The organism is Nonomuraea sp. NPDC050643 (genome assembly GCF_040654715.1).
GTDB lineage: Bacteria > Actinomycetota > Actinomycetes > Streptosporangiales > Streptosporangiaceae > Nonomuraea.
Genome location: NZ_JBFAIM010000052.1, coordinates 57,672 through 107,266, shown reverse-complemented (window position 1 = coordinate 107,266; position 49,595 = coordinate 57,672). Strand labels below are relative to the sequence as shown.

The following is a 49,595-nucleotide window of genomic DNA, read 5'->3' as shown; positions in this document are numbered from 1 at the left end:
CATTCTTTTTATATATAAACACCAGATCAATTCTGTTTAAGTTTGACGCTCCCTATCCCACCGCCGACCCGGCTCCGCGCGCGGACGACACCGCTCCGCGCGCGGACGACACCGCTCCGCGCGCGGACGACACCGCTCCGCGCGCGTACGGCCCGGCGGGCGCGGCTTTCGCGCGGGTAGAGTCCTGGGCGGGGCCCGCGTCATGAAGGAGTCGTTCGTTGCCGACTGTCATCACTCGTGTCGCCACAACCCGTACAGCCACCCGTGCGTCCACCCGCGTCGCCGCTGTCGCTCTGGCGGCGAGCGCGGCCTTCGTCCCGGTCCCCGCGTCCGCCGACACCTACGAGAACTACGCCGACCTCGCCGCCCACGAGGTCGAGGGCACCGACTACCGGCGCGTCCTGCGTACGCCGTCCGGGGCGGAGGTCTCCCACCTCGCCATCCACGGCGGGGCGATCGAGGGGGGCACCTCCCCGCTCGCCGATCACGCGGCCGGCTCGGGCGGCCACGCCTTCTACGCGTTCGAGGGCATCAAGAGCACGGGCAACGGTGTCCTGCACATCACCGCGAGCAACTTCGACGAGCCGAAGGCGCTCTCCCTGCAGTCCAAGGTCTTCCGCACCGTCTCCTGGCACGGCGCCTCCGGCACCCACGCGACCACCTACGTCGGCGGCCGCGACGAGGCCCTCGTCACGAAGGTCAAGGCCGCGCTGGACGCGGCGGGGTTCGCGGTGGCCGAGGTCGTGCCGCCCGGCCTGGCCGGCACCGACCCGCTGAACATCGCCAACCGGAACCGTACGGGGATGGGCGTGCAGCTCGAGATCACCGAGGCCCAGCGCAAGCGGTTCTTCCAGGACGGAAAGCTCAACCGGGCCTGGACCGAGGACCGCACCCACTGGACACCGGAGCTCTTCGCCTACGTCGCCGCAGTGAACGACGCCCTCCAGCAGCCCTGACCCCCGCTCCGCCCCGCGCGGCCTCCGGACGCCGCCACGCCCTACGCGAGCTCCGGCCACCCGCCGTTACGGCTGGCGCGGGTCCGGGCGCGACTGGTGCGCGCGTGCCCAGGCGGCCTCCCACTCCCTGAGCCGTCGCCGGTCCAGCCCCCACCGCAGACCCGCGTACGCGACCAGGGCCAGCAGCACGCTTCCCAGCATGACCAGCAGCCCGGCCGCGACCCCCCGCATGCGCAGGACCACCGGGTCGACGGGCGGTGCGGCGGGCACGCCGGCGGCGTCGAGCCACACCGGGACCGCGTTCCCCGCCCTGGCCAGGCCGGGCACCGGCACCAGGCCGCTCCCGTGCTCGCCCGCCGGGGTTGTCCACCGCGCCATCGCCGCCGGCCGGGCGGCGGGGACCTCCGTGAACGACACCCGGGCGGGCGGGGCGTCCTCCAGCAGGGTCGCCATGACCCGATGGCGCGGGCCGGAACCGGCTTGCTCCTCGTGCACCGCGCCCTCATAGGCCAGCCGCCCGGCCCCCACGGCCGGCCAGACGCACGCCACCACCAGGAACAGGCCCACCAGCACGAACATGGACTCCAGCCGGTCGGAACGGCGGCGCAACGGGTTGCCGTCCGGTCGGTGGAGACGCATGAGCAGCAGCACGGGGTTGATCGACGGCTTCATCGCAGACCTCCTGCCCCCTAGCTCACCAGGCATGGCCGCCTTCTTTCTGCCGTCTGGCCCTATCATTGCTCGACGATCTACCGTGCCGTTGGACCACCGCCGAGGAGGAGGGCACGCCATGACGTGGTGGGCCGCGGGCGCCGGCCGCCCCCGCCTGGCGCGCGGCATGGCGGTGACCTCGCTGGCGGCGTCGCTCGGCGTCGTCCTGCTGGCCACCGCCCTGCCCGCGACCTGAGCGCCTGCGCCGTCCGCGACCTGGCCACCGCGCCGTCCGCGACCTGAGCGCCTGTGTCGTCCGTGACCCGGCCACCGCGCCGTCCGTGACCTGAGTGCCTGTGCCGCCCGGATGGGCCGGGGATCTGGCGCGCCCGGGGCTCACGTGCGGCAGGCTCACAGGTGAGGGCTGAGATGCAGTGGGGTGGTCGTTGTGTCCGTACATGCTGATCATGGGAGAGCGATCGCCTGGGCCCACGCCGGGGTCTGCGTCTACGGAGTGTTCCTGGGGGCGGTCGCCTGGCACACGCTGATCGAGGACTACGCGGTCCGCAACGAGACGGCGGGGATGCTGGGGCTGACGCTCGCGGTGGCCCTGGGCCTGTCCCTGTGGTGGCCGGTCGCCGCGTGGTGGCTGTCGCTCGCCGGGTCCGTCCTGGCCGTGGCCGCCGCGGAGCAGGCGATCTCCGAGGTGGTGTGGCCGGGGCCGGTGCTGGTGGTCCACGTCAGCGTGCTGGTGCTGAGCGGGCTGCGGGCCGAGCCGCGCGTCCTGGTCACGAGGTGGCTGATCACGCTGGCGGCGGGCCTGGTGCTGGGGTACGCCTTCCCCGGCGGGGCCGGGCCGCTCGCGCTGGCCGACATGACCGTCCTGACCGGGGCGACGCTGGTCGCCGTAGCGGCGGTGCGGGCCCGCGGCGAGGCGCTGCGCGGGCTGGCCCTGGCGCGCTGGGACACCGGGCGGGCGCTGGCGCGCGAGGCCCTGCTGGAGGAGCGGGCCCGGATCGCCCGCGAGCTGCACGACGTCGTGGCCCACCACATGTCGGTGGTGGCCGTGCAGGCCGAGGCGGCGCCGTACCGGCTGCAGGATCCGCCGAAGGTGCTGATCGACAGCTTCGCCGTGATCCGCACCAGCGCCGTGGAGGCGCTGGACGAGCTGCACCGCATTCTCGGGCTCCTCAGGGACGGCGACCCGGGCCCGGCCGAGCCGCAGCCGGTGATCGACGAGCTCGGCCGGCTGGTGGCCCGCGTGGCCGAGACGGGGGCGCCGATCAGCATGGAGATCGTCGGCGTACGCCGGCCGCTCGCGCCGAGCGCGGAGCTGTCGGTCTACCGCATCGTGCAGGAGGCGCTGAGCAACGTGCTGCGACACGCGCCCGGCGCCGCCGCGCACGTCGAGCTCGCCTACCTGCCGGGCCTGCTGGAGGTGCGCGTGCTCAACGAGCCCTCGTCCTCGCCCGCGGCCGGGAAGCCGGCCGGCCCGGGGCACGGGCTGATCGGGATGCGCGAGCGGGTGGCCATGCTGGACGGAGAGCTGGAGGCGGGACCGAGGGCGGAGGGCGGCTACCTGGTCCTGGCCCGGCTGCCGCTGACCGAGGATGGGGACGCATGACGATCCGGGTGCTGATCGCCGACGACCAGGCCATGGTGCGGGAGGGGTTCGCCGTGCTGCTGAACGCGCAGCCGGACATCGAGGTGGTGGGCCAGGCCGCCGACGGCGGCGAGGCCGTCGCCCTGGTCGCCGACCTGCTGCCCGACGTGGTCCTGATGGACGTGCGCATGCCGGTGCTCGACGGCCTGGAGGCGACCCGGCAGGTCACGGCGCTGACGAAGGTCGTCGTGCTGACCACGTTCGACCTGGACGAGTACGTCTACCAGGCGCTGCGCGCGGGCGCCAGCGGCTTCCTGCTGAAGAAGGCGGGGGCGCGCGAGCTCAGCGAGGCGGTACGCGTGGTGGCGGCCGGCGAGGCGTTGCTGGCCCCCTCGGTGACGCGCCGGCTGATCGGCGAGTTCGCCCGGCTCAAGGCGCCCGCTCCCGCCGCCCGGCACGTCGAGGAGCTGAGCGAGCGCGAGGTGGAGGTCCTGCTCCTCATCGCCCACGGCAGGTCCAACGCTGAGATCGGCCACGAACTGGTCATCTCCGAGCGCACCGTCAAGACCCACGTGAGCAACCTGCTGGCCAAACTCGGCCTGCGCGACCGCACCCAGGCCGCCGTGTACGCCTTCGAGACCGGCCTGGTCTCGCCCAGCGGACGGCGGCCCTAGTCCCTGAGTACGAGTGCGTACTTCCGTCCTGTGGCTCATGACGGCCAGGGGGCGTCGTTCGTACATTGCGATCATGGGGAAGCCGATGCCCGAGATCTTGCACCGCGCCCTGTTCAAGGGGGTGTCCCTGCTGCCGGCCCGCGGGCAGGCGGTGGTGCTGCGCCGCTACTTCGACTGGTGGCACCGCTCGCCCGACCCGTGGAGCCTGGGGAGCGACGACTACGAACAGCACAAGTACGCCACCACGCTCCGCCTCCTGCCCGCCCGCGCCTATCGCAGCATCCTGGACGTGGGGTGCAGCGAGGGCGTCTTCACGCACCTGCTGGCCGCCGAGCACCCCGAGGCGCGGGTGACCGGCGTGGACGTCTCCGAACGCGCGCTCAACCGGGCCCGCTCCCGTCCGGGGCCGCCGAGCCTGCGCTTCACCCGCGCCGACCTGCTCTCCTTTGAGGGCTCCCGCGCCCACGACCTCGTCGTGTGCGCGGAGACGCTCTACTACCTGGGCCGCCACGACCGGCTCCGGCTCGCCTCGGCCCGGCTCATCGACCTCGTACACCCCGGCGGCCTGCTGCTCCTCGTGCACCCCTGGCCGGAGGCCCGCGAGCTGTACGCCCACATCAGCGGCATGAGGCAGGTGCTCCACCACGTCGAGCACGACCCGCGCCGCCCGTTCGCGGTCACCGCGTTCGAGGCCGGCCCCCGGATGTCGGACGTGAACGTCAGCCGGCCGGGGTGAGGCTCGTGTCCTGGTCGGCGGGCTGGAGGCGTACCTGGGTGATGGCGTGGCGGTCGACGGCGGTGACCTGGAGGGTCCAGCCGCCCGAGGTGACCGTCTCGCCGGGGGTGGTGGGCACCCGGCCGAGCGGCGCGAGGACGAGGCCGGCGACGGTGTCGTTACTGATGACGGGCGCGCGGGAGTGGCCGGAGGCGGCCAGGAGGCGGCTCGCCTGCCCGGCCGGGGTGGCGGCGTCCAGGGTGAAGACCTTGCGGCCGGAGACCAGCACCTCGCGCAGGACACGCTCACTGATCTCGACCGCGCCGGAGATGATCAGGCGCTGCTCGGGGGAGAAGCCGCGGTGCGTGGCGACCAGGTCGCGGATCTCCTCGGGGCTGATCTCCTCACGGTGCATGCCGGGGTCGCCGCCCATCAGGCGGACGGCCAGGTCGGTGGACTTGGCCAGGCACCAGACGACGGGCCGGGACACGGTGGCGATCATGCTCAGCGGGCGGGCCACCAGCAGCGCCCACGTCTCGGCGCGCTGCATGGCCACGCGCTTGGGGGCCAGCTCGCCGAAGACGAGCGTGAGGAACGTCAGCACGATCGTCACGAGCACGATCGCGACCGGCCCGGCGGCGCCGCCGAGGAAGGCGAGCAGGGGCACCAGGGGCTCGGACAGGGTGACGGCGGCGGTCGCCGAGGCCAGGAAGCCGGACAGGGTGATGACGAGCTGGATCGTGGCCAGGAACTGGTTGGGATCGCGGGCCAGGCGGACCAGGATGCGGCCGCCCGCGCTCTGCTGCTCCAGCCGGCGTAGCTGGCCTTCGCGCAGCGAGATCAGCGCCAGCTCGCTACCGGCGAAGATCGCGTTGATGACGACCAGGATGACGACGAGGGCAAGCTGAAACCAATAGCCGTCCGCGGCTGAGGAACTCCTTGAGATGACGCGGCCGGTGGCCGCTGTGGTGGCGCGGTCGGTGGCCGGCGTGGGGGCGTTCGCCCTTCAGGGGCGGGTGCCGGAGGCGACGGGGCGCTGTGGACGGTGCGCCGGGCGGAGGTGGTGCGCCGGGCCGATGCCCGGCCCGGTACTGCACTCCTCCACAGGACTCCGTTCTTCTTCGCACAGCGGGCGTTGTGGGACATAACGCTGGAAATCGCCCGGCAGTTCCCCGCTACCGGGCGATCTTGCTCAGTGGGCGATCTTCTCGCCCGCGGCCAGCGCCGCGAACAGCCGCTCCCAGAGCGGCATCACGACCTGCGGGGTGTAGGAGTGGGCCGTCTCGGCGGCGGCGGCGCCCATCCGCAGCCGCGTCTCGCGGTCGGCCATGACCCGCCCGAGCGCCTCGGCCAGCGCGTCGACGTCGCGTGGCGGCACCAGCACCCCCTCCTTGCCCGGCGTCAGCACGTCGCCGGGCCCGGTGGGGCAGTCGAAGGCGACGATGGGCAGCGCGTGCCCCATCGCCTCGATCATCGCCATCGGCAGGCCCTCGATCCGGGAGCTCAGCGCGTAGACCGAGGACTTGGCCAGCTCGTCGTGGATGCGGTTGCTGCGGCCCATCAGCCGGATACGGCCGCCCATGCCGCTCTCGTCGATGCGCGCCTGCAGCCGCTCCTTCGAGGGGCCCGTGCCGAAGATGCGCAGCCGCCATTCCGGGTGCTCGGCCGCGATCGCGGCGAAGGCCGGGATGAGCATGTCGAAGCCCTTCTGGGGCACCAGGCGGCCGACGGCGATCACGACCGGGGCGCTCTGGTCGGAGTGCTTGCGCTCGTCCATGTGCACGGCGTTGGGGATGCGCACCACCGGCGCCGAGGTCAGCACGTTGCGGTATTCCACGCGGCTGGTCTCGGTGAGCACCGTCACGGCGTCGAAGCGGTCGTAGTAGCGGACGATCTGCTCGCGGACCGCCTCGTGGTACGACGCCAGGTTCATGTGCTCCTGGGCGACGCGGATCACGCCCGAGGTGGCGCGGCGGGCCGAGATGAGGTTGAGCGCCGGGCGGGTGGTCACCAGGATGCCGTCGCGCAGGCCGGACACGTAGTCGATGACCGCGCCCTCCACGCGCTCGGTGAAGTAGTCGGCGGCGAACTCCCCGTACGGGACGATCTTGCCGCGGGCCCGCCGCCACACCTTGCGGGCCAGGGAGTCGGCCGCGACGCCGTCGCGCTGGTCCGCAAGCGCCGACAGGGAGACCCGCCGGTCGATGGCGAACTGCGGCTCGTCGCGCCGCCGGACCGCGCTGACGATCTCGACCTCGTGGCCGGCCTCGGCCATCGCGTTCGCCTGGTTGACCACGGTGCGGATGGTGCCGCCCATGCCGTAGGCGTGCAGGAGCATGTATCGGATCTTCACCCGAGGTACTCCCAGGTCCGGCACATGTCCTTCAACTCGGCGGGGACCTCCTCGGCGCGGGGCAGGTCGCGGCCCCGTTGCACCGTTCCCGAGCGGATCTTGTCCTTCCAGTCGCCGAGCCCCTTGGTCACGACGTCGGGCGTGCCGTAGGAGAGCAGTTCGGGCGCCCATGGCACGTTGAGGAAGCCGCAGATCTCGCGGCCGATCTTCTCGGGCTCGGCGGTCAGCTCCTCGTAGCGCACGGTCAGGCCGGGCAGCGCCGTACGCGCCCGCTGCACGGCCTTCATGTAACGCAACGCGTCCAGGGCGGCCTCGCGCGGGGTGCGCTTGTCCGGGCTGGCCTCGTGCCAGGAGGCGGCTATGGAGGCGGGGTGGCGCAGCAGGAACACGAACCGCGCGTCGGGCCAGCAGGCCGCCAGCCGCTCATAGGCGAAGGCGTTGGCGGGTGTCTTCTCGACGATGTGGCGTTTGCCGCTGCGTACCAGCTCGCGGTGGAGGACCCGGTCCCACAGGAGGTGTTCGAGGTCGGCCCGGTTGTGCCCCAGGGCCGCCATCGCCTTGTCGGCCAGCGAGGTATCGAATTCCACTCTCAACCGGCGTACGTGCAGCTCGTGGGGAGCGTGCAGGTCCGGGTGAGCGTTCAGCATCGCCCGCAGCAGCGTCGATCCCGACCTGACGGGCGAGATGATGAACACCGGCGCCGTCAGCAGTCGGTCGGTCTCGGGGTCGGCCGGAGGCCGGAACGGTGTGTCCGGTCGCTTCTCGGGGACCTTCGCCGCTTGCCCTGCTTTTCCTACTCGGTTGACTTGGAATCCTGTGTACCTGGCCAGCGCTCCGTTGATCTTGCGCTGCCATATCATGTCGAGGGAGATTACCCCTTCTAGCTGCAAATTGGCTGAGAGGCGACTGCGAACCGGCCACCGGTCAAACGCGGGACGAACCGCCCACCGTGGCGAGGTGCGCCCTGCGGCCGAGGCGCTGCGCGGGCACCTCGATCAGCCGGTACGTCAGCCCGCTGAGCGCCAGGATGCCCGTCGTGGCCAGCGCCACGACGAGGACCTGGACCGGCGGGGGAGCGGTACGCAGGTCTCCCGCCAGCGCCGTGAGCACCTTCAGCAGCGGCACGTGCGTCAGGTAGAGCGAATAGCTGACCACCCCCAGCCATGCCAGGACCCCCGGCACCCGCCACCGCCGCCGCAGCGCCATGACCCCGGCGAACGTCACGGCCGCCATCGTCAGCGTGGTGATCCACACGTCCGGCTGCACCCACCACCATCCGGCCTGCGGCGCCCGCACCGGGGCCATGGCCACGAGGACGGCGGCGGGCACGACCGGCCAGAGCCGGCCGGTGCCCTGCTCCCACCGGCTGACGGCGTTGCCGATGAACAGCACCGCCAGGATGGCCGCGCCGAACCACGGCGCCCGACTGCTCAGGAACAGCAGGGCGATCGCCCCGGCCCCCAGCGCGCACGTCGCCGGCGCCGCGCCCCGCCCGGTGAACACGCAGGTCAGGCCGATGACGAGGGCCGCGGCCGACACCCAGACGAGCGCGCCGCCCGGAAGCGGCGGCCCGGACAGCAGCAGCCCGGCCACCACGGCGCCCGCGGCGAACAGCACGGCCGCCAGGGCGCCGCGCGTGTGCTGGCCGGCCGCGTACATGGCGGCGCACACCAGGTAGAAGACCATCTCGTACGCGAGCGTCCACATCGGGTCCACCAGCGTGGCCACGCCGACCACGTCGGTCAGCATGGTCGCGTGCGCCGCGACCGCGGACAGGTCCCGGGGCACCTCGCCGCGCACCGGGATCCACCAGGCCAGCGCGAGGGTCAGGACGATGACCGCGAGATAGAGCGGATACAGGCGGAACGCCCGGGAGATCCAGAACGCCCGCAGATCGCCCCGCCGCTCCAGCGAGGCCGGAATGATGTAGCCACTGACCAGGAAGAACACCATCACGCCGTAGATACCGAGATTGCACCAGTAGGGGCGCAAGGCCGGCATGGCGACCTGGAGCAGATGCTCGGCGAGCACCGCGACCGCCGCGATCCCCCGCAGCGCGTCCAGCCACGCCATACGAGCGGACGGCTGCGGAGCGCTAGATAAGAGGGGCGGCATACGGTCAAACCTAGCGAAAATCCGTCAATTCACGAAAGCGGCCACGGCCGTCAGCCATGGATCGGGCTGGTCCACGTGCGCCATGTGGCCCGCCTCCTCCAGGATCACCGCCGTGGCCGACGGGATCAGCGCCGCCGCCTCCTCGGCCAGGGCCGCCGGCGGCCGGGGCGGTGCGGGCGACGAACAGGTCGACGGCCGGAGCGCTCGAAACGCGGACCAGCTCCTCGGAGATCGGCGCCGTTCAGTGTCCCACCACTCCGGGCGCCGGGATCACGGTCAGGACAAGCCAGCCACGCGCTTCGCCGCTTCTTCATCGCGGGCCGGAAATACCTGGTCAAGGGCATCGCGACCACCGGACTGCAAGAGCCAGGCACGCCTGCCGGCCTCGAAGCCGGGGAACCGGGGAATTGTCGTACGCTCAAGAAGCACATCGACCCTGGGGAGATCCACTCGGCCTGATCATGACGGCGGAGAGAGGCGGCGATCGCAGCATGAAGGCTCCCGGCGCGGGTCCGGTGCCCGCCGAGCGGCCGCGCGGGGTCGCCGTCCTGCGTCTGCGCGGGCACGACGTGGCCGACTACGTGTGGGAGCCCGACCTGCCGCCGTCCACGTCGCCGCGCCCCTACCTGCATCCGGTACGCACACCGGCCGGCACCACCGTCACCGACGCCGCCCCCGACTCCCACCCGCACCAGTTGGGGATCGGCGTGGCCTTCCCCGACGTCGGCGACCGCAACTTCTGGGGCGGCCGCACGTTCGTGGCCGGGCACGGGCCCGCCTGGCTCGACAACCACGGCACACAGCGGCACCAGCGGTGGCTACGGCGCACGAGCACGGAGCTGACCCACACCCTGCGGTGGGTCGGCCCGCACGAGACGCCGCTGCTGGCGGAGCGGCGCACGATCGGCTGCCGGTGGATCAGCGAGACCGCCTGGTCGCTGGCCGTCCAGACCCGGCTCACCAACGCCACCGGCGAGCCGCTGCCGATCCGCAGCCCCGCCGCGCTCGGCCGGGCCGGCGCCGGCTACGGCGGCATCTTCTGGCGCGGCCCCGCCGTGACCGGCGGCGCCCGCGTGCTCAGCCCGTCCGGCGCCGGCGTCGGCCACGTGCACGGCGAGACCACCCCATGGGTCGCCGTCACCGGCACCGATGCCGGCACCGGCGTGGGCGCCGGCTCCTGGACGGTGGTGTTCACGCCGGGCGACAAGGCCACCGCGCAGGACAGGTGGTTCGTCCGCGCCCGCGACTACCTGGGCGTCGGCTCGTCGCCCGCCTGGGACGAGCCGCTGGTCCTGGCTCCGGGCGAGACGATCGCCAGGCACGTCGTCCTCGTGATCGCCGACGGCGTCCTCACCTCCGGGACGGCCGCCGAGCTCGCCGACATCGCCCGGCCGGCACCATGACGCCACACGTACGACCGAGCCAGCCCCGGCAGCCGCAGGAGCCCGTCCGCCAGGAAAACCTGCGCACGCTCAACCTCGAGCTCGTCTTCCGCCACATCGTGGCCGCCGCGGGCCCCATCTCCCGCACCGAGCTGGCCGCCGTCACGGGCCTGACCAGGCCGACCATCACGCGCATCGCCGAGGAGCTGCTGGCCGGGCAGCTCATCACCGAGGCCGGCCTGACCCACAGCGGGCGCGCGGGCCGTCCCCGCGTCGGCCTCACCCTGTCCGAGAAGGGCCCCGCCGGGCTCGGCCTCGACATCCGCGCCGACGGGCTGGCGGCGTGCGTCGTCGATCTCACGGGCACCGTCCGCCACCTGGCGTTCGCCCCGTCCGCCTACTCCGGCCGGGGCGCCCCCGACGTGCTGGGCCACCTGGCCGGCATGGCCGGCGCGGCGATCGAGGCCATTGCCGCGGAAGACCTCACCGTCGTCACCGCCACCCTCGCCGTCCCCGGCCCGGTCTCCGGCGGCGTGGTGCGGTCCGCGCCCGCGCTCGGCTGGCGCAACGTCGACGCCGGCGCGCTGCTGCGCGCCGCCACCCGGCACCTCGACCTGCCCATCACCGTCGAGAACGAGGCCAACCTCGCCGCCCTCGGCGAGCTCTACGCCGGCGGCAACAGCCTCGACAGCTTCGTCTACGTCTCCGGCGGCCTCGGCATCGGCGCCGGCATCGTCCTGGACGGCCACCTCATGCGCGGGGCCCGCGGCTGGAGCGGCGAGCTGGGCCACGTCACCGTCCACCCCGACGGCAAGCCCTGCCCCTGCGGCTCGCGCGGGTGCCTGCAGACGTACGCCAGCCTCGCGGCCATCCTCGACGACGAGCCCGCACCCCGGGCCGCCACCCCCGAGGCCGCCATCACCGCCCGGGCCGAAGCGGGCACGCCCGCCACGCTGGCCGCGCTCGACAGCGCCGGCACCGCGCTGGGCGTCGCCCTGTCCGGCATGCTCAACATCCTCGACATCGACACCGTCCTGCTCGGCGGCAGCTTCTCCCTGCTGGCGTCCTGGCTCACCATGAACGCCAAGGCCGAGCTCGACCAGCGCGTCCTCACGGCGGCGTGGGCGCCCGTCACCATCCGCCCCGCCCTGCTCGGCCCGGACGCCGCCGTCATTGGCGCCGCCCTGACCTCGATCGACCAGATCAGGCAGCACCCGACCGCCTGGCTCACCCGGCAGGTGACCGTCTGAGCATTGCCCGATATACCCCCGGCCGGTATCGTGCGGTAACGGGAGGTGGCGGCATGGGCGCGGTCGAGGGGTTCGCCGAGGACGGTTACGAGGCGGTGCGCGAGGTCTTCCAGCGGCTGGTGGACGACGGCCTGGAGACGGGCGCGGGGGTGTCGGTCTGGCGGGACGGCCGCGAGGTCGTCCGGCTGGACGGCGGCTGGATGGACGCCGGGCGGCGGCGCCCCTGGCACGCCGGCACCCTGGTCCAGCCCTACTCCCTGTCGAAGTCGTTCGCGACGCTGGCCGCGCTGGTGGCGGTGCGCGACGGGGCGCTGGACCTGGACGAGCCGATCGCCGCGCGCTGGCCCGCGTACGGGGTCAACGGCAAGGAGCGCACCACGCTGCGCCAGGTGCTCACCCACCGGGCGGGCCAGCCGCGCTTCCCGGCCGAGGCCGCCGGGCTCGACCTGCTGGACGACGCCGGGCTGCGGGAGAGCCTGGTGCGCGCGGCGCCCGAATACGTTCCCGGGTCGTCGCTGGGGGAGCACGCGCTGACGTACGGGCACCTGATCGACGGCATCCTGCGCGCGAGCGCCGGCACCACGCTGGGCGAGGTGTTCAACGGCGTGGTCCGGCCCGCGCTGGGCCTGGACGCCTGGTTCGGCGTCCCGGACGGCGACCTGGACCGCGTCGCCGACCTCGAGTACGCCGACCCCGACTGGCCCCGCCTGCTGCACGCGGCACCCTGGCTGCGCATCCCCGACGGGACCCTCGACGTCGAGCGGGCCAACTCCAGGGCCTGGCGGCAGTCGGTCTTCGGCGCGGTCAACCTGCACACCACCGCCACCGCCATGGCCGCGTTCTTCTCCCGGCTGACCAGCGCGGACGGCCCCGTGCACGCGCTGCTCGGGCCCCGGCTGCACGCCGACCTCCTCGCCGCCCAGGTGACGGACTTCGACGAGGTCTTCGGCACCCGGATCACCTGGACGCTGGGCTTCGTCCGCGACCACGGCAAGATCGCCAAGGGCGGTATCGGCGGGTCGGCCGCCTGGTGGTCGCGCGAGCATCACCACGCCTGCGCCTACCTCACCCGCCGCCTCGACGACCACTCCCGCGCCGCGCGGATCGCCGCCGCCCTGGGCGACGACCTGTCCGTGGTGGGCGAGGACTGAACCCTGGCGCGGGGCTCACGCCGTCCGTCGGGGCGCCGCGTACCTCATCCACGGGTCGCGGGCCGGTCGTCGGTCCAGCCGATGGCCTCGTACGAGGTGGAGTGGCGGAGCTCGACCGCGCGGCCGTCCGCGAGCGCGGCCGGGGCCGTCGTCTCCTCCGCCAGCGGCAGCCCGGTACGGGGATCGACCACGAACCGGACCTCCGTCATCTGACCGGGACTCGCCTCCACCTCGTAGCTGAGCGCCTGGCCGCGGCGGCCCAGCGGATCGGTCACCTCGCCGTCGGCCCGCATGCCCGGCAGGGTGGCGAGCAGCCGGTACGCCCCGGCCCGCACGTCGGGCGCGACGGCCAGCCCGCGCAGGATCTGCATGCAGGCCTCGCGCAGCCGCGGCTCGAGGTCGCCCGAAACGGACTCCGCCGTGATGCGCCCCTCCAGGTAGGCACGCAGCTCGTCGGGGCCGCTGGGAATGTGGGCGAGTTCCGCCCAGGGCATCGCCTGCTTCAGCAGCGTGCCGCCCGAGCCCCGCCACCCGCCCGTCAGCTTGGTGGCCTCAGGCGCGTCCGGGGCGGTCTTCACCTTCTCGTCCGAGGTGGCGTTCAGGCCGGAGACGTCCGTCGGATACCGCCAGCTCGACGGCGAACCCGCCGCCCGCCAGGCCGTCTCGTCCTGCGGGGTCGCGGGCGTGGTGCCCAGCTCGCGGCTGATCCGCCAGCCCTGGCCGCCGGGGCGCCGGGCCAGCCACTGCTCCTCCGACAGGCCGCGCTCGAGAACGTAGGCGCGGCCGGGCTCGACCATCGTCGACCGGATCACCTTCCGGACCCGCCAGTAGTCGCCCTCGGTGGGCGCGGTGGCGATGGCGTCGGCGGCGGCCAGCAGGATCGGGCGGGCGGCGGGGCGGGCGATCGCGGTCTGGGAGATCTCGGGGCGTTGCGCGTTCGGCAGGACGACGGTGGTGGTCACCACGAGCACGGCCCCCGCGGCCAGCGCCCCACCGGCGAGGGCGACCGCCAGCCGGCCGCGCCCGCGCCGCCGCCGGGCGGGCCCGGGCTCAGGCGGCGCGCCGTCGTGACGCGCAGCGGCTTCCACCAGCCGGACGGGCCGCGCGCCGTTGCGGCGAAGCGCGGCTTGGGACGGCGCAGCGTGTTGCGCGGGCTGGGGGAATCCGGAGGGTCGCGTGGTCTGAGGCAGCCCGGTGGGCCGCGCGGTCCGGGGGGGAGCCGGGGGTTGCGCGGGCCGGGGTGGGTGGGGAGTGGCCGCGTGTAGTTCGGCCAGCAGGCGGGCGCGGCCGTTGGCGATCATGTCCGACGTCGGGCCGGGGCCGGCGAGCAGGTCGCGTACGACGTCCTCCACGTCGTTCCAGCGCCGGTCGTTCAGTTCACTCATTGGCTTCTCCGATCGTGGGGTTGACGCCGCCCAGGGCCGCGCGCAGCTTTCCGCGTACCCGGTTGAGCCGGGAGCCGACGGTGCCGAAGGGGATGTCGAGGGTCTGGGCGATCTCCTCGTGGCTGAGACCGGCCAGCGCGACCAGGAGCAGGACGTCGCGGTCGCCGTCCGGGAGCCGTCCCAGCTCGGCGGCGAGCAGCCCCCGCAGGCCCGCGGCCGTGACCCAGGCCGTCACCCGGTCCTCGTGCCCCGGATCGGCCGTGGTCCCCGACGTGGCCGAGGCCCGTTGCAGCAGCTCCAGCCTGCGGATCTCGCTCCTGCGGTGGTGCCCGATGAGGTTGGTGACGATCCCGAAGAGCCAGCCCCGCACCGTGCCCCGGCCGGGGTCGAAGGTCTCCCGCTTGCGGAAGGCCACGAGAAACGTCTCGGCCGCCACGTCGTCGGCGACCTGCGTGCCGATGCGCCCGGCCACGTAGCGGTAGATGTCGCCGAAGTGGCGGTCGTACAGCTCGGCGAACGAGTCGGGATGCTGCCACGACCGTTCGATGAGTTCGGCGTCGTCGAACAACGCCGGCATGTCGGGGGGAGCGGCCATCCGCATGATGTCCCTTCTTTCCGGTACACCATTACTCCGTGAAAGCGCCGATTCGCTTTCACGGAGCGCGGGGGACGCCGTCAGGCCGTGCGGGCCTCCAGCAGGCGGACGATCTCGGCGTGGCCGGTGCCGAGCATCGACCCCGAGCGGAGGTCGCCGTCCGCGTCGTGCACCTCGGCGACGACGCGCACATCGCCGCCTTGTGACTCCTCGCGGCGCAGGGAGATCCGCGACCCCTGCGGGGCGTACTCGGCGGCCTGCGCCCGCAGCTCAGCCTCGATGTCCGCGCCGGCGTAGCGCCGGGCGTGGTCGACCGGCCGCCGGCCCTCGTCGTCGGCCGCGGCCGGGTCGGCGCCGTGCTCGAGCAGCGTCCTGACGACGGCCGTCGCGCCGAACCCGGCGGCCTGGGAGAGCGCGGTGCCCCCGGAGGCGTTGCGGACGCCGGGATCGGCGCCCCGGTCGAGCAGGGCCCGCACCGTGGCCAGGTGCTCGTTGGCGGTGGCCCAGTGCAGGGCCGTCATCGCGGACCGCGGCACATCCTCCCGCTGGTCGGGATCGGCGCCGGCGTCGAGCAGCGCGGTCACCGCGTCGAGGTGCCCCCAGCACGCGGCGCCGCACAGGGGCAGCCCGTCGCTGTCGCCGCCGCTCTCCCTCCCGGGGTCGGCGCCGGCCGCCAGCAACAGCCGCACCATGCCGGCGTCGCCTCGGACGGCGGCGCGATAGAGGGCCGTGCCGCCGTCCTCGTCGGGCTCGTCGGGCGGCAGGCCGCCGTCCAGCAGTCGTCTGACCTCGTCGGTCTCTCCGGTCGCCGCCGCGGACACGAGCTCGCTTCCCGTCATGCGGGCCAGTCTCGTACAGAGCGGACGCGGTGATCCACCGCTTTTCCGCACTACAGCCGGTCGCCGCCCCGCTCCGCCCGCGCGACGGCGCCGGCCCCGGCCGCCACGCTCTGGCTGTGCACCTGCCCCCGGCCGGTCACGAAGATGCCGTTGTTCAGGATGGTCGTGCGGTGTTCCCGCAGATCGCTCACGTCCACGTGGTGCTCGACCAGGAAGTCGGTGAGGGTGTTCATGACGCGCTGCTCGGCGGCCTTGACGTACATCTCCTTGTCGAGCCGCTGGAAGTAGCGGTGGTAGCGGGTGTCGGCGGCGTGTTCGCGCAGGCTGTACGCCGCCCCGTAGTTGTAGGTGCCGCCCTCGACGTCGTGCTTGCGACCTCGGTCGCGTGGCGCGAACAGCGCCTTCCTGGCGTGGGGCAGCGCGAGGAACGGGGCCCCGACGGCACGTCCGGCGGCGGACACGGCGATCCGGGCCAGTTGCTCCGTCGCCGAGCAGTTGAACAGCCTGTCGATCGCGTGGTAGCCGTCGCGCAGCGGCGGCAGGAGCGAACAGCTCGCCTCGACGAACAACAGGCCCTTCTCGGCGAGGAGCGCGAATCGCAGGAAGATCGAGATGACCATGTCGCCCTCCCAGCCCGTCACCGTGGCCGTGAGATAGGGGCGGGCGCGGGTCAGCGGATCGTCGCGCAGGTCGCGGAGGAAGCGCTCGCTCACCCGGGACACGGGCGGGGCCAGGGCCTCGGGCAGCAGGACGCTCCGGAGGTCGGGCTCGCCGTCGTGGCGCAGGTCGAGCCCGTTGACGAAGAGCCGGTCCTCGACGGTGAGGCCGGGCAGGCCGAGGTCGCGGAGCCCGGCGGCCACCCGATCGTGGAGATCCCCCGCCGTGAACGGGACGACCTGCTCACCCTCCTCCGCCCTGGCCACGTTCATGGTGAACGACCAGCTGCTGATGGTGGCGCCATATCCGATGAATGGCGAGTAGCCCGCGAACACCGTGATATTTCCGGTGTCACGATCGGCGATGTCGGTGAGCCGCTCGCGCATCTCCGGCGAATTCGGGAGTGGCGCTTCGGCGGGGTCGTAGAAGTCGCGGGTCAGATGCGGAAAAACGATCATCTGGCAGGCGCCGTACATTTCCAGAAAAACCACGAGCCAGGTGAGAAGGATCGGCGCCGGGAGAAGATGATAGGCCCGGGAGAACAATATCCCCACGAACAGCGCGATGGGCACGGCCAGGGCGGCGTCCCGCACGGTCTGCCGTTTCTGCCCGACCAGGGCGTATTTCAGCACGGTGGCCAGATCGACGCCGGGGGAGTGTGCGACGGCCCGGAAACGATTGTGAAGAATGGCCGGAATGACCGAATCGCGTACGCGGGAGTCCAGCAGCACGGCTATGCAGAGACGGCGTGTCACTTCCGTGGCGGCGGGGCCGGCGCGCCGCCCGCAGTCTTCGCACGCGGCGGTATCGGGTGGGTTTTTCTGGTCGCAGGTGGTGCAGCTCATTCGCCCGCCCCCTTTACGTCGCCGCCTTTGCCGTCCGACATTATCGCGACTTTAATCGGGTGGTCACTCGCCCAGGGGGAATCCGGTCAGGCCCACGACCCGGGGAGCGTCCCCGCGACATGAACATGAGATCTCCAGCTTGAATGGCGGCGGTTTCGAGCGGATCCTAATCACTGAGTCCGATCATCCCTACGTCGGCGCCGGGTGGCCACCGGTGCACGGCTTCGGCCATGAGCACCCCTGCGCCCACCTCGGCAGCCGCCCGACAGCTGTGGAGGATGCGAATGACCAAGCCGATCACGTTACCGGCCGGCTCCGCACCATGACCGCGACGGCCCCGCGCACGGCCGCGCGCGAAGGAGAACGTATGAGAACGGGAGTTTGGCTGATCGGCGCCCGCGGATCGGTCGCCGTCACGAGCGTGATCGGCGCGCTCGCCGTCCGGGCGGGCCTGGCCGCGCCGACCGGGTGCGTCCTGGAGTCGCCCGGCCTGCGCGACCGCGTCCGGCCCGGCATCGGCGACCTGGTCTTCGGCGGGCACGACGTCACCTGCATCCCCCTGGACAAGAAGGCCGCCGCACTGGCCGAGGCGGGCGTCGTGCCGCTCCCGCTCGCCAAGGCGGCGCACGGCGAGTTGCGCGACATCGAGCAGGACGTACGACCGTTGCCCGCCGCCGCCACCCAGGCCGCGACGGCCGACGCCATGGGCGCCGACATCGACCGCTTCCGCCGCCGCCACGACCTCGGCCAGGTTGTCGTCATCAACGTCTCGACCACCGAACCCGCCCCCGCGCGGCACCCCGCGCACGACGACCTGGACGCCCTGCGGGCCGCGCTGGCCGGTCCCGAACCCGTGCTGCCGCCCAGCGCACTGGCCGCGTACGCCGCGTTGCGGGCCGGCTGCCCGTACGTCGACTTCACCCCCTCGACCGGTGCCCGCCTGCCGGCGCTCGACGCGCTCGCCCGCGAGCAAGGGCTGCCCTACGCCGGGCACGACGGCAAGACGGGGGAGACCCTGGTCAAGTCGGTGCTCGCGCCGATGTTCGCCCAGCGCAACCTGAAGATCCGCACGTGGTCCGGCATCAACCTGCTCGGCGGCGGCGACGGCGCCAACCTCGCGCAGCCCGGCGCCAACGCCGCCAAGGCCGCCAGCAAGCAGCGCGTGCTGGCCGAGACCCTCGGTTACGTGCCGCAGGGCGAGACCCGCATCGACTACCTGGAGGACATCGGCGACTTCAAGACCGCCTGGGACCTGGTCACGTTCGAGGGCTTCCTCGGCACACCCATGCGCATGGAGTTCACCTGGCACGGCTGCGACTCCGCGCTGGCCGCGCCCCTGATCCTCGACCTCGCCCGGCTGACCGCCGCCGCCCACCGCGCCGGACGCACCGGCCCGCTGACCGAGCTGGCCTTCTTCTTCAAGGATCCCCTCGGGCAGGTCCCGCACGGGCTGGCCGAGCAGTGGCAGGCCCTGCTCGCCCTCGTCGCCGCCCTCGGCACGGGGGAGACCTCAGGGGAGAAGCCGTGACCCCGTGCCGGGGAAGCGCCCCGCACGAGGCCCACCGATGAAGATGCGGGACCTGGCCGAACTCGTACGCGCGCCGGCCGCGCTCTCCGTGCCCGGCGACGTGATCGCGGGAGCCGCCGCCGCGCGGGCGCTCGGAGGGCGTACCCCGGGCCTGGTCTGCTCGTCCGTCTGCCTGTACTGGGCCGGCATGGCCGCCAACGACTGGGCCGACCGCCGTCTCGACGCCGTCGAGCGCCCCGAGCGGCCCATCCCCTCCGGGCGGGTGCCGCCGGGCCAGGCGCTGGCCGTGGCCGCCGGGCTCACCGTCGCGGGGGTCGCCGCAGCGGGGCTCACCGGTGGCCGCCGTGCCCTGGCCGTGGCCGTGCCGCTGGCGGCCTCGGTGTGGACGTACGACCTGGTCGCCAAGAACACCTCCGCCGGACCGCTGGTGATGGCCCTGTGCCGGGGTCTCGACGTGCTGCTGGGCGCCACCTCCGCTCCCGGCGCCGCCCTGCCTGCGGCCCTGCCCGCCGCCCTGCCCGCCGCTCTCACCGTCGCCGCCCACACCTACCTGCTCACCGTCCTGTCGCGTGGGGAGGTGACCGGCGCCGGGCGCGGCCGTCCCGGCACCACCCTGGCCGGCACCCTCGCCCTGGCCGCCGCCACCGCCGCGGGCGGCCGCCCCCTCACCGCCGCCCTCGCCCTCTGGTACGCCGCCCGCTTCGGCTCCCCCCAGGCCCGCGCCGTCGCCGACCCGTCGGCGGCCCGCGTCCGCGACGCCGTCACGGCCGGGATCGTCAGCCTGCCCGCGCTCCAAGCCGCCCTCACCGCGCGGGCCGGCGCGCCACGCACCGGTCTCGCCCTCGCCGCGGCGGTCCCGCCGGCCCGCCGCCTGGCCAGAAAGCTGTCACCGACATGATCCGACTCGGCTACGGCACCAACGGCTTCGCCAACCACCGGCTCACCGACGCGCTCGACATCATCGCCGGCCTCGGCTACGAAGGGGTCGCCCTCACCCTCGACCACCACCACCTCGACCCCTACGGCGGCGGCCTGGCCCGGCGGGTGGCCGCGGTGGCCGACCACCTGCGCACGCTCGGCCTGGCCGTGGTCGTCGAGACCGGCGCCCGCTACCTGCTCGACCCGCGCCGCAAGCACGCCCCCACGCTGCTCGACGACGACCGCGACCGGCGGATCGACTTCCTGTGCCGGGCCGTCGCCATCGGGCGCGACCTGGGGGCGGAGGCGGTGTCGTTCTGGTCCGGCGTGCGCCCGGCCCACGTCGATCAGGACCACGCCTGGGAGCGGCTCGTGGACGGCTGCGCCCGGGTGCTGGAGACGGCGGACGGCCTGCCGCTGGGGTTCGAGCCTGAGCCCGGCATGCTCGTCGGCACGATTGCCGGCTGGCGGAGGCTGCGCCGGGCGCTCGGCGCGCCCGACGGGTTCGGCCTCACCCTGGACCTCGGCCACTGCCGCTGCAACGAGCCGGACCCGGTGCCCGACTGCGTGGCCGCCGTCGCGGAGCACCTGGTCAACGTACAGATCGACGACATGCGGCGGGGCACGCACGAGCACCTGGAGTTCGGCGAAGGGGAGATCGACTTCCCACCGGTGCTGCGCGCGCTCACCGCGTCCGGCTACCGGGGCCTGGTCGCGGTCGAGCTGCCCCGCCACTCCCACGCGGCCCCGGACGTCGCCGCCCGCTCCCTGTCCTTCCTCCACGCCGCAGCGGCCACGCCGGCACCTGTGGCGGCCGTGCCCGAACCCGAGCCCGTGCCCGCGTCCGCGGGGGGTGCCGCGTGACGCCGGCCGGGCGGTTGCGGGCCGCGCTCGCCGACGCCCCGCACTGGCCGTGGCTGGAGAGCGCGCTGGGCGAGCCCGGCACGATCGCGCGCTCGTTCGCCGCCGCCGGACGGCGGACCGGCCGGGCCCCGCTGCCCGCCGCGCCCGGCTGGACGGCCGACGAGGCGGCGCGGGCGCTGCTGCTGGCCGCCCTCCCGCCCGACCGCCTGCCCGCCGAACTCCCCGACCTCTACCGGTACGGCGACGCCGACGAGAAACGCGCCGTGCTCAAGGCCCTGCCCCTGCTCCCCATCGGCACGGAGGCCGTCCCCCTCCTGCGCGACGCCATCCGCACCAATGACGCCCGCCTGCTGGCCGCCGCCGTCGGCCCCTACTCCCGCCACCTCGACCAGCCCGCCTGGCGGCAGGCGGTGCTCAAGTGCGTGTTCATGGGCGTGCCACTGGCCGAGGTGGACCGGCTCGGCGAGCGGGCCGACGCCGAGCTGACCGCCATGCTGGCCGCGTACGCCGACGAGCTCGCCGCCGCCGGACGATCCATGCCCGCCGACGCCGCCGCTCTGCTCGACCTTCTCACCCGCGAGGAGACCTGATGCGCATCTTCGACCCCCATATCCACATGACCTCGCGCACCACCGACGACTACGCGCGCATGGCCGCCGCCGGCGTCCTGGCCGTGGTGGAGCCCTCCTTCTGGCTGGGCCAGCCGCGCACCAATCCGGGCTCGTTCACCGACTACTTCGACTCGCTCGTCGGCTGGGAGCCGTACCGCGCCGCGCAGTTCGGCGTCGTCCACCACGCCACGATCGCGCTCAACCCCAAGGAGGCGAACGACCCGCGCTGCCGTCCCGTCCTGGACCTGCTGCCCCGCTACCTGGACAAGGACCGGGTGGTCGCGGTCGGCGAGATCGGCTACGACTCGATGACCCCCGAGGAGGACGACGCGTTCGAGCGGCAGCTCGCCCTGGCCGTCGAGTACGACCTGCCCGCGCTCGTGCACACCCCGCACCGCGACAAGGCCCGCGGCACCCGGCGCACCATGGAGCTGGTGGCCGCCTCCGGCATCGAGCCGGGGCGCGTCGCGGTCGACCATCTCAACGAGGTCACCGTGGAGCTGGTGCACGGCTCCGGCTGCTGGATGGGGTTCTCGATCTACCCGGAGACCAAGATGTCGCCGCCGCGGATGGTCGAGCTGCTGCGCACGTACGGAACCGAGCGGGTGCTGGTCAACTCGGCCGCCGACTGGGGCGTCTCCGACCCGCTGCTCACGCTGGAGACCGGCAACGCGATGCTGGCGGCCGGGTTCGGCGAGGACGACGTGGACCGGGTGCTGTGGCGCAATCCCGTCGAGTTCTACGGCCAGTCCGGACGCCTCGACCTGGGCCCCGCGCCGGCGGGAGAGGCGACGTTCGCCGGCAGCTCCATCAAGCGCGGCGGCTCCTGATGCGGCTGCGTCACTCCTCGGGCACGCGGCTGCACCTGAGCTACTGCACGAACGTGCACCCGGCCGAGGACCTCGACGGCATCGTGGCCCAGTTCGACGCGTACGCGGTCCCCGTACGCGACCGGCTCGGCGCCGGCGTGCTCGGGCTCGGGCTCTGGCTGGCCGCGCCCGTCGCCGCGGCCCTGGCCGCCGACCCCTCGGCGCGCGTCAAGCTCCGCCGCGAGCTGGACGCGCGGGGCCTGGAGGTCGTCACGCTCAACGGCTTCCCCTACCGCTCCTTCCACGACCCGGTCGTCAAACGCGCGGTCTACCACCCCGACTGGACCACCCGCGACCGGCTGACCTACACCCTCGACCTGGCCCGCGTCCTGGCCGACCTGCTGCCGGACGACGCGGCCCGCGGCTCGGTCTCCACACTGCCGCTCGCCTGGCGCGAGCCCTGGGACGACGCCATGGCCGGCGCCGCCGCGCGCCGCCTGGACGAGCTGGCCACCGGCCTGGCCGCCCTCGAGTCGGGCACCGGGCGGGTGGTCCGGGTCGCGTTCGAGCCGGAGCCCGGCTGCGTCGTGGAGAGCACCGAGCAGGCCATCACCCACCTGGCGGGCGTCGACACCGACCGCCTCGGGCTCTGCCTCGACCTGGCCCACCTCGCCTGCGCCTGGGAGCGGCCCGGCGACGCGCTGCGCGCCCTGCGCGAAGCCGGGCTGCCCATCGTCAAGGTCCAGCTCTCGGCCGCCCTGGAGACCGCGGACCCGCCCGCCCTGCACGAGTACGTCGAGCCGCGCTTCCTGCACCAGACCCGCAACCCCGGCGGCGACGCGGCCGACGACCTCGACGAGGCGCTCGGCCGCGCGATGCCCGGCCCGTGGCGGGTCCACTACCACGTGCCGCTGCACGCCGCCCCCGCCGCGCCGCTGGCCACGACCATCCCGGTGCTGCGCGAGGCGCTCAAGGAGCTGGCCGGCGGGCCGGAGCCGTTGTGCGACCACTACGACGTGGAGACGTACACGTGGGGCGTGCTGCCGCCCGCGCTGCGCCCGCGGACGCCCGGGCAGCTCGCCGCGGGCATCGCCGACGAGCTGGACTTCGCCCGTAATGAGCTGCGCGACCTGGGAGTGAGGCCATGAGCAAGCTGCTGGTCCTGGACGTGGTCGGGCTGACCCCGAAACTGCTGGCCCACATGCCCCGCCTGCGCGCCGTCGCCTCCCGGGGCTTCCAGGCCGAGCTCGGCACCGTCCTGCCCGCCGTCACCTGCTCGGTGCAGTCCACGTTCCTGACCGGCCTGCCGCCGTCCGGCCACGGCATCGTGGGCAACGGCTGGTACTTCCGCGACCTCGGCGAGGTCATGCTGTGGCGCCAGCACAACGCGCTCGTCTGCGGCGAGAAGCTGTGGCACGCGGCCGGGCCCGGCTTCACGGTGGCCAACGTCTGCTGGTGGTACGCCATGGGCGCCGACGTCGACTGGACCGTCACCCCGAGGCCGATCTACCGCGCCGACGGCCGAAAGGACCCCGACTGCTACACCCACCCGCCCGGCCTGCACGCCGAGCTGGACCCGTTCCCCCTGTTCACGTACTGGGGGCCGGGCGCGGGCATCGCCTCCTCGCGGTGGATCGCCCGCGCCACCGAGCACATCATGGCCACCCGCGACCCCGACCTCACCCTGGCCTACCTGCCGCACCTCGACTACGACCTGCAGCGTTACGGCCCCTCCGACCCGCGCGCCGCCCAGGCCGCCGCCGAGCTCGACACCGTCCTGGGGCCCCTGCTGGACGCGGCCGGGGACAGGACCGTGGTGGCGCTGTCGGAGTACGGCATCACCGACGTCCGCCGCCCCGTCGACGTCAACCGCGCCCTGCGGGCCGAAGGCTTCCTGCGCGTGCACACCCAGGACGGCATGGAGTACCTGGACCCGTGGACCTCGCGCGCCTTCGCCGTCGCCGACCACCAGATCGCCCACGTCTACGTCCGCGAACCCGCCGACGTGGCCGCCGTCGCCGAACTCTGCGCGTCCGTCCCGGGCGTCGCCACGGTGCTCGACCACGACGGCAAGGCCGCGCACGGCCTCGGCCACCCGCGCTCGGGCGAGCTGGTCCTGCTGGCCGAGCCGGACGCCTGGTTCACCTACTACTACTGGCTCGACGACGCCCGCGCCCCCGACTTCGCCCGCCTCGTCGAGATCCACCGCAAGCCCGGCTACGACCCCGCCGAGCTCTTCTTCGACCCGGCCGCCCCCGGCGCGGCCCGGCGCCGGGCCGCGGTGGCGCTGCTGCGCAAGAAGCTCGGCATGCGCTACCTCATGAGCGTCGTCGGTCTCGACGCCGGGGCCCGCGCCGTCCGGGGCTCCCACGGGCTGCTGCCCGCCGACCCCTCCGACGGCCCCGTCCTGCTCTGCTCCGACGCCTCCATGGCCCGCGAGCGGGTCGAGGCCGTGGAGGTCAAGGACCTGCTGCTCCGTCTCGCGCGAGCGAACAGCAGTCGATTGTCACGTTAAGTGATGATCAGGCCGGCCGCCACGAAGTCACAGGTGCGTAGAGCGTTTTTGAGGGGAGGAGACATGCCTGCACGAGTCTTGTGAGCCGGAGGTGGGGTCGTGGCGGGAGAAGGGACGACGATGCGGGTCGGGGCCGAGGAGGAGTTCCACGTCGTGGACCTGATCACCCGCCGGCTGGCGGCGCGCGCCGACCAGGTGCTCGAAGGGTTGCCGCCCGAGCGGTTCACGGACGAGTTGCAACGTTCGATGGTGGAGACCAACAGTGTGCCCTGCCTGACCCTGGAGGAGCTGGCCCGCGACCTGTGCGGGATGCGCCGCCGGCTCCTGCGGCAGGCCGACGACGTGGGGCTGGGGATCAACGCGGCGGGCAGTTCGCCCCTCGTGGACATGGACGAGCTGCGGGTGTCGCCGGAGCCCCGCTACGAGCGGATGCTCGACGACTACCAGCAGCTCACCAGGGAGCAGCTCATCTGCGGAACCCACGTGCACGTCGAGGTGGAGGACCGGGACCTGGCCGTCGCCGTCGCGCATCGCCTGACGCCGTGGCTGCCGCCGCTGCTGGCGCTGTCGGCCAGCTCGCCGTTCTGGGACGGTGCCGACACGGGCTACGCCAGCTACCGCACGCTCGTGTGGTCACGCTGGCCCACGGCCGGCCCGATGGCCCAGTACGACTCCGCCGCCGAGTACGAGGAGATGGTCAGGGAGCTGATCCGGTCGGAGGTGATCAGCGACCCGGGGATGCTCTACTTCGACATCCGGCCCTCGGACCACGTGCCCACGGTCGAGATGCGCATCTGCGACTCCAACCCGCGCGTGGAGGACGTCGTGCTGATCGCCGGGCTGTTCCGCGCGCTGGTGACCAGGGAGCTGGAGGCCCTGCGCCAAGGGGTCGAGCGGGAGGTGCACCTGGAGGCCGTACGGGCCGCGACGTGGCAGGCGGCGCGCTCCGGGCTGGAGGGCGACCTGATCGACCCGGTGGGCGGCGTGCCCCGGCCCGCGCCCGTCGTGATCGGGCGGCTGGTGGACGGCCTGCGGCCCCAACTGGAGGAGTCGGGGGACTGGGATCTGGTCTCCGGCCTGGCCAAGGAGTCCCTGGCCAAGGGCAGCTCCGCGGAGCGCCAGCGCCGCGCGTTCGCGCACCGGGGGCGGCTGAGCGACGTGGTGGACCTGCTGCTGGCCGAGACGCGGGCCTGCGACTGGGACCGGCCGGCGGACGACTCGCCGTCGTACCGATCCGCCGCGTCCTGAGGGCCGGCCTCCCATGACGCGCAGACTGCTCGCGATAGCGAACCCGGCCGCGGGCGGCGACGACGACGGCACCCGCGATACGGTGCTCCGCACGCTCGGCGGCGAGGCCGACGTGGTGATCCGCGTCGTCGAGGACCCGGACGACCTCGACCGGGCCCTGGACGAGCATCCCGATCACGACCCCGTCGCCCTCGGCGGCGACGGCACCCTGCACCGGGTGGTCGAGGCGCTGGTCGCCCGCGGCGAGACGGCCCGGCCGGTCGGCGTGATCCCGATGGGCACCGGGAACGACCTGGCCCGCACGCTCGGCATCCCGCTCGATCCCCACGAGGCCGCGCTGGTCGTGCTGCGGGGCGCCGAACGGCCGCTGGACCTGCTCGTGGACGACCAGGGCGGCATCGTGCTGAACGCCGTGCACGTCGGCGTCGGCGCGATGGCCTCGCAGGAGGCGGTCCCGCTCAAACCGGCCCTGCGCAAGGCCGCCTACGCGGTCGGCGCCCTGCTCGCGGGCGTCCGCAGCAAGGGGTGGCGGCTGCGGGTGCGCGTGGACGACCGGCTCGTCGCCGACGGGCGCGTCCTCATGGTGGGCGTCGGCAACGGCCGGTCGATCGGCGGCGGCACCCCGCTCGCGCCCGGCGCGCGGCCCGATGACGGCGTGGCCGACGTCGTCATCTCCTACGCCGTCTCGCCCTGGGCCCGCCTGGCCTACGGGGTGCTGCTGCGGCTCGGCCGGCACCGCGAACGCCACGACGTCGTCACCCTGCGGGCCCGCTCGATCGTCATCGAGGGCGAGCCGGTGCCCGCCAACGCCGACGGAGAGCTGATGCCGCCCGCGTCCCGCCACGCCTGGACGGTGCGCCCCGCGGCCTGGCGCGTCATCGCGCCTCCCGATGGATGACCGTGGATGACCGTGGATGACCTTGGTGTCATCCCAGCTCACACGGGGTACGGGCCCGGAGGGCGGAGCACGCGCGACGACCGCGCCAAGGTCCTGAAGCCGTAGCCCCGGGAGGCACACGATGGTCGTTCACCACCTGAACGACGTCGTCGCCGCCGACCTGGGCGCGGCGCGGTCGCAGATGGCCCTGTCGCTCGGCTGGCACATCGTCCTCGCCTGCCTCGGGGTGGGGATGCCGACCCTCACCCTGCTCGCCGAGTGGCGGGGCCACCGCACCGGCGACAAGCACTACCAGTTGCTGGCCCGCCGCTGGGCCAAGGCGCTGGGTGTGCTGTTCGCCGTCGGCGCGGTCTCCGGCACCATCCTGTCCTTCGAGATGGGCCTGTTGTGGCCGGGCCTGATGGGCGTCTACGGCGAGGTCATCGGCCTGCCGTTCGCGCTGGAGGGCATCGCGTTCTTCATCGAGGCCATCTTCCTGGGCATCTACCTGTACGCCTGGGACCGCCTGCCCCCGGTCGCGCACCTGCTGTGCCGGGATCCCGATCGTGCTGGCCGGCGTGGCCAGCGCGTTCTTCGTCGTCACCGCCAACGCGTGGATGCAGCATCCCACCGGCTTCGACGTCGAGAACGGCCGCGTCGTCGCCGTCGATCCGTGGGCGGCGATGTTCAACCCGGCCACGCCGCCGCAGACCGTCCACATGATCCTGGCCGCGTTCATGGTGGCCGGGTTCGGCATGGCGAGCGTCTACGCGGTCGCCATGCTGCGCGGCCGGCGCGACCGCTACCACCGCCTCGGCCTGCTGCTGCCGCTGACCGTCGCCGCCGTCATCACGCCGGTGCAGATCGGTGTGGGCGACTGGGCCGCGCACTTCGTGGCCGAGCACCAGCCGGTCAAGCTGGCCGCCATGGAAGGGGTCTTCGAGACCGCGCGCGGCGTCCCGCTCCACATCGGCGGCATCGCCGTGGACGGCGAGCTGAAGTACGCGCTGGAGATCCCCGACGGCCTGTCCCTGCTGGCCCACTGGAACCCGGACGCCGAGATCCGCGGACTGAACGAGGTGCCGCCCGCCGACCGGCCGCCCGTCAACGTCGTGCACTGGGCGTTCCAGATCATGGTGGGCATGGGCTTCGCCCTGCTGTTCCTCGCGTTCTGGCTGGCGCTGTCGTGGTGGCGGCGGCGCGACCTGCCGAGCTCGCCGTGGTTCCTGCGCGCGGCGGCGCTGTCGGGCGTGGCCGCCGTGCTGGCGCTGGAGTCCGGCTGGGTGGTCACCGAGGTCGGCCGCCAGCCGTGGATCGTGTTCGGCGTCATGCGCACGTTCGAGGCGGTCAACCCGGCGCCCGGCCTGGTCTGGGGGTTCGTCCTGGTGGCCGCGGTCTACGTGGTGCTCACCGTGGCCACCGTCTACGTGCTGCGCCGCCTGGCCCGCCACATCCCCGTGCCGATCGCGCCGCAGGAGCGCGACGTCACCGACTACAAGGTCGTCTGACCATGCCGCTGCCGGAGATCATGCTGGCCGTCCTGTGGGTGGGGCTCAGCGCGTACGTGCTGTTCGGCGGAGCGGACTTCGGCGGCGGCGTCTGGGACCTGCTCGCCGGCCGGGCCGAGCCGGGAAGGCGGCAGCGGGCGCTGGTCGAGCACAGCATCGGCCCGATCTGGGAGGCCAACCACGTCTGGCTCATCTTCGTCATCGTGCTGATGTGGACCGGCATCCCGCCGGTGTTCGCCGCCGTCGCCTCCACCCTCTACATCCCGCTCACCCTGGCCGCGCTGGGCATCATCGGGCGCGGCGCGGCGTTCGCCTTCCGCAAGGTCTCCACCGAGCCGTGGCAGCGCCGCCTGTTCGGCGCCACGTTCGCCTTCTCGTCGGTGGCGACCCCGTTCTTCCTGGGCACGCTGGCCGGCGCCATCGCCTCGGGGCGGGTGCCGCCCGGGATCGCCCGCGGCGACCTGGTCGGGAGCTGGGTCAACCCGACGTCGCTGGTGGCCGGCGCGCTGGCCGTGGGCACCGCGGCGTACCTGGCCGCCGTCTTCCTGGCCCGTGACGCGCAGCGCGGCGGCGCGGACGACCTGGCCGAGGGCTTCCGCCGGCGGGCGCTGGGCTGCGGGGCCGTCGTCGGGGCGCTGTCGGCGGCGGGACTGCTCGTTCTGCGAGCCGACGCGCCCGGCCTGTTCGCCGAGCTGACCTCCGGGGGCGCGCTGCCGTTCCTGGTGCTGTCCGTGGTGGCGGGGCTGGCCTCGCTGGCGCTCATGTGGCGGCGCGCGTACCTGGCCGTGCGCATCACCGCCGCGCTCGCCGTGCTCGGCCTGCTGTGGGGCTGGGGCGTGGGCCAGTACCCGGTCCTGCTGCCCGGCGTCCCCCTGGCCGAGGCCACCGCCACCGGCTCCGTCCTGGCCGCCACCCTCGGCGCCCTGGCCGTCGGCGCGCTCCTGCTCCTCCCGTCGCTCTGGCTCCTGTACGCCGTGTTCCAGCGGGAACGCCGCTGATCCCCCGGCCTCACATCCCTTGGACGCGTAGAAAAGGGAAAAATCCGGGCGAGAAAGATCTCGCCGGCCTTGAGGTTCTCCCATCCCCTCACGGGGAGCGGTTGAACGGAGGCGAAGATGCGGGAACGGCGTCACGTCGAGGGCCTGCTGCGCGTGCTGCGCCGCGGCGGGGGCGGGACCCTGCTGGTGGACGGCGAACCGGGATCCGGCAAGAGCCGGCTGCTCGGCGAGGCCGTCGCCGCGGCCTCCGCGCGCGGGCTGGCCGTGATCCACGGCGGCGTGGCGGAGCTGGGCGAGCCCGTGCCGTGTGACCTGCTGCTCGATGCCCTGCACGCGAGCCCTGAGCGGGAGGGCGATCCCCTCGGCTCGCGGGCGCGGCTGCTGGACCGGCTGACGGCGGCCTTCGAGGAGCGGGCCGGGGAGCCGGTGCTGGTCGCGCTCGACGATCTGCAGCGGGCGGACCCGGCCACGCTGACGACCCTGCGCGCGGTGCACGAGCGGCTGCGCGACCGGCCGGCCGGCTGGTTGCTGAGCCGTTCCACCGTGCCCAGGGAGAGCCCGGCCACCCTCCTGTTCGACCTGCTGGAACGCCATGGGGCCGAGCGGATGGCGCTCGCGCCCCTCACGCCGGACGCCGTCCGGGCGATGGTCGCGGACGCGCTCGGCAGAGCGCCGTCCGGCGCGACACGGGCCCTGGTGGACGGCGCGGGCGGGAACCCGCTGCTGATCGCCGAGCTGCTGGCCGGCCTGCGCGACGGGGAGCCCGCCGCCGGCGAGCTGCTCCCACCTCGGTTGCGGGCGGTGGTGCGGGGCTGGCTCGACGCCCTCGGCACGGAGGCCAGGGGCCTGGTGGAGACGGTCGCCGTCCTGGGCGGGACGGTGTCACTGGAGCAGGCCGCGTCGCTGCTCGGCAGCACCCCGGCCGCGCTGCTGCCCGCGATCGAGGAGAGCGCGGGCGCGGGCCTTCTCCACGTGACCGCGCAAGGGCTCGCCTGCCGGCACGCGCTGGTCGCCGACGTCGTCGCCGCCGGGGTGCCGGCCCTGGTCCGGCGCACTCTCACCGGCCAGCTCGGCCTGCTGAAGGCGGCGGAGCCGGCGGCCGCCCTCCTCCTGCCCGGTCCCGCGACCGAGGCCATGGACGCGGTGATCGCCGAGGGCCGGCTGGCGGAGGCCGAGCAGACGGTCAGGCGGCGGCTGGCCGCCGAGCACGGCTCCGCGCACGGTTCCGTCTACGGTACGGCGGAGCTGCGCTCCCTGCTGGCCGACATCCTGTACCTGACCGGCCGGGGCGACGAGGCCGTGCGCGAGGCCGAGACCGTGCTGGCCGTCCCCGGGCTGCCGCACCACGTCCGTGACCGGGCGACCCTCGTCCGCCTGTACGTGGTGACCCGCCTGGGCGGCGGCGTACCCGCGCGGATCTTCGCGCAGGAGGTGATCGGCGCGCACTCACGCCACGGCCCGGCCGCCGTGGCGGCGGCGCTGACCGCCCTGGCCGTGGCCGAATGGGAGGAGGGCAGGCTCTCCGACGCGCTGGCGCTCGCCGCCGAGGCCGAACGCCTGGCCGGCACGGAGGAGCCGGGGTGGCGTCGCCACGAGCCACGGCTGGCCGCCGCCGCCATGCTCATCGACGCGCGCCGCGCCGACGAGGCGCAGGCGGTGCTCCAGCGGGCGCATGACGCCATGTTCGCCCACAACGACCTGGCCTGGGCCGCCGACCTGTCGGCCCTTCGGGCGCGGGCCGAGTTCGTCGCGGGACGGCCGGCCGGCGCGGCGCGGGAGGCGGAGCGCGCCCTGGACCTGGCCGGCGCCCTGCACACCCCACTGTCCGCCCCGGCCGCCGCCGCCCTGCTCGCCGCCGTGGCGCTGCGGCGCGGCGAACTCCTGGAAGCGTCCCGGCACATCGCCGGCCCGGCCGAGGGCTCGGTCGAGGCGTGTGCCTGGCACGCCATGGTGTCGGTTCTGGTCAGGGAGGCTCGTGACGGTCCGGAGGGTGCGCCGGACCTGCTCGCGGAGGTGCCCCGTGACGGGCGGGGCGCGTCGGTGCTGCGGCCGGTCCCCACCGTGAGCCCGTGGCTGGTCCGGCTCGCCCTCCGCGCCGGGGACCGCCGAGGCGCCGAGGCCGTCGTCGCCGGGGCGGAGGCGCTCAGCCAGGCCAACCCGGAGTTCCCGGCGCAGGCCGCGTCCGCCGCGCACGCCCGGGGGCTGCTCGACGGCGACCGCGAGGCGCTGGCCAGGGCCGCCGACCAGGCCGCGGACCCGTGGTCGCGGGCGTCGGCCCTGGAGGACCTGGCGATGGCGCTGGACGCCGCCGGAGAACGCGGGCGGGCGGCCGGCGGCCTCGACCGCGCCCTGACGATCTACCAGGACGCCGGCTCCGCCAGGGACGCGGCCCGCGTCAGGCAGCGGCTGCGCGGCATGGGAGTACGCCACCGCCACTGGCACTACGCCGACCGCCCGGAGTCCGGCTGGGAGAGCCTCACGGAGACCGAGCACACCGTGATCTCGCTGGTCGTGGCCGGCCACACCAACAAGCAGGTCGCCGAGCAGATGTTCATCAGCGTGCACACGGTCTCCTTCCACCTGCGACAGATCTACCGGAAGCTGGGCATCAACTCCCGGATGGAGCTCGCGCGGCTCGCGGTGGCCAGAGACAGGGCCGGAGACGGTGCGGGGGACAGCGCCGATCGCCCGAACGGCGGGAGGTCATGACTACACGGGTGGGGGATGTGGTGGCAGGACGGCGGGAGCAGACTCCGAACTGGAAGAGGGGGGAAACCCATGTTCACTGTCACGCCGAAACTCATCACCACCAACAAGGAGCCGATCGCGACCTACCGCACCTACGAGGAGGCGCAGAAGACCGTCGACCACCTGTCCGACCACGGGTTCCCGGTGCAGGGCACGCTCATCGTGGGCGTCGGGCTGCGCTCGATCGAGCAGGTCGTCGCGCGCATGACGTACCTGCGGGCGGCCGGCTGGGGCGCGTTGAGCGGAGCCTGGTTCGGCCTGCTCATCGGCCTGTTCTTCGCGATCTTCGCGAACACCGCCGCGGCCCTGTTGCCCCTGCTGATCTGGGGCCTGGTCTGGGGTGCGGTGGCCGGGGCCATCTTCGGCCTGATCGCGCACGCGGTGCAGGGCGGCAAGCGGGACTTCGTCTCGGAGTCCGGCCTGGTGGCCGACAAGTACGAGGTGCTGGTCGACTCGGAGCACGCCGCCAGGGCGCATGAGCTGCTCGGAAGGGCGAGCATGTAGAGAACCGTCCGTCGTGACCCCGCCCCCGGTGCCCCGACCCCGCGCACGCTTCCGCCCGACCGGCCGGGCTCGTCCTGGCCGGGCTGTGGCGGTTCCAGGGACTGTTCGATCCGCCGCCGCATAGGCGCCCGCCCCCGGGGCAGTAAGCCCCTCGGCCCATGACCGGGCGAAAGGGGAAGCGATGCCGCAGTCCGCCGACACGGAGGCGATCGAGAGGGACCTTCCGCACGTGCAGCGGCGGCTGGACCACACGCGGCACATGCGGTCCGAGCCCCGGCCGATCGCTCTCACGGGCTGTGACGACCTTGAGCGCGAGGAGCTGCGCAGGGCGTTCACCCGGCAGCTCCTTTCTCCTTCCCTGACACTGCGCACGGCCGGGCGGACGCTGCACGCCGCGCTGGCCGACTGGCTGTTCATCGACCTCCTCGACGGCGGTCGCTGGCGGCGCGAGGTCCTGCTCGGCCGCTGCGGGCCGCCGGGCGAGCTGACCGAGGCGCTGTGGGCGCCCGGAGAGCTGGCGCGCGAGGTGCATGCCACGGGCCGGCCCCAGGTCAGCGCCCGCATCGAGGACCCGTACGCGCTGGGCCGCGAGGAGCGGGGCGCCTCGTGGGCCGGACTCTTCGCCGGCGGTTCGCTGATCTGCGTCCCGATCAGCGCCGGCGGCCGGTCGTACGGCACGCTCACCGCCGTCCGGCTGGGCGGCTCGAGCCCGCCGTTCACGCGGTCGGACGCCGCGCTGGTCGCCGAGCTGTGCGACCTCCTGGCCCTGCGCATCGAGCTGGACGTCGCGATCGCGAACGGCTGACACAGGCAAGAATCCCTAAGCATTCGGTTCGGCACGGTAATGCCGGGATTCGTGGGAAAACGCGCGGGCATGAGCGCGTTGGCCAGATCCCCCATGGCACCGGTGAGCCGATGCGGAGGGCGATGTGACCACGATCAAGCCGGGCGGTGAACGGCTGACCTCGCCGCCCGCGCCCGCCAGGGAGGATCGCACGGGCGCGCTGCTCGTGGCCTGGCTGCAGTCGACCGACCACAAGGTGATCGGCTACCTGTATCTGATCACCTCGTTCCTGTTCTTCTCCCTGGCCGGGCTGATGGCACTGGTGATCCGGGGCGAGCTGGCCCAGCCGGACCTGCACGTCGTCAGCCAGGAGACCTACAACCAGCTCGTCACGATGCACGGCACGATCATGATGCTGCTGTTCGCGACGCCGTTGTTCGCCGGGTTCGCGAACGTGGTCATGCCGCTGCAGATCGGCGCGCCGGACGTGGCCTTTCCCCGGCTGAACGCGGTCAGCTTCTGGCTGTTCCTGTTCGGCGGGCTGATGGTGGTGTCCGGCTTCTTCACCAGTGGCGGCGCGGCGGACTTCGGCTGGACCGCGTACACGCCGCTGTCGCACATGACGTTCAGCCCCTTCACCGGGGGCGACCTGTGGATCATGGGGCTGGCGCTGTCGGGCCTGGGCACGATCCTCGGCTCGGTGAACTTCTTCACCACGATCATCGCCCTGCGGGCGCCCGGCATGACGATGTTCCGGATGCCGATCTTCACCTGGAACGTGCTGCTGACCAGCATGCTCGTGCTGATGGCCTTCCCCGTGCTGGCCGCGGCGCTGCTGGTGCTGGAGTCGGACCGCAAGCTGGGCACCCAGGTCTTCGATCCGGAGAACGGCGGGGCGATGCTGTGGCAGCACCTGTTCTGGTTCTTCGGCCATCCCGAGGTCTACATCATCGCGCTGCCGTTCTTCGGCATCATCACCGAGGTCATCCCGGTGTTCAGCCGCAAGCCGACCTTCGGCTACATCGGCCTCGTCGCGGCCACCATCGCCATCGCCGGGCTGTCGATGACCGTGTGGGCGCACCACATGTTCCCCACCGGGCAGGTGCTGCTGCCGTTCTTCGCCTTCATGACGTTCCTCATCGCGGTGCCCACCGGCGTGAAGTTCTTCAACTGGATCGGCACGATGTGGCGCGGCCATCTCAGCTTCGAGACGCCGATGCTGTTCGCGATCGGGTTCCTGGTGACGTTCCTGCTCGGCGGGCTGACCGGGGTCATCCTGGCCTCACCGCCGCTGGACTTCCACCTGCACGACTCCTACTTCGTGGTCGCGCACTTCCACTACGTCGTCTTCGGCACGGTCGTCTTCGCCATGTTCGCCGGCTTCTACTTCTGGTGGCCGAAGATGACCGGCCGGATGCTCGACGACCGGATCGGCAAGTGGCACTTCTGGCTGCTGTTCATCGGCTTCCACACCACGTTCCTGGTGCAGCACTGGCTGGGGGCGCTGGGCATGCCCCGCCGGTACGCCGACTACAGCGCGGCCGACGGCTTCACCGACCTGCACCTGTTCTCCTCGGTGGGCGCCCTGATCCTCGGCCTGTCCACGCTGCCGTTCCTGTTCAACGTCTGGTACACCGCCCGCCACGCCCCACGGGTCACCGTGGACGACCCGTGGGGGTTCGGCAACGCGCTGGAATGGGCGACCTCGTGCCCGCCGCCGCGGCACAACTTCACCTCGATGCCGCCGATCCGTTCCGAGCGGCCCGCGTTCGACCTGCATCATCCGCACGTGTACCGGGGGCATCTCGACGACGAGGCCGAGGGGGCTCGTGACCGCGACGAGCTCGACAGGGCTGGTGACCACGGCGAGCTCGACAGGTCGTGGGACGACGGCGGGGCCGGCTCGGACAGGGAGAGGCCGTGACGCGGGACGCGGCGGCGGTGGGGTGATCGCGTCATGGATCTGTCCGACGCGGAGCGCCGGGCGCTGGCCGAGATAGAGCAGGGCCTGCGCGGGCGTGACCGCGCCTTCGCCCGGCGCATGGACCTGCTCAGCTCGGCGCCGCACCGGCACGGCGCGCAGCGGTTCGCCTGCCCGGTGACGCGCCGCGAGTTCGTGGGCGTGATCGTCGCCGTGCTCGGTCTCATCGTCCTCCAGGTGGTCGTGGTGTTCGTCGTGGGCGGGCACTTCTGAGAGGTGTTCGTCGTGGGCGGGCACTTCTGAGCACCTCGGGTTCCGCCTGCGTGCTGATCAGGGGGTCCATCTGATGTTCGGGTTGATGCCGCCGGTCCAGTTGAAGATGGCCATGTTGTCCCACTGGTTGCCGGTGCCGTTCATGTTGGCGGGGTCCCAGCCGTGGCCGGGGATGGCGTACCAGGTGGGCTCCCAGTAGAAGACGCCGATCGCCCCGGCCGAGCGGGCGGTGTTCTGGACGGCGGTGAAGTTGCTCGCCTGGCCCGCCCAGGTGGCCGGGTAGCCGGAGCAGGGCGCGCCGCCGTTCACCGCGTTCGCCTCGCTGTCGGCGTTGGCCGAGGTGAACGGGTACGCGGTCTCCGCCACGACGACCGGCTTGCCGTAACGCGTCCGCGTGTCGTTGATCACCGACGAGAGCGTGGACAGGGAGCCGTGCCACATGCAGTAGTACGACAGCCCGGTGATGTCCCACGGCACGCCCTTGGCGCGGATCCCGTCGTAGAACCAGCGCGCGTTGGCCATGCTGTTGGCGTTGGCGGTGTGGATGATCACCTGGGTGCCGCCGTTGCACGCCTTGGTGGCGTTGTAGCCGGCCTTCAGCAGCAGGCTCAGGTTGGTGAAGTCGTTGTTGACGACCCTGCCGTCGTTCCAGAGCATGCCGACGTTGATCTCGTTGCCGATCTGCACGCTGTCCGGCGTGGTGCCCTGCGCCTTGAGGCTGTTGCAGATGTCGTAGGTGTAGTCGTAGACGTCCGTCTGGAGCTGGCCGATGCCGTGACCGGCCCACGCCGCTGGCTTGAACTGCTTGCCCGGGTCGGCCCAGGTGTCCGAGTAGTGGAAGTCGATCATCAGGCCGAGGCCCCTGGCCTTGACCGCCCTGGCGTAGGCCAGGACCTTCGCCTTGTTGCTGTAGCCGCTCGCCGGGTTGTTCCAGATGCGCAGCCGGACGTAGTTGACCCCGACGCCGGTGAGGATGTCGAGGGGGTCGGCGGCCGTGCCCGCCGCGTTGTAGTACCTGCCGCCGAGGTCCAGGCTGCGCTGGACCGAGGAGATGTCGGCGCCGCGCATCGTCAGGGTGGCGGCGGTGGCGGGGACGGGGGTGAGCACGAGGACGAGGAGCGTCGCGAGGGCGAGCAGGATCGTCGTGGGTAAGCGGTATGCGGGCATCCCGATCTCCTTGGTCGTGTTGTGTGCACGTTCACGGACGGGTTGGGGGGAGACATACCTGAAAAATCGGCTTTTGAGGTGTGAAACGGTCGTTTGTTGTCTGTGAACGTTCACAGACTGGTTTGGGCATGAGGATAAATGATGAACCCGGCACGGGGAAGATCCGACTTTCAGCGAGAAAACCCGAGGCGCCCCCCTTGACATCCGGGGAGCGCCTCGGGTCGTGTGCGGCCGGGCGGCGGCCGTCAGGTGAGGCGGGCCTCCACGGTGACGAAGGAGTGGGCGGGCAGGTGGACGCGCAGCCCGGTGGCGGTGGTCGTGACCCGGTCGTGGGCGCGGGGGGCGACCGTGGCCGGCGCGTCGGGGGTGTTGTGGGACTGGAGGGCGCCGGCGGTGAGGAGCCGGGCGTGGACGTCCGCCACGGCGCCGCCGCGCAGGTCGAGCTCGAGGTCGGCGGGCTGGTCGGCGTCCAGGTTCGACGCCGACACGAGCAGGCGGCCGTCCTTACGGCTGGCCGACACCGACACGGTCGCCAGGGAGGCCGGTCCGACCTCGCGGGCGGGCAGGCCGGCGGGGGTGTCGACGCGGAGCGAGGCGGCGTCCTGGTGGCCCTTGTTCATCTCGAACACGTGGTAGGTGGGGGTGAGCACGAGCGCGCCGGTGTCGGGGTCGGTGAGGATCATGGCCTGCAGCACGTTCACCGTCTGGGCGATGTTGGCCATGACGAGGCGGCCGGCGTGGCGGTGGAAGACGTCGAAGTGCAGGCTCGCCACCAGGGCGTCGCGCAGGGTGTTCTGCTGGTAGAGGAAGCCGGGGTTGGTGCCCGGTTCGACGTTCCACCAGGTGCCCCACTCGTCCAGAACCAGGCCCACCTGCCGGCCCGGGTCGTAGCAGTCCATCACGTTCGCGTGGCCGGTGATGAGCTCGTCGACGCGGGCGGCCTGGACCAGGGTGCGGTAGTAGTCGCCGGTGTCGAAGACCGTGGCGTCGCCCTTGTCCTGCCAGGTGCCCGGGATCGTGTAGTAGTGGAACGACAGCGCCTGCATGAAGCCCTGCGGCCGGTAGGCGCAGCCCAGGTCGCCGAGCTGCTTCATGAGCGTCTCGGTCCAGGCGTAGTCGTCCGAGTTGGCGCCGGCCGCGATGCGGTAGAGCTTGTTGTCGCCGTGGTCGCGGCTGAAGGTGCCGTACCGGCGGGCCTCGGCGGCGTACTGCTGCGCGGTCATGTTGCCGCCGCAGCCCCACGCCTCGTTGCCGAGCCCCCAGAAGCGCACCCGCCACGGCTCCTCGCGCCCGTTGGTCTTGCGCAGCCGCACCATCGGCGAGTCGCCCTCGCGGGTGAGGTACTCCACCCAGTCGCTCATCTCCTTGACGGTGCCCGAACCGACGTTGCCGCTGATGTACGGCTCCGCGCCGAGCAACTCGCACAGGGCCATGAACTCGTGCGTGCCGAAGTGGTTGTTCTCCTCGACGTTGCCCCAATGGGTGTTGACCATCGACGGCCGCCGCTCCTTGGGCCCGACCCCGTCCATCCAGTGGTACTCGTCCGCGAAACACCCGCCCGGCCAGCGCAGGTTCGGGATGTTCAAGGCCCGCAGCGCCTCCACCACGTCCAGCCGGATCCCGCCGGCGTTCGGCAGGTCGCTGTCCTCGCCCACGTAGAACCCGCCGTAGACACAGCGGCCCAGATGCTCGGCGAAATGACCATAGAGATGCCGGTTGATCACCGGACCCTCGACATCGAGATTGATGATGGCAGGCACGACGGCAGCGCTCATGAATGAACCCCTGGCGATCGATAGGAGGACTCGGTGCCCTTCGGGCATCGCGAGATTATCGGGCGCCCGCCGGCACCGGCACGGTGGCCCGGTTGAGTAAGGGGGTACTCAGGCGCTCGCGGCCAAAGAGGCGCACGCTGGGACGGCGAACCGTGGAACCCTCAAGGAAGGCGATGCCGTGAGCGACACCTTCATCGTGCTGCGCGACCTGAGCCGGACGAGCACCCGCACGCCGTTCGAGACGGCGTCCGGGGCGGCGTCCGGGGCCGGCGGCGTACCGCATGAGCCTCATCTCGAGATCGCCGGCCTCACCAAGCGCGAGGTCGGCGACCTCGCGCGGGACGACACGGTGGTGGCGATGGCCCGGCCGATGCCCACCCAGGTGCCCGGCGGCCCCGAGGACGCCGACGCGCCCGTCCCGGAGGCGGAGGCGGCGGCGCAGGTCACCTGGGGCGTGCGCGCGGTCGGCGCCGACACCTCCGACAGGACCGGCGCGGGCACGCTGGTGGCCATCCTCGACACCGGGATCGACGCCACGCACCCCGCCTTCGCGGGCATGACGCTGGTCGAGAAGGACTTCACCGGCGACGGCGTCGGCGACAAGAGGGGTCACGGCAGCCACTGCGCCGGCACGGTCTTCGGCAGGCCGGTGAACGGCATGCGGATCGGCGTCGCGCCGGGCGTGGAGCGGGCGCTCATCGGCAAGGTGCTCGGCGACGACGGCCGGGGGAGCACGGCGGGGATGATCCAGGGCCTGCTGTGGGCGCTGGAACAGAACGCGGACGTCGTCAACATGTCGCTCAGCATCGACTTCCCGGGCGCGATCAGGAACATGGAGGACCAGGGGCTGCCGCAGTTCCTGGCCACCGCGATCGCGCTGGAGTCGTACCGGGCGACGCTGAGGCTGTACGACTCGCTGATGCGGATGGTGGCGGCGCGGGCCTCGTTCGGATCGGGCACCGTCATGGTCGCGGCGACGGGCAACTCCAGCCACCGCGAGCTCAACCCGTCCTTCGACGTCGGCCCCGAACTGCCGGCCGCGGCGGAGGGCATGATCGGGGTGGGCGCGCTGCGGCTCGACCCGTCGGGACGGCTGTCGGTGGCGCCGTTCTCCAACACGTTCGCGCAGATCAGCGCGCCCGGCGTGGAGGTCGTGTCGGCGCTCGCGGGCGGCGGGCTGATCGCCAAGAGGGGCACCAGCATGGCGGCGCCGCACGTGACGGGCGCGGCGGCATTGTGGTGGGAGGAGCTGCGGGCGGCCGACGAGGGCGCCAGGGCGGCGGCGGTGACGGGCCGGCTGCTGCTCACCGCCGCCAGGGACGTCTTCGACGAGAACGCCGACTTCGAGGACCTCGGCGCCGGCCTGGTACGCGCTCCGGCGTAGCCCCGCCGCCAGATCGCCGGTCAGGGCGCCGCTTCGCGCCTGCGGCGCAGGTGGTACGAGACGGTGGCGAAGGCCAGCGCGGCGCCCCAGACCGGCCAGAAGCACTCCGGCAGCCAGGCCCCCACTCCGCCAGGGCGAAGCGGCCCGCGAGGGTCCATCTGAGGTAGGTCAGCCCGGCCACGGTGACGATGATCGAGACGAACCCGGCCGGGACGACCGCCAGCAGGGGCGGCACCCGCCGGCCGCGCAGCCCGGGGATCCAGCGGGGGAAGACCTCGCCCCAGCGCTGGATCGGCCCCAGCGTGAGCACGCCGCCGAGCGCCCCGAACGTCGCCAGGTACGCCCCCGCCAGCCAGAGCCCGTCCTCGCCCGCGGCCAGGAACTCCCGGTTCACGCCCAGCGGGACGCCCAGGGCCCACGCCCACCGGGTCAGGCAGTACACCAGCGGCACCCCGACGGCCACGTACACCGCCCGCCGCCCGCGTTCCGGGGTGAACCAGCGGGCGCGGTCGCGGCCGTACGCGAGCGCGGTGGCGGCCAGCAGCAGCCCGCCCACCACGCACAGGAGCTGGTTGAGCACCGGCCACGGCCAGGCGTCGGCGAACGTGGCGCCGCCGAGGCCCCAGCCGAAGGGCGGCGCGACCAGCAGCAGCGGTGTGTACGCCACGCCCATCATGAGCCGGGAGTCGGGGATCACCAGGACCAGGAACACGGCGATCGGCCAGGCCAGGAAGGACGCCGCCCGGCCCCGCCGGGGATCTGAGCGGCATCGCCGCGGCGGCCCGGCGCTTCACCGAGGCGGGCGCGGCCGGGGTCCGGCTGAGCATGGACCCGGGGGCGGCGGTTCCCGCAGAGGTGGGGGCGCTGGCGTACCGGATCGTGATCGAGGGGCTGACCAACGTGCGGCGGCACGCGCCCGGCGCCACCCGCGTCGACCTGGCCGTCACCGCCGAGGCCGGCGCGCTCGCGATCACGATGACCAACGACGGCGTGACGGGGACGGGGAGCGGCCGGCGGGGCGGGACCGGGGTGCCGGCGCTGGCCGCGCTGGTCCGGGCGCAGGGGGGCGAGCTGGTGGCGCGGGCCGTACCGGACGGGTGGTCGCTGGCCGCCCGCCTGCCGCTGGCACAATCACCGGGGTGTCCACCCGCATCCTCATCGCCGACGACCAGGAAGGCATCAGAAGCGCCTTCCGGCTGATCCTCGACGCGCAGCCCGACATGACGGTGGTCGCCGAGGCCGCCGACGGCCGCACCGCCATCGAGACCGCGAAGGCGATCGAGCCCGACGTCGTGCTCGCCGACATCCGCATGCCCGGCGCCGACGGCATCGAGGTGGCCCGCGCCCTGGCCGGTACGGGCGTCCACGTCGTGATCGTCACCACGTTCGGCCGCAAGGAGTACGTGCACGCGGCGCTGCGCCACGGCGCCTGCGGCTTCATCCTCAAGCGCTCCGGCCCCGCCCTGCTCGTCGAGGCGGTCAGGGCCGCGATGAACGGCGACATGCTCATCAGCCCCCAGCTCACCGTCCGGCTGCTCCAGCGGCAGGGCGTGCCGCACGAGACGTCGGACGTCGTCCTCACCGAGCGCGAGGAGGAGATCGTGGCGAGGGTGGCGCGGGGCCTGACCAACGCGGAGATCGCCGCCGAGCTCTTTCTCGCGCCCGGCACCGTCAAGAACCACATCGCGGCGGTCCAGCGCAAGATCGACGCCCGGAACCGCGTCGCCATCGCCTCCTGGGCCTGGGCGACCGGCCGGGCCGAGCCGGGAAGAGCGTGAATTTAGGCTAGCCTTACCTAACTTTCAAGGCCATACTTGTCGTGCCACCACGGTCGAACGCTCGACGAGAGGAGGCGTTTTGGCATGTCATGAGGCGCGTACCAAGACAGGCGTACGCGCGGCCGTCCACGGCCGCCGGCCCGGCGACCGCGCTGCTCGTCCACGGGATCGGCGCGAGCGTCCTGGTGCTCGCGCTGCCCGCCTTCCTGACCCCGCTCCGAGAACCCGACGACCAACCCGCTCCGACACCTCGAACACCCATGGAGGTTCCATGACGAATCCGTTCGACGACGAGAACGGCTCCTTCCTCGTGCTCGTCAACGACGAGGGCCAGCACTCCCTCTGGCCCGACTTCGCCGAAGTGCCCACCGGATGGGAGGTGGCCTTCGGACCCGGTCCCCACGCCGCCGCCCTGGACTACGTCGAGCACCACTGGACCGACATGAGACCGCTCAGCCTGCAGCGGTCCATGGGCGCATAGGCGCCGGTGATCCCCACGACCGGACCGGTACGGGCCGCGGGGGGCGATCCCCGCGGCCCGCCCGTGACCTGCTGCGATGGTGCCTGCGGAGCGAAGGCGCGGCCATCGCGGCCGCCACCGCGCTCACCACGCTCTGGCGGCTCGCGCTCGTGTCCCTGCCCCTGTCCGTCCAGCGCGCCCTCGACGACGGCCTCGTCGCCGGGCAGCGCTCCGCCCTGCTCGCCTGGATCGCGGTGATCACCGTCACCGCCCTGCTCGCCTTCGGCCGGGCGCGTCGGTGCTGCTGAGCGAGGCGAGGGACAGCTTTCAAAAAGGACACTCCGCGGCGGTTCGCCGGGAGTTTCGTTGATGAAAGAGCCGTAGGCGTTGTCAGGTCAACTGTCAAGTGCGAAGGGTGATTCTCGATTCCTTTGTCGCGCTATTTCGGCGGGCCCGCGGAATTGTTCTCCAGGCATTCGCGGATCTCCTCCCGCATGGGAAGGGCCAGTGCGTCCGCGTGGGCCCGTTCCAGCAACGCGCCGATCTCCACCCGCTCGCCCGACTCCGCCGAGCGGATCGCCGCCTCGACCATCGCCAGGCTGTAGAGGTTGCGGGCGATCGCCCCCGACGGCTCCGCCCCCGTGCGCAGCGCGGCCGCGAAGTCCGCCAGCGCCCCGGCGATCTCCTCGGCGCCGCCCCGGGGCACGTCCACCGCGCCGCCGGTGCTCGACGTGACCCGGTCCTCGCCGTCCCACGTCGCGCTGCCCCCGGAACCGGAGGCCCGCCACTCGCCGTTCCACGAGGTCTCCAGCCCGCCGGCGCACCAGCTCCCGGTGAACATGTACCGGGTGCCGTCGTCGAACAGGAACGTCGCCGCCGCCGCGGCGTCGCCCCGATACCAGCTCCACGCGGGATTCCAGCTCTCGCAGGTGACCGAGACCGGCTCCGCGCCGAGCAGGTGGCGAGCGGCGTCGAAGGCGTGGATGGCCATGTCCACCAGCAGCGGCTGCGGCATCTCGTCGCGGAACCCGCCGAAGTGCGGCCCCTTGAAGAAGCCGGTGGTGAGCAGCCCGACCGTGCCCAGTTCGGCGATCCGGCGCCGGTACTCCGCCAGGGCGGCGTAGTAGCGGCGCGACTGGCTGATCATCAGTAGCCGCCCCGTGGCCTCGGCCGCCGCGGCCTGGACGAGCGCCTCGGCGAGTGTGGGCGCGGCCGGCTTCTCACACAGGACCGGCAGCCCGGCGAAGAGCGCCTCGACGTTGACCGCCGTGTGGGCGGCCGGCACGGTCACGTTCAGCACGGCGTCCGCCTCGGTCACCGCGAGGAGCCCGCCGAGCGAGGAGGCCACCGCCACGTCGAGGCCGACGCTCCGGACCGCCGCCCGCGCCCGGCCGGTGTCCAGGTCGGCCACCCCGACCAGCTCGACCCCCTCGGCGGCGGCCAGCGTCCGCATCCAGACCAGGCCCATCGCGCCCGCCCCCACCTGTACGAAACGCAGCGTCACTCCGCGCTCTCCTTGTTGCTCATCGCGCCCCGGTAGCCGTGCCCGGTGTGGAAGTCGCCCATCTCGTAGCGGAGCAGGTTCGGCAACTCGCGCCGGGACCGGTCGCCGGCCGCCCACTCCACGCCGTTGGCGATCACGTGCAGCACGTCCTCGTGGTGGTACACCGGATAGTCCTGGTCACCCGGGCTGAAGTAGAAGATCTTGCCGTTGCCCCGGCGGAAGGTGCAGCCGCTGCGGAACACCTCGCCGCCGGTGAACGAGCTGATGAAGATGAGCTCGTCGGGGGCCGGGATGTCGAACTGCTCCCCGTACATCTCCTGGGCGGGGATCACGATGGGGTGCGGGATGCCGCGCGCGATGGGGTGGGCCGGGTTCACCGTCCAGACCAGCTCGCGGTCGTTGTCGCTGCGCCAGCGCAGCGTGCAGGTGGTGCCCATGAGCTTGGTGAAGATCTTCGACCAGTGGCCGGAGTGCAGCACCACCAGGCCCATGCCGGACAGCACGTGCCGGTGCACCCGCTCCACCACCTCGTCGGCCACCTCCCCGTGGGCGGCGTGGCCCCACCAGGTGAGGACGTCGGTGTTCGCCAGCACCTCCTCGGTCAGGCCGTGCTCGGGATCGTCCAGCGTGGCCGTGGCGACCGTCGCCCCGTCGCCCAGCCAGTGCTCGATGCCGCGCCGGACGGCGTTGTGCATGCCGTCCGGATAGATCGCGGCGACCTCGGGTTCGACCTGCTCGTGGCGGTTCTCGCCCCACACCGTGACGTGGATGCTCACGTACGTTCCTTTCCTGTTTGACGGCTCTTACTTGACGGCGCCGCTGACGGCGCCGGCCGCGATGGAGCGCTGCGCGAAGATCAGCAGCAGGCCCGCCGGGATGGAGGCGAGCACGGCGGTGGCCATCACCGGACCCCAATTCTGCGTGTTCGCACTGATGTAGTCGTAGATGCCCAGCGTGATGGGCCGGACCTCGGGGGTGCTGGTCAGCGTGAGCGCGAACAGGAAGTCGCTCCACGCGTTGAGGAAGGTGAACAGCGCGGCGGTCACCAGCGCGTTCTTGCTGATCGGTACGACGATCGAGACGAACGCCCGCAGGTTGTTCGCCCCGTCCACCAGCGCCGCCTCCACGAGCGCCCGCGGGATGGCCCCCATGAACGCCCTGATGAGCAGCACCGCGAACGGGATCCCGCCGGCGGTGTTGGCCAGGATCAGGCCGAAGACGTTGTTGAGCAGGTTGAGGGAGTTGAACAGGGGATAGAGCGCGTTCGCGATGACCATGGCGGGGATCATCTGCGTGACCAGCAGCACCAGCAGGAACACGTTGCCGCCCCGCGTACGGAAGCGCGACAACCCGTAGGCGGCCGGCGTCGCGACGAGCAGCGTCAGCACGACGGTGCCCACCGCGATGATCAGGCTCGTGACGAAGTTCGCGCCCTGTTCCGAGATCGCCGTCGCGTACCCCGAGAGCGTCGGGCTGGACGGGAAGAAGGAGGTGGCGGCGGCACCGGAGTTGGCCTGCAGGCTGCTGTTGACCATCCAGTAGACCGGGAAGATCATCACGGTCAGGAAGAGGACGCCCAGCGCCGTCATCGGCAGCCGGCGCACGGTCGCGGAATCGTTCACGTCAGGCTCTTCACTCGTCGGGCTCGCGGCGCGAGATGTAGAGGTAGACCAGGGAGAAGGCGAGCGACACGACGATGAGGATGTTGCTGAGCGCCGCGCCCTGCCCGAAGTCGAACTCCACGAACGACTTGTTGTACGCGTTCGTGGCCAGCGTCTGGGTGGAGTTGGCCGGGCCGCCGCCGGTCAGGCCGAGGATGATGTCGACGACCTTGAGCGTGTAGACGACGCCGAGCACCATGACGACGCTGACCACGGGACGGATGCTCGGCCAGGTGATGTGCCGGAACGCCTTCCGGCCGACCGCGCCGTCCAGCGCTCCCGCCTCGTACAGCTCGCGCGGCACGGCCTGCAGTCCGCTGTAGAGGATCGCGACGTTGAACGGGATCCCCAGCCAGATGTTCACCCCGATCACCCCGGCGAGCGCGAGACCGGGGCTGACCAGCCAGGGCACGGGCGCGATCCCGAACAGCCCGAGAAACTGGTTCAGGACGCCGCTCTCCTGGTCGAGGATCCATTTCCAGACCGCGCTGGAGGCGATCAGCGGCAGCAGCCACGGAAGCAGCAGCAACGACCGCAGGAAACCGCTCAGCGGGAAATTGCGCTTGAAGAACAGCGCCAGCGCGAGCCCGATCGTGAACTGGAACGAGATCGACCCGATCGTGAACAGCGCCGTGTTGACCACGGTCGTCGTGAACAGGCTGCTCGACAGCGACGTCACGTAGTTCGCCAGGCCGACCCACGGCGCCTCGCCGGTGTAGAACGTCTCCGTCGTGTATTCCTGGAAACTCATGACGACGTTCTGGACGATGGGATAACCGAAGAACAGCGCCACGAAGGCGATGGCCGGCAGCGAGAACAACCAGTGCGAATGGCGCCGGACCAGGCGCGACCAGCGGGCTCCTCTCCCCAGGGGGCCCGCCCCGGCCCCGAGGCGCAGGTCTGCCGACGTCACTGGCTCTGGGCCTGCCGCAGCGCCTGCGCCGGATCGGCCTTGCCGGTCAGGGCGGCCTGCACGGCGGTATAGATCCTGGTCGCCGCCTTCGGCCACTCCTCGCCCAGGATCGCGGTGCGCGCGCGTGCCGTCTTCACGGCCGTCACGAACGGGGCGATCACCTCGTTGGACTTCCCGAACTCCGCGGCCACCTTCAGGTCCGACGGCACGGTCTGCCGGAGCTTGGCCGACTCGAGCTGCATCTCCGGCGAGATCAGGCATTTCACGAACTGCCCGGCCTTGGTCATCTTGGCCTTGTCGCCCGTGCGCGGCACCGTGTACACCTCACCGCCGAGCGGCGCGACCGTCGTCTGCGACGCCAGCCGGGTCGGGACCGTGAACGCCGCCCACGTCACGTTCTTCTGCTTCCGCAGGGTGGGGATCTGCCACGGCCCGTTGACGACCATCGCGGCCTTGCCCGCGATGAACTGGCTGATCACGTCGTCCTGGCTCCAGTTGACGGAGCTCTTGGAGATCGACCCGTCGTTCTGCAGGTCGAGGACGAACTGCAGCGCCTGGGCGGTCTCCGGGGCGGCGATGTTCTGCTCCGAGCCGCCGTTGCCCCACATGAACGGCAGGAACTGCCACGAGCCCTCGTAGGTGTTGATGTTGCTCATCGCGAAGCCGTAACGGCCCTGCCCGGTCAGCTTCTTCGCGTACGCCCGCAACTCGTCCCACGTCCTGGGCGGCTCCGTGATGCCGGCGGCCTCGAACAGGTCCTTGTTGTAGAAGATGTTGAGGGTGTTCACGGAGGGGGCGAGCCCGTACAGCCTGCCCTCGTACGTGCCGGCCTTCACCACGGCCTCCACCATGCCGTCCCCGCTCATCCCGTAGTCGGTCAGCGGCGCCAGCGCGCCCGAGGCGGCGATCTGCTGCACGTCGGGGTTGTCGAGCATCAGCACGTCGGGAAGGGTGCGCGAGGAGCTCTGCTGGAGCACCTTGGGGATCAGCCCGGGCCCCGGGATGTGGCTGATCTCGACGCCGACGCCCGTGGTCTTCGCGCACGAGCGGTAGATCGGGTCGTGCGCCGGCTCGTAGTAGTCCTGGATCGTCAGCGTGTTCGGCGAGCCGGAGCCGGCGGAGCCCGATCCGCCGCACGCTGTCAGGGAAAGGGGGAGGAGGGCCGCCGCCGCGACAGCTACTTGGTGCGCCTTCGCCCGACGCTTCTTCGCTGTCTTCATGTGAGCTACTCCTTCTGCTGAATGCATCCGGCGTATCCGTGCATGACCGCGTCGCCGGCGGTGCACGGCATTCGGGGGGAGTCGGTCGTCGGGAAAAGAAACAGGAGGCGTGGGACGCGCGTGCGCGACCGCCCGAGGCTCATCCCTTTTTCGCGGGGCCTCGGTGCTCATGGGCCGTGGACACTGACAAGGAAAAGCGCTTAACCGGCGCTTGCTTGTGAAGTATGTTGCGCCTATCGTCCGGTGATGTCAACCACAAGTTAAACGTTTTACGCTCGAGGCTGCGGTATAGTCGCACTGCTTTCCGCGCGTTCCCCTCGCTCCTCGCGCGTCCGTACGAGTCGGGAGGCGTCCTCCATGGTCACGATGCGCGATGTCGCCGCGCGGGCGAACGTCTCCATCGCCACGGTGTCGTTCGTCATCAACGGCACCAAGCCCGTCGCCCCGCAGACCCGGGCCCGCATCGAGGCCGCCATCGCGGAGCTCGACTACCGGCGCAACGTGGTCGCCCGCGCCCTGGCCAGCTCCCGCACGCACATCCTCGCGCTGCTGCACCCCGACCTGGAGAACCGGCCGAACGCCACGGTGATCCAGTTCGTCATGAGCGCCGCCCACGGCGCCCGCGAGCGCGGCTACGACCTCGTGCTGTGGCCGGTCAACGGCGACGAGCAGATGTCGCACCTGCTCGCCGGCGGCCTCGTGGACGGCGCGCTGCTCATGGAGGTGCAGATCCACGACTCCCGCGTCGACCGGCTCATCGCCTCACGAGTCCCGTTCGCGCTGATCGGGCGGACCGAGAACGACGACCTGCCGTTCGTGGACATCGACTTCGACACCACGATCGACCAGGCCGTCGACCACCTCCGCTCCTACGGTCACCGGCGCATCGCGCTCGTCACCCAGCGCACGAAGGCCCGGCCCGGCGACGAGCCCGGCCGGATCATGCGGGCCGAGTCCGCCTACCGCGCCGCGATGGCGGCGCTCGGCGAGCCGCCCGCCGTCGTCACCGTGGAGGGCACCTCGGCCGGCGGGCGGGAGGCCGCGCGCACGCTCGACGCGGACTTCCCGCGGACGACGGCGGTCATCCTGGTGAACGAGGGCGCCTCGGCGGGGCTCGTCAAGGGGGCGCGGGCGCTCGGCCGGACCGTACCCGGACACCTGTCGATCATCTCGGCGTCCACCACCCGCGAACTCGGCGAGATGATCGAACCGGCCCTGACCGTCATGGAGGCGCCGGCCGCCCAGCTCGGGCGGCTCGCCGCGAACGCGCTGATCGACCAGCTCGAAGGCGTCCAGGACGCGCCCCCGCACCGCCTCATCCCCTGCACGCTGATCCCGGGCCAGTCGGTCGCGCCCCCACCGGCCCATCCCTGACGCGCGTGCCGGGCCGGCCCCGCCCCTAGCGCTCGCATGCCCTTTCTGCATAGCTTGCTGTCATCGGGCATAATCAACGAGTTCTCCAGCCCGTGGAGGGGGCGACGCATGAGTGACGAGGCACGGTGGTTCGCGGGGATCGATCCGAGCACACCCAACCTCGCCCGCATGCACGATTACTTCATCGGCGGCAAGGACAACTTCGCCGCCGACCGGGAGGCCGCCGAGGCGGTGCTGGCCATCGCGCCGGAGGTCCGGGTCATGGCCCAGGAGCACCAGGCGTTCCACGTCCGCGTGGTCCGCTACCTCGTCGAGCAGGGCGTCACCCAGTTCGTCAACCTCGGCTCCGGCCTGCCCAGCGAGCTCAACACGCACGAGCTGGCCCGCTCCCTGGCCCCCGCCGCCCGCGTGGCCTACGTCGACAACGACCCCGTCGTGCTCACCCACGGCCGGGCGATCCTGGCCAGGGGGCCGCGCACCACCGTCGTCAAGGGCGACGTCATGCACCCCGCCGCCCTGCTCGCCGACCCCGGCCTGCGGAAGGTGATCGACCTCGACCGGCCGGTGGCGGTGCTGCTGTTCGGCGTCCTGCAGTACATCCCGGACGAGCGCGACCCCTTCCGCCGCGTGGCCGAGCTGATCGACGCGCTGCCCGCGGGCAGCCACGTCGTCATCACGCACGTCGTGTTCGACTCGCGGCCGGAGATCGCGGCGCCGATCGTGGAGCTCTACCAGAAGCTGCTCGGCCACAGCGAGGGCGACGCCCGCTCCCGCGACGAGGTGCTGCCCTTCTTCGACGGCCTCGACCTGGTCGACCCGGGCCTGGTCTACGTCCGCGAGTGGCGGCCCGACAGCCCGTTCGGCTCCGACCGGCCCGAGAAGGCGTGGGTGCTCGTCGGCGTGGGCCGCAAGAACGGCTGACCTCAGGCGATGCGATAACCCACGCCGGGCGTCGTGGCGATGACCGGCGGGTCGCCGAGCTTGCGGCGCAGGCGGCCGATGGTGACCGTGACCGTGTTGGTCAGCGGGTTCGCGTGCTCGTCCCACACCTGTTCGAGCAGGTCCTCGGCGCTGAGGAAGGC

General features: G+C 72.6%; 49 protein-coding genes and 2 pseudogenes (1 of these 51 only partly in view). 33 read left to right on the top strand and 18 right to left on the bottom strand.

What is annotated here, in order from left to right; translation table 11 throughout:
- Together AB0I15_RS46580 and AB0I15_RS46575 are read left to right on the top strand one after the other, a co-directional pair.
- Positions 1-206 (top strand): annotated as a pseudogene (locus tag AB0I15_RS46580) (hypothetical protein); the annotation flags it as partial.
- A 12-nt stretch (positions 207-218) separates the two neighbouring features.
- Positions 219-956 (top strand): poly-gamma-glutamate hydrolase family protein, encoded by a 738-nt coding sequence (locus tag AB0I15_RS46575; RefSeq protein ID WP_358111718.1) that lies wholly within the window; start codon positions 219-221, stop codon positions 954-956.
- A 66-nt stretch (positions 957-1,022) separates the two neighbouring features.
- Here the strand turns inward: AB0I15_RS46575 and AB0I15_RS46570 are convergent, their stop codons facing one another.
- Complete coding sequence (locus tag AB0I15_RS46570) at positions 1,023-1,628, bottom strand: hypothetical protein (protein WP_358111715.1); 606 nt, start codon at positions 1,626-1,628, stop codon at positions 1,023-1,025.
- A gap of 427 nt (positions 1,629-2,055) precedes the next feature.
- On the opposite strand from AB0I15_RS46570, the gene AB0I15_RS46565 reads away from it, so the two are divergent.
- The 3 genes from AB0I15_RS46565 (at position 2,056) to AB0I15_RS46555 (ending at position 4,620) form a co-directional block, all read left to right on the top strand.
- Positions 2,056-3,231, top strand: coding sequence for a histidine kinase (locus tag AB0I15_RS46565; protein ID WP_358111712.1), 1,176 nt, complete (start codon positions 2,056-2,058; stop codon positions 3,229-3,231).
- The gene (locus AB0I15_RS46560; RefSeq protein ID WP_358111709.1) at positions 3,228-3,884 is read left to right on the top strand and encodes a response regulator transcription factor; all 657 of its coding nucleotides are present in this window, start codon (positions 3,228-3,230) and stop codon (positions 3,882-3,884) included. Before AB0I15_RS46565 ends, AB0I15_RS46560 begins: the two co-directional genes overlap by 4 nt.
- Before the next feature lie 73 nt (positions 3,885-3,957).
- Positions 3,958-4,620 carry an SAM-dependent methyltransferase gene (locus tag AB0I15_RS46555; RefSeq protein WP_358111706.1) on the top strand — a complete coding sequence of 221 codons (663 nt, stop codon included), beginning with the start codon at positions 3,958-3,960 and terminating at the stop codon, positions 4,618-4,620.
- Here the strand turns inward: AB0I15_RS46555 and AB0I15_RS46550 are convergent.
- The 4 genes from AB0I15_RS46550 to AB0I15_RS46535 all read right to left on the bottom strand — a co-directional run bounded on the left by AB0I15_RS46550 (position 4,604) and on the right by AB0I15_RS46535 (position 9,025).
- Entirely contained in the window at positions 4,604-5,545 is a 942-nt protein-coding gene (locus AB0I15_RS46550) for a CNNM domain-containing protein (RefSeq protein ID WP_358111727.1), read from the bottom strand. The two genes, AB0I15_RS46555 and AB0I15_RS46550, sit on opposite strands and share 17 nt — an antisense overlap.
- Positions 5,546-5,791: 246 nt before the next feature.
- Positions 5,792-6,952 (bottom strand): glycosyltransferase family 4 protein, encoded by a 1,161-nt coding sequence (locus AB0I15_RS46545; RefSeq protein WP_358111703.1) that lies wholly within the window; start codon positions 6,950-6,952, stop codon positions 5,792-5,794.
- Entirely contained in the window at positions 6,949-7,647 is a 699-nt protein-coding gene (locus tag AB0I15_RS46540) for a sulfotransferase (RefSeq protein ID WP_358111701.1), read from the bottom strand. Before AB0I15_RS46540 ends, AB0I15_RS46545 begins: the two co-directional genes overlap by 4 nt.
- A gap of 229 nt (positions 7,648-7,876) precedes the next feature.
- Complete coding sequence (locus AB0I15_RS46535) at positions 7,877-9,025, bottom strand: acyltransferase (protein WP_358111698.1); 1,149 nt, start codon at positions 9,023-9,025, stop codon at positions 7,877-7,879.
- Positions 9,026-9,528: 503 nt separating this feature from the next.
- On the opposite strand from AB0I15_RS46535, the gene AB0I15_RS46530 reads away from it, so the two are divergent.
- The 3 genes from AB0I15_RS46530 to AB0I15_RS46520 are packed head-to-tail and all read left to right on the top strand — an operon-like array spanning position 9,529 to position 12,850.
- Entirely contained in the window at positions 9,529-10,470 is a 942-nt protein-coding gene (locus tag AB0I15_RS46530) for a PmoA family protein (protein ID WP_358111696.1), read from the top strand.
- A complete protein-coding gene (locus tag AB0I15_RS46525; protein ID WP_358111693.1) occupies positions 10,467-11,699 on the top strand; it encodes an ROK family transcriptional regulator in 1,233 nt (410 codons plus the stop codon). The genes AB0I15_RS46530 and AB0I15_RS46525 overlap by 4 nt, the downstream gene beginning before the upstream one ends.
- Positions 11,700-11,752: 53 nt before the next feature.
- On the top strand, positions 11,753-12,850 hold the full coding sequence (locus AB0I15_RS46520) for a serine hydrolase domain-containing protein (RefSeq protein ID WP_358111690.1): 1,098 nt from the start codon (positions 11,753-11,755) through the stop codon (positions 12,848-12,850).
- A gap of 44 nt (positions 12,851-12,894) precedes the next feature.
- Here the strand turns inward: AB0I15_RS46520 and AB0I15_RS46515 are convergent, their stop codons facing one another.
- From AB0I15_RS46515 to AB0I15_RS46500, 4 genes are all read right to left on the bottom strand, one after another.
- Positions 12,895-14,235 carry a CU044_5270 family protein gene (locus AB0I15_RS46515; protein WP_358111686.1) on the bottom strand — a complete coding sequence of 447 codons (1,341 nt, stop codon included), beginning with the start codon at positions 14,233-14,235 and terminating at the stop codon, positions 12,895-12,897.
- Positions 14,228-14,836 (bottom strand): RNA polymerase sigma factor, encoded by a 609-nt coding sequence (locus tag AB0I15_RS46510; RefSeq protein WP_358111684.1) that lies wholly within the window; start codon positions 14,834-14,836, stop codon positions 14,228-14,230. Before AB0I15_RS46510 ends, AB0I15_RS46515 begins: the two co-directional genes overlap by 8 nt.
- Before the next feature lie 74 nt (positions 14,837-14,910).
- Positions 14,911-15,669 (bottom strand): ankyrin repeat domain-containing protein, encoded by a 759-nt coding sequence (locus AB0I15_RS46505; protein WP_358111681.1) that lies wholly within the window; start codon positions 15,667-15,669, stop codon positions 14,911-14,913.
- 50 nt (positions 15,670-15,719) lie between these two features.
- Positions 15,720-17,081, bottom strand: coding sequence for a hypothetical protein (locus AB0I15_RS46500; RefSeq protein ID WP_358111678.1), 1,362 nt, complete (start codon positions 17,079-17,081; stop codon positions 15,720-15,722).
- Positions 17,082-17,538: 457 nt separating this feature from the next.
- Between AB0I15_RS46500 and AB0I15_RS46495 the strand changes: the two genes are divergently transcribed.
- The 17 genes and pseudogenes from AB0I15_RS46495 to AB0I15_RS46415 all read left to right on the top strand — a co-directional run bounded on the left by AB0I15_RS46495 (position 17,539) and on the right by AB0I15_RS46415 (position 35,277).
- Positions 17,539-18,699 (top strand): inositol-3-phosphate synthase, encoded by a 1,161-nt coding sequence (locus AB0I15_RS46495; RefSeq protein ID WP_358111675.1) that lies wholly within the window; start codon positions 17,539-17,541, stop codon positions 18,697-18,699.
- Between the two features lie 37 nt (positions 18,700-18,736).
- Positions 18,737-19,597: an SCO3242 family prenyltransferase gene (locus AB0I15_RS46490; RefSeq protein WP_358111672.1), complete on the top strand. Its 861-nt coding sequence runs from the start codon at positions 18,737-18,739 to the stop codon at positions 19,595-19,597.
- Positions 19,594-20,481 (top strand): sugar phosphate isomerase/epimerase family protein, encoded by an 888-nt coding sequence (locus AB0I15_RS46485; RefSeq protein WP_358111669.1) that lies wholly within the window; start codon positions 19,594-19,596, stop codon positions 20,479-20,481. Before AB0I15_RS46490 ends, AB0I15_RS46485 begins: the two co-directional genes overlap by 4 nt.
- Complete coding sequence (locus AB0I15_RS46480) at positions 20,478-21,071, top strand: EboA domain-containing protein (protein ID WP_358111666.1); 594 nt, start codon at positions 20,478-20,480, stop codon at positions 21,069-21,071. Before AB0I15_RS46485 ends, AB0I15_RS46480 begins: the two co-directional genes overlap by 4 nt.
- Positions 21,071-21,922: a TatD family hydrolase gene (locus AB0I15_RS46475; protein ID WP_358111663.1), complete on the top strand. Its 852-nt coding sequence runs from the start codon at positions 21,071-21,073 to the stop codon at positions 21,920-21,922. The genes AB0I15_RS46480 and AB0I15_RS46475 overlap by 1 nt, the downstream gene beginning before the upstream one ends.
- Positions 21,922-23,049, top strand: a complete 1,128-nt coding sequence (eboE, locus tag AB0I15_RS46470) for a metabolite traffic protein EboE (RefSeq protein WP_358111660.1) — start codon at positions 21,922-21,924, stop codon at positions 23,047-23,049. The genes AB0I15_RS46475 and eboE overlap by 1 nt, the downstream gene beginning before the upstream one ends.
- Complete coding sequence (locus AB0I15_RS46465) at positions 23,046-24,416, top strand: nucleotide pyrophosphatase/phosphodiesterase family protein (protein ID WP_358111657.1); 1,371 nt, start codon at positions 23,046-23,048, stop codon at positions 24,414-24,416. The genes eboE and AB0I15_RS46465 overlap by 4 nt, the downstream gene beginning before the upstream one ends.
- A 99-nt stretch (positions 24,417-24,515) precedes the next feature.
- Positions 24,516-25,664: a glutamate--cysteine ligase gene (locus tag AB0I15_RS46460; RefSeq protein ID WP_358111654.1), complete on the top strand. Its 1,149-nt coding sequence runs from the start codon at positions 24,516-24,518 to the stop codon at positions 25,662-25,664.
- A 13-nt stretch (positions 25,665-25,677) separates the two neighbouring features.
- The gene (locus AB0I15_RS46455) at positions 25,678-26,562 is read left to right on the top strand and encodes a diacylglycerol kinase family protein (protein WP_358111650.1); all 885 of its coding nucleotides are present in this window, start codon (positions 25,678-25,680) and stop codon (positions 26,560-26,562) included.
- 121 nt (positions 26,563-26,683) lie between these two features.
- A pseudogene (locus AB0I15_RS46450) lies at positions 26,684-27,034 on the top strand (cytochrome ubiquinol oxidase subunit I); the annotation flags it as partial.
- 85 nt (positions 27,035-27,119) lie between these two features.
- Positions 27,120-28,049 carry a cytochrome ubiquinol oxidase subunit I gene (locus AB0I15_RS46445; RefSeq protein ID WP_358111647.1) on the top strand — a complete coding sequence of 310 codons (930 nt, stop codon included), beginning with the start codon at positions 27,120-27,122 and terminating at the stop codon, positions 28,047-28,049.
- Between the two features lie 2 nt (positions 28,050-28,051).
- Positions 28,052-29,047, top strand: a complete 996-nt coding sequence (locus tag AB0I15_RS46440) for a cytochrome d ubiquinol oxidase subunit II (RefSeq protein ID WP_358111724.1) — start codon at positions 28,052-28,054, stop codon at positions 29,045-29,047.
- A gap of 117 nt (positions 29,048-29,164) precedes the next feature.
- A complete protein-coding gene (locus AB0I15_RS46435) occupies positions 29,165-31,756 on the top strand; it encodes a LuxR C-terminal-related transcriptional regulator (protein WP_358111644.1) in 2,592 nt (863 codons plus the stop codon).
- Positions 31,757-31,825: 69 nt separating this feature from the next.
- Positions 31,826-32,299, top strand: a complete 474-nt coding sequence (locus AB0I15_RS46430) for a general stress protein (protein WP_358111641.1) — start codon at positions 31,826-31,828, stop codon at positions 32,297-32,299.
- Between the two features lie 181 nt (positions 32,300-32,480).
- Complete coding sequence (locus AB0I15_RS46425; protein ID WP_358111638.1) at positions 32,481-33,104, top strand: GAF domain-containing protein; 624 nt, start codon at positions 32,481-32,483, stop codon at positions 33,102-33,104.
- A gap of 133 nt (positions 33,105-33,237) precedes the next feature.
- Positions 33,238-35,007, top strand: a complete 1,770-nt coding sequence (gene ctaD, locus AB0I15_RS46420; RefSeq protein WP_358111721.1) for a cytochrome c oxidase subunit I — start codon at positions 33,238-33,240, stop codon at positions 35,005-35,007.
- A gap of 33 nt (positions 35,008-35,040) precedes the next feature.
- A complete protein-coding gene (locus tag AB0I15_RS46415; protein ID WP_358111636.1) occupies positions 35,041-35,277 on the top strand; it encodes a DUF3040 domain-containing protein in 237 nt (78 codons plus the stop codon).
- 57 nt (positions 35,278-35,334) lie between these two features.
- Here AB0I15_RS46415 and AB0I15_RS46410 read toward each other — a convergent pair whose 3' ends face one another.
- Together AB0I15_RS46410 and AB0I15_RS46405 are read right to left on the bottom strand one after the other, a co-directional pair.
- Positions 35,335-36,444, bottom strand: coding sequence for a glycosyl hydrolase 53 family protein (locus AB0I15_RS46410; RefSeq protein ID WP_358111633.1), 1,110 nt, complete (start codon positions 36,442-36,444; stop codon positions 35,335-35,337).
- Between the two features lie 245 nt (positions 36,445-36,689).
- The gene (locus AB0I15_RS46405; RefSeq protein WP_358111630.1) at positions 36,690-38,219 is read right to left on the bottom strand and encodes an alpha-L-arabinofuranosidase C-terminal domain-containing protein; all 1,530 of its coding nucleotides are present in this window, start codon (positions 38,217-38,219) and stop codon (positions 36,690-36,692) included.
- A 178-nt stretch (positions 38,220-38,397) separates the two neighbouring features.
- Between AB0I15_RS46405 and AB0I15_RS46400 the strand changes: the two genes are divergently transcribed.
- Complete coding sequence (locus tag AB0I15_RS46400; RefSeq protein WP_358111627.1) at positions 38,398-39,603, top strand: S8 family serine peptidase; 1,206 nt, start codon at positions 38,398-38,400, stop codon at positions 39,601-39,603.
- Here the strand turns inward: AB0I15_RS46400 and AB0I15_RS46395 are convergent.
- Positions 39,524-40,315: a hypothetical protein gene (locus AB0I15_RS46395; protein WP_358111624.1), complete on the bottom strand. Its 792-nt coding sequence runs from the start codon at positions 40,313-40,315 to the stop codon at positions 39,524-39,526. The two genes, AB0I15_RS46400 and AB0I15_RS46395, sit on opposite strands and share 80 nt — an antisense overlap.
- A 113-nt stretch (positions 40,316-40,428) precedes the next feature.
- Here AB0I15_RS46395 and AB0I15_RS46390 point away from each other — a divergent pair, with 113 nt between their 5' ends.
- The 5 genes from AB0I15_RS46390 to AB0I15_RS46370 all read left to right on the top strand — a co-directional run bounded on the left by AB0I15_RS46390 (position 40,429) and on the right by AB0I15_RS46370 (position 42,149).
- Positions 40,429-40,803 carry a hypothetical protein gene (locus tag AB0I15_RS46390; RefSeq protein WP_358111621.1) on the top strand — a complete coding sequence of 125 codons (375 nt, stop codon included), beginning with the start codon at positions 40,429-40,431 and terminating at the stop codon, positions 40,801-40,803.
- Positions 40,743-41,381, top strand: coding sequence for a response regulator transcription factor (locus AB0I15_RS46385; RefSeq protein ID WP_358111618.1), 639 nt, complete (start codon positions 40,743-40,745; stop codon positions 41,379-41,381). The genes AB0I15_RS46390 and AB0I15_RS46385 overlap by 61 nt, the downstream gene beginning before the upstream one ends.
- Before the next feature lie 89 nt (positions 41,382-41,470).
- A complete protein-coding gene (locus AB0I15_RS46380; protein ID WP_358111615.1) occupies positions 41,471-41,656 on the top strand; it encodes a hypothetical protein in 186 nt (61 codons plus the stop codon).
- The gene (locus AB0I15_RS46375) at positions 41,653-41,862 is read left to right on the top strand and encodes an MbtH family protein (RefSeq protein WP_358111612.1); all 210 of its coding nucleotides are present in this window, start codon (positions 41,653-41,655) and stop codon (positions 41,860-41,862) included. The genes AB0I15_RS46380 and AB0I15_RS46375 overlap by 4 nt, the downstream gene beginning before the upstream one ends.
- 149 nt (positions 41,863-42,011) lie before the next feature.
- Positions 42,012-42,149, top strand: a complete 138-nt coding sequence (locus AB0I15_RS46370) for a hypothetical protein (RefSeq protein WP_358111609.1) — start codon at positions 42,012-42,014, stop codon at positions 42,147-42,149.
- 131 nt (positions 42,150-42,280) lie between these two features.
- Here the strand turns inward: AB0I15_RS46370 and AB0I15_RS46365 are convergent, their stop codons facing one another.
- Genes AB0I15_RS46365 through AB0I15_RS46345 form a run of 5 tightly spaced genes read right to left on the bottom strand, consistent with a single transcriptional unit; the run spans position 42,281 to position 47,139 of the window.
- Entirely contained in the window at positions 42,281-43,345 is a 1,065-nt protein-coding gene (locus AB0I15_RS46365) for a Gfo/Idh/MocA family oxidoreductase (RefSeq protein ID WP_358111606.1), read from the bottom strand.
- Positions 43,342-44,121 carry a ThuA domain-containing protein gene (locus AB0I15_RS46360; RefSeq protein WP_358111603.1) on the bottom strand — a complete coding sequence of 260 codons (780 nt, stop codon included), beginning with the start codon at positions 44,119-44,121 and terminating at the stop codon, positions 43,342-43,344. Before AB0I15_RS46360 ends, AB0I15_RS46365 begins: the two co-directional genes overlap by 4 nt.
- Before the next feature lie 27 nt (positions 44,122-44,148).
- Positions 44,149-44,967: a carbohydrate ABC transporter permease gene (locus AB0I15_RS46355; RefSeq protein WP_358111600.1), complete on the bottom strand. Its 819-nt coding sequence runs from the start codon at positions 44,965-44,967 to the stop codon at positions 44,149-44,151.
- 10 nt (positions 44,968-44,977) lie between these two features.
- On the bottom strand, positions 44,978-45,919 hold the full coding sequence (locus AB0I15_RS46350; RefSeq protein WP_358111597.1) for a sugar ABC transporter permease: 942 nt from the start codon (positions 45,917-45,919) through the stop codon (positions 44,978-44,980).
- Positions 45,916-47,139: a sugar ABC transporter substrate-binding protein gene (locus AB0I15_RS46345; RefSeq protein ID WP_358111594.1), complete on the bottom strand. Its 1,224-nt coding sequence runs from the start codon at positions 47,137-47,139 to the stop codon at positions 45,916-45,918. Before AB0I15_RS46345 ends, AB0I15_RS46350 begins: the two co-directional genes overlap by 4 nt.
- A 366-nt stretch (positions 47,140-47,505) precedes the next feature.
- Between AB0I15_RS46345 and AB0I15_RS46340 the strand changes: the two genes are divergently transcribed.
- Positions 47,506-48,513: a LacI family DNA-binding transcriptional regulator gene (locus AB0I15_RS46340; RefSeq protein WP_358111591.1), complete on the top strand. Its 1,008-nt coding sequence runs from the start codon at positions 47,506-47,508 to the stop codon at positions 48,511-48,513.
- Between the two features lie 108 nt (positions 48,514-48,621).
- A complete protein-coding gene (locus tag AB0I15_RS46335) occupies positions 48,622-49,434 on the top strand; it encodes an SAM-dependent methyltransferase (protein WP_358111588.1) in 813 nt (270 codons plus the stop codon).
- A 2-nt stretch (positions 49,435-49,436) separates the two neighbouring features.
- Here the strand turns inward: AB0I15_RS46335 and AB0I15_RS46330 are convergent, their stop codons facing one another.
- Positions 49,437-49,595 carry the end of a response regulator transcription factor gene (locus AB0I15_RS46330; protein ID WP_358111585.1) on the bottom strand. It continues 498 nt past the right edge of the window, so 159 of the gene's 657 nt are visible here — the last part of the coding sequence; the start codon falls outside the window, past its right edge; it ends in the stop codon at positions 49,437-49,439.

Bases quoted from the DNA above. Each gene is read 5' to 3' on its own strand.
- AB0I15_RS46515 (WP_358111686.1), bottom strand. From the start codon at position 14,235: ATGAGTGAACTGAACGACCGGCGCTGGAACGACGTGGAGGACGTCGTA.
- AB0I15_RS46345 (WP_358111594.1), bottom strand. From the start codon at position 47,139: ATGAAGACAGCGAAGAAGCGTCGGGCGAAGGCGCACCAAGTAGCTGTC.
- AB0I15_RS46425 (WP_358111638.1), top strand. From the start codon at position 32,481: ATGCCGCAGTCCGCCGACACGGAGGCGATCGAGAGGGACCTTCCGCAC.
- AB0I15_RS46520 (WP_358111690.1), top strand. From the start codon at position 11,753: ATGGGCGCGGTCGAGGGGTTCGCCGAGGACGGTTACGAGGCGGTGCGC.
- AB0I15_RS46505 (WP_358111681.1), bottom strand. From the start codon at position 15,669: ATGACGGGAAGCGAGCTCGTGTCCGCGGCGGCGACCGGAGAGACCGAC.
- AB0I15_RS46435 (WP_358111644.1), top strand. From the start codon at position 29,165: ATGCGGGAACGGCGTCACGTCGAGGGCCTGCTGCGCGTGCTGCGCCGC.
- AB0I15_RS46380 (WP_358111615.1), top strand. From the start codon at position 41,471: ATGAGGCGCGTACCAAGACAGGCGTACGCGCGGCCGTCCACGGCCGCC.
- eboE (WP_358111660.1), top strand. From the start codon at position 21,922: ATGCGGCTGCGTCACTCCTCGGGCACGCGGCTGCACCTGAGCTACTGC.
- AB0I15_RS46410 (WP_358111633.1), bottom strand. From the start codon at position 36,444: ATGCCCGCATACCGCTTACCCACGACGATCCTGCTCGCCCTCGCGACG.
- AB0I15_RS46570 (WP_358111715.1), bottom strand. From the start codon at position 1,628: ATGAAGCCGTCGATCAACCCCGTGCTGCTGCTCATGCGTCTCCACCGA.
- AB0I15_RS46405 (WP_358111630.1), bottom strand. From the start codon at position 38,219: ATGAGCGCTGCCGTCGTGCCTGCCATCATCAATCTCGATGTCGAGGGT.
- AB0I15_RS46375 (WP_358111612.1), top strand. From the start codon at position 41,653: ATGACGAATCCGTTCGACGACGAGAACGGCTCCTTCCTCGTGCTCGTC.
- AB0I15_RS46335 (WP_358111588.1), top strand. From the start codon at position 48,622: ATGAGTGACGAGGCACGGTGGTTCGCGGGGATCGATCCGAGCACACCC.
- AB0I15_RS46340 (WP_358111591.1), top strand. From the start codon at position 47,506: ATGCGCGATGTCGCCGCGCGGGCGAACGTCTCCATCGCCACGGTGTCG.
- AB0I15_RS46560 (WP_358111709.1), top strand. From the start codon at position 3,228: ATGACGATCCGGGTGCTGATCGCCGACGACCAGGCCATGGTGCGGGAG.
- AB0I15_RS46555 (WP_358111706.1), top strand. From the start codon at position 3,958: ATGGGGAAGCCGATGCCCGAGATCTTGCACCGCGCCCTGTTCAAGGGG.
- AB0I15_RS46455 (WP_358111650.1), top strand. From the start codon at position 25,678: ATGACGCGCAGACTGCTCGCGATAGCGAACCCGGCCGCGGGCGGCGAC.
- AB0I15_RS46510 (WP_358111684.1), bottom strand. From the start codon at position 14,836: ATGCGGATGGCCGCTCCCCCCGACATGCCGGCGTTGTTCGACGACGCC.
- AB0I15_RS46440 (WP_358111724.1), top strand. From the start codon at position 28,052: ATGCCGCTGCCGGAGATCATGCTGGCCGTCCTGTGGGTGGGGCTCAGC.
- AB0I15_RS46485 (WP_358111669.1), top strand. From the start codon at position 19,594: ATGATCCGACTCGGCTACGGCACCAACGGCTTCGCCAACCACCGGCTC.
- AB0I15_RS46495 (WP_358111675.1), top strand. From the start codon at position 17,539: ATGAGAACGGGAGTTTGGCTGATCGGCGCCCGCGGATCGGTCGCCGTC.
- AB0I15_RS46525 (WP_358111693.1), top strand. From the start codon at position 10,467: ATGACGCCACACGTACGACCGAGCCAGCCCCGGCAGCCGCAGGAGCCC.
- AB0I15_RS46430 (WP_358111641.1), top strand. From the start codon at position 31,826: ATGTTCACTGTCACGCCGAAACTCATCACCACCAACAAGGAGCCGATC.
- AB0I15_RS46530 (WP_358111696.1), top strand. From the start codon at position 9,529: ATGACGGCGGAGAGAGGCGGCGATCGCAGCATGAAGGCTCCCGGCGCG.
- AB0I15_RS46390 (WP_358111621.1), top strand. From the start codon at position 40,429: ATGGACCCGGGGGCGGCGGTTCCCGCAGAGGTGGGGGCGCTGGCGTAC.
- AB0I15_RS46415 (WP_358111636.1), top strand. From the start codon at position 35,041: ATGGATCTGTCCGACGCGGAGCGCCGGGCGCTGGCCGAGATAGAGCAG.
- AB0I15_RS46490 (WP_358111672.1), top strand. From the start codon at position 18,737: ATGAAGATGCGGGACCTGGCCGAACTCGTACGCGCGCCGGCCGCGCTC.
- AB0I15_RS46465 (WP_358111657.1), top strand. From the start codon at position 23,046: ATGAGCAAGCTGCTGGTCCTGGACGTGGTCGGGCTGACCCCGAAACTG.
- AB0I15_RS46475 (WP_358111663.1), top strand. From the start codon at position 21,071: ATGCGCATCTTCGACCCCCATATCCACATGACCTCGCGCACCACCGAC.
- AB0I15_RS46535 (WP_358111698.1), bottom strand. From the start codon at position 9,025: ATGGCGTGGCTGGACGCGCTGCGGGGGATCGCGGCGGTCGCGGTGCTC.